This window comes from Streptomyces azureus (genome assembly GCF_001270025.1).
In the GTDB taxonomy this organism is placed as follows: Bacteria; Actinomycetota; Actinomycetes; order Streptomycetales; family Streptomycetaceae; genus Streptomyces; species Streptomyces azureus.
Genome location: NZ_DF968336.1, coordinates 1 through 57671 on the forward strand (window position 1 = coordinate 1; position 57671 = coordinate 57671).

At 69.6% G+C, this 57671-nt stretch carries 39 protein-coding genes and 4 pseudogenes (1 of these 43 running past the window's edge); 18 read left to right on the plus strand and 25 right to left on the minus strand.

The window, feature by feature from the left end; all coding sequences use genetic code 11:
• Positions 1–123: 123 nt before the first annotated feature.
• From AOQ53_RS25275 to AOQ53_RS25285, 3 genes are read right to left on the minus strand one after another with little or no spacing between them, the layout of a single operon-like run.
• On the minus strand, positions 124–954 hold the full coding sequence (locus tag AOQ53_RS25275; protein WP_059420669.1) for a carbohydrate ABC transporter permease: 831 nt from the start codon (positions 952–954) through the stop codon (positions 124–126).
• The gene (locus AOQ53_RS25280) at positions 951–1901 is read right to left on the minus strand and encodes a carbohydrate ABC transporter permease (protein ID WP_059420670.1); all 951 of its coding nucleotides are present in this window, start codon (positions 1899–1901) and stop codon (positions 951–953) included. Before AOQ53_RS25280 ends, AOQ53_RS25275 begins: the two co-directional genes overlap by 4 nt.
• A complete protein-coding gene (locus AOQ53_RS25285) occupies positions 1901–3214 on the minus strand; it encodes an ABC transporter substrate-binding protein (protein WP_059420729.1) in 1314 nt (437 codons plus the stop codon). The genes AOQ53_RS25280 and AOQ53_RS25285 overlap by 1 nt, the downstream gene beginning before the upstream one ends.
• Positions 3215–3377: 163 nt before the next feature.
• Here AOQ53_RS25285 and AOQ53_RS25290 point away from each other — a divergent pair, with 163 nt between their 5' ends.
• The 6 genes from AOQ53_RS25290 (at position 3378) to AOQ53_RS25315 (ending at position 13414) form a co-directional block, all read left to right on the plus strand.
• Entirely contained in the window at positions 3378–5831 is a 2454-nt protein-coding gene (locus AOQ53_RS25290) for a glycoside hydrolase family 2 protein (RefSeq protein WP_059420671.1), read from the plus strand.
• Positions 5828–6865 carry a LacI family DNA-binding transcriptional regulator gene (locus AOQ53_RS25295; RefSeq protein WP_059420672.1) on the plus strand — a complete coding sequence of 346 codons (1038 nt, stop codon included), beginning with the start codon at positions 5828–5830 and terminating at the stop codon, positions 6863–6865. Before AOQ53_RS25290 ends, AOQ53_RS25295 begins: the two co-directional genes overlap by 4 nt.
• Before the next feature lie 107 nt (positions 6866–6972).
• The gene (locus AOQ53_RS25300; RefSeq protein ID WP_059420673.1) at positions 6973–8190 is read left to right on the plus strand and encodes a thiolase family protein; all 1218 of its coding nucleotides are present in this window, start codon (positions 6973–6975) and stop codon (positions 8188–8190) included.
• Positions 8187–10316, plus strand: coding sequence for a 3-hydroxyacyl-CoA dehydrogenase NAD-binding domain-containing protein (locus AOQ53_RS25305; protein ID WP_059420675.1), 2130 nt, complete (start codon positions 8187–8189; stop codon positions 10314–10316). The genes AOQ53_RS25300 and AOQ53_RS25305 overlap by 4 nt, the downstream gene beginning before the upstream one ends.
• 162 nt (positions 10317–10478) lie before the next feature.
• A complete protein-coding gene (locus tag AOQ53_RS25310; RefSeq protein ID WP_059420731.1) occupies positions 10479–11930 on the plus strand; it encodes a cellulose binding domain-containing protein in 1452 nt (483 codons plus the stop codon).
• A 59-nt stretch (positions 11931–11989) separates the two neighbouring features.
• Positions 11990–13414, plus strand: a complete 1425-nt coding sequence (locus AOQ53_RS25315; RefSeq protein WP_236711814.1) for a polysaccharide deacetylase family protein — start codon at positions 11990–11992, stop codon at positions 13412–13414.
• 83 nt (positions 13415–13497) lie between these two features.
• On the opposite strand, the gene AOQ53_RS25320 is transcribed toward AOQ53_RS25315, so the two are convergent.
• From AOQ53_RS25320 to AOQ53_RS25330, 3 genes are all read right to left on the minus strand, one after another.
• Entirely contained in the window at positions 13498–15258 is a 1761-nt protein-coding gene (locus AOQ53_RS25320; protein WP_059420679.1) for a glycosyltransferase, read from the minus strand.
• Positions 15255–16526 carry a nucleotide sugar dehydrogenase gene (locus AOQ53_RS25325; RefSeq protein WP_059420681.1) on the minus strand — a complete coding sequence of 424 codons (1272 nt, stop codon included), beginning with the start codon at positions 16524–16526 and terminating at the stop codon, positions 15255–15257. Before AOQ53_RS25325 ends, AOQ53_RS25320 begins: the two co-directional genes overlap by 4 nt.
• Before the next feature lie 208 nt (positions 16527–16734).
• Positions 16735–17751 (minus strand): hypothetical protein, encoded by a 1017-nt coding sequence (locus AOQ53_RS25330; protein ID WP_059420683.1) that lies wholly within the window; start codon positions 17749–17751, stop codon positions 16735–16737.
• Between the two features lie 82 nt (positions 17752–17833).
• Here AOQ53_RS25330 and AOQ53_RS25335 point away from each other — a divergent pair, with 82 nt between their 5' ends.
• Positions 17834–18205 (plus strand): PIN domain-containing protein, encoded by a 372-nt coding sequence (locus tag AOQ53_RS25335; protein WP_059420684.1) that lies wholly within the window; start codon positions 17834–17836, stop codon positions 18203–18205.
• A 622-nt stretch (positions 18206–18827) separates the two neighbouring features.
• Here AOQ53_RS25335 and AOQ53_RS25340 read toward each other — a convergent pair.
• The 10 genes from AOQ53_RS25340 to AOQ53_RS41575 form a co-directional block, all read right to left on the minus strand.
• On the minus strand, positions 18828–20327 hold the full coding sequence (locus tag AOQ53_RS25340) for an amino acid permease (RefSeq protein WP_059420685.1): 1500 nt from the start codon (positions 20325–20327) through the stop codon (positions 18828–18830).
• A 136-nt stretch (positions 20328–20463) separates the two neighbouring features.
• Positions 20464–22395: a 1-deoxy-D-xylulose-5-phosphate synthase gene (dxs, locus tag AOQ53_RS25345; RefSeq protein WP_059420688.1), complete on the minus strand. Its 1932-nt coding sequence runs from the start codon at positions 22393–22395 to the stop codon at positions 20464–20466.
• Between the two features lie 180 nt (positions 22396–22575).
• Positions 22576–23877 (minus strand): sugar ABC transporter permease, encoded by a 1302-nt coding sequence (locus AOQ53_RS25350; protein ID WP_059420690.1) that lies wholly within the window; start codon positions 23875–23877, stop codon positions 22576–22578.
• On the minus strand, positions 23874–24665 hold the full coding sequence (locus tag AOQ53_RS25355) for an ATP-binding cassette domain-containing protein (protein ID WP_059420691.1): 792 nt from the start codon (positions 24663–24665) through the stop codon (positions 23874–23876). The genes AOQ53_RS25350 and AOQ53_RS25355 overlap by 4 nt, the downstream gene beginning before the upstream one ends.
• A gap of 215 nt (positions 24666–24880) precedes the next feature.
• The gene (locus AOQ53_RS25360; RefSeq protein ID WP_059420693.1) at positions 24881–25981 is read right to left on the minus strand and encodes an ABC transporter substrate-binding protein; all 1101 of its coding nucleotides are present in this window, start codon (positions 25979–25981) and stop codon (positions 24881–24883) included.
• Positions 25982–26114: 133 nt separating this feature from the next.
• On the minus strand, positions 26115–27326 hold the full coding sequence (locus AOQ53_RS25365; protein WP_059420732.1) for an ROK family transcriptional regulator: 1212 nt from the start codon (positions 27324–27326) through the stop codon (positions 26115–26117).
• 576 nt (positions 27327–27902) lie between these two features.
• Positions 27903–28826 carry a carbohydrate ABC transporter permease gene (locus AOQ53_RS25370; RefSeq protein ID WP_059420694.1) on the minus strand — a complete coding sequence of 308 codons (924 nt, stop codon included), beginning with the start codon at positions 28824–28826 and terminating at the stop codon, positions 27903–27905.
• Positions 28826–29752, minus strand: a complete 927-nt coding sequence (locus AOQ53_RS25375) for a carbohydrate ABC transporter permease (protein ID WP_059420695.1) — start codon at positions 29750–29752, stop codon at positions 28826–28828. The genes AOQ53_RS25370 and AOQ53_RS25375 overlap by 1 nt, the downstream gene beginning before the upstream one ends.
• Before the next feature lie 42 nt (positions 29753–29794).
• Positions 29795–31249: an N-acetylglucosamine/diacetylchitobiose ABC transporter substrate-binding protein gene (gene ngcE / locus AOQ53_RS25380; RefSeq protein WP_059420696.1), complete on the minus strand. Its 1455-nt coding sequence runs from the start codon at positions 31247–31249 to the stop codon at positions 29795–29797.
• Between the two features lie 711 nt (positions 31250–31960).
• The gene (locus AOQ53_RS41575) at positions 31961–32278 is read right to left on the minus strand and encodes a zinc ribbon domain-containing protein (protein ID WP_408055185.1); all 318 of its coding nucleotides are present in this window, start codon (positions 32276–32278) and stop codon (positions 31961–31963) included.
• Here AOQ53_RS41575 and AOQ53_RS41580 point away from each other — a divergent pair.
• Together AOQ53_RS41580 and AOQ53_RS25385 are read left to right on the plus strand one after the other, a co-directional pair.
• Positions 32272–32744: pseudogene (locus AOQ53_RS41580) on the plus strand (GH92 family glycosyl hydrolase); the annotation flags it as partial. The gene AOQ53_RS41575 and the pseudogene AOQ53_RS41580 overlap by 7 nt on opposite strands.
• Positions 32744–34741, plus strand: a complete 1998-nt coding sequence (locus AOQ53_RS25385) for an alpha-glucuronidase (protein WP_059420698.1) — start codon at positions 32744–32746, stop codon at positions 34739–34741. The pseudogene AOQ53_RS41580 and the gene AOQ53_RS25385, both read left to right, overlap by 1 nt.
• Here AOQ53_RS25385 and AOQ53_RS25390 read toward each other — a convergent pair.
• The 5 genes and pseudogenes from AOQ53_RS25390 to AOQ53_RS25415 all read right to left on the minus strand — a co-directional run bounded on the left by AOQ53_RS25390 (position 34731) and on the right by AOQ53_RS25415 (position 41332).
• Positions 34731–36739 (minus strand): annotated as a pseudogene (locus AOQ53_RS25390) (beta-galactosidase). The gene AOQ53_RS25385 and the pseudogene AOQ53_RS25390 sit on opposite strands and share 11 nt — an antisense overlap.
• Positions 36736–37425: a hypothetical protein gene (locus tag AOQ53_RS25395; RefSeq protein ID WP_059420699.1), complete on the minus strand. Its 690-nt coding sequence runs from the start codon at positions 37423–37425 to the stop codon at positions 36736–36738. Before AOQ53_RS25395 ends, AOQ53_RS25390 begins: the two are co-directional and overlap by 4 nt.
• Positions 37426–37777: 352 nt before the next feature.
• Entirely contained in the window at positions 37778–39433 is a 1656-nt protein-coding gene (locus AOQ53_RS25405; protein ID WP_059420703.1) for an ABC transporter substrate-binding protein, read from the minus strand.
• 40 nt (positions 39434–39473) lie between these two features.
• Positions 39474–40346, minus strand: coding sequence for a carbohydrate ABC transporter permease (locus AOQ53_RS25410; RefSeq protein WP_059420705.1), 873 nt, complete (start codon positions 40344–40346; stop codon positions 39474–39476).
• Complete coding sequence (locus AOQ53_RS25415; protein WP_059420707.1) at positions 40340–41332, minus strand: ABC transporter permease; 993 nt, start codon at positions 41330–41332, stop codon at positions 40340–40342. The genes AOQ53_RS25410 and AOQ53_RS25415 overlap by 7 nt, the downstream gene beginning before the upstream one ends.
• A gap of 232 nt (positions 41333–41564) precedes the next feature.
• Here AOQ53_RS25415 and AOQ53_RS25420 point away from each other — a divergent pair, with 232 nt between their 5' ends.
• Positions 41565–42560: an acetylxylan esterase gene (locus AOQ53_RS25420; protein ID WP_059420709.1), complete on the plus strand. Its 996-nt coding sequence runs from the start codon at positions 41565–41567 to the stop codon at positions 42558–42560.
• A gap of 121 nt (positions 42561–42681) precedes the next feature.
• Here AOQ53_RS25420 and AOQ53_RS25425 read toward each other — a convergent pair whose 3' ends face one another.
• Positions 42682–43092, minus strand: coding sequence for an MmpS family transport accessory protein (locus AOQ53_RS25425; protein ID WP_059420711.1), 411 nt, complete (start codon positions 43090–43092; stop codon positions 42682–42684).
• 351 nt (positions 43093–43443) lie between these two features.
• On the opposite strand from AOQ53_RS25425, the gene AOQ53_RS25430 reads away from it, so the two are divergent.
• Positions 43444–44502: a lytic polysaccharide monooxygenase auxiliary activity family 9 protein gene (locus AOQ53_RS25430; protein WP_059420712.1), complete on the plus strand. Its 1059-nt coding sequence runs from the start codon at positions 43444–43446 to the stop codon at positions 44500–44502.
• A 117-nt stretch (positions 44503–44619) separates the two neighbouring features.
• On the opposite strand, the gene AOQ53_RS25435 is transcribed toward AOQ53_RS25430, so the two are convergent.
• On the minus strand, positions 44620–45063 hold the full coding sequence (locus AOQ53_RS25435) for a DUF1648 domain-containing protein (protein WP_059420714.1): 444 nt from the start codon (positions 45061–45063) through the stop codon (positions 44620–44622).
• A gap of 78 nt (positions 45064–45141) precedes the next feature.
• Positions 45142–46066: pseudogene (locus tag AOQ53_RS25440) on the minus strand (aminoglycoside phosphotransferase family protein).
• A 242-nt stretch (positions 46067–46308) separates the two neighbouring features.
• Between AOQ53_RS25440 and AOQ53_RS25445 the strand changes: the two are divergent.
• The 5 genes and pseudogenes from AOQ53_RS25445 to AOQ53_RS25465 all read left to right on the plus strand — a co-directional run.
• Positions 46309–48813 (plus strand): annotated as a pseudogene (locus AOQ53_RS25445) (SpoIIE family protein phosphatase); the annotation flags it as partial.
• A 509-nt stretch (positions 48814–49322) separates the two neighbouring features.
• Entirely contained in the window at positions 49323–50405 is a 1083-nt protein-coding gene (locus tag AOQ53_RS25450) for a substrate-binding domain-containing protein (RefSeq protein ID WP_059420715.1), read from the plus strand.
• A 15-nt stretch (positions 50406–50420) separates the two neighbouring features.
• Positions 50421–51200, plus strand: a complete 780-nt coding sequence (locus AOQ53_RS25455) for an ATP-binding cassette domain-containing protein (RefSeq protein ID WP_059420717.1) — start codon at positions 50421–50423, stop codon at positions 51198–51200.
• Complete coding sequence (locus AOQ53_RS25460) at positions 51191–52474, plus strand: sugar ABC transporter permease (RefSeq protein ID WP_059420718.1); 1284 nt, start codon at positions 51191–51193, stop codon at positions 52472–52474. The genes AOQ53_RS25455 and AOQ53_RS25460 overlap by 10 nt, the downstream gene beginning before the upstream one ends.
• A gap of 62 nt (positions 52475–52536) precedes the next feature.
• Positions 52537–53889, plus strand: a complete 1353-nt coding sequence (locus AOQ53_RS25465) for an ABC transporter substrate-binding protein (RefSeq protein WP_059420719.1) — start codon at positions 52537–52539, stop codon at positions 53887–53889.
• 281 nt (positions 53890–54170) lie between these two features.
• On the opposite strand, the gene AOQ53_RS25470 is transcribed toward AOQ53_RS25465, so the two are convergent.
• Entirely contained in the window at positions 54171–56966 is a 2796-nt protein-coding gene (locus tag AOQ53_RS25470) for an aconitate hydratase (RefSeq protein WP_059420734.1), read from the minus strand.
• Positions 56967–57242: 276 nt separating this feature from the next.
• On the opposite strand from AOQ53_RS25470, the gene AOQ53_RS41585 reads away from it, so the two are divergent.
• Together AOQ53_RS41585 and AOQ53_RS25475 are read left to right on the plus strand one after the other, a co-directional pair.
• Complete coding sequence (locus AOQ53_RS41585; RefSeq protein ID WP_078945495.1) at positions 57243–57443, plus strand: DUF4236 domain-containing protein; 201 nt, start codon at positions 57243–57245, stop codon at positions 57441–57443.
• A gap of 84 nt (positions 57444–57527) precedes the next feature.
• On the plus strand, positions 57528–57671 hold the start of the coding sequence (locus AOQ53_RS25475) for a helix-turn-helix domain-containing protein (RefSeq protein WP_059420720.1). Its footprint extends 1386 nt past the window's final position; 144 of the gene's 1530 nt are visible here — the first part of the coding sequence; the start codon lies at positions 57528–57530; its stop codon lies off the right edge, out of view.

The following is a 57671-nucleotide window of genomic DNA, read 5'->3' on the forward strand; positions in this document are numbered from 1 at the left end:
GCTCCGCTGCCTCGTTCACCAGCCTTGACGAACAGCCCCCACGCCTAACTGAACGGCGTTGGGTCTAGCCGCCGTAGCGCTTCGCGTCGTACGGCGGCCGCGCGCACCTCAGCGGCAGGTCTCCTACTTCGTGGCACCTCGCGTGAAGCCGTTGTAGATGAACCGCTGGAGGAACAGGAAGACGATCAGCGTCGGGACGATGACGAGGATCGCGCCTGCCGAGATGGTCTCCCAGTGGGCTCCGAAGGGGCCCTTGAAGCGGAACAGGGACGTCGAGATCACGCCAAGATCTTCGGAGGGCATGTAGAGGAAGGGGATGTAGAAGTCGTTGTAGACGTTGATCCCCTTCACGATCACGACCGTCGCGATCGCGGGTTTGAGCAGCGGGAAGATGACCTTCCGGTAGACCGTGAAGGCGTTGGCGCCGTCGATGCGGGCCGACTCGTCCAGTGAGACGGGGATGGCCCGTACGAACTGCAGGAAGATGTAGATCGACACGATGTCCGTGCCCATGTAGAGCGCGATCGGCGCCCAGAGGCTGTCGAACATCCCGAGGCTGTTGACGATCTGGAAGGTGGCCACCTGGGTGGTCACTCCGGGGACCAGCGCGGCGACCAGGAACAGGGCCAGGACCAGCTTCCGGAAGCGGAACCGGAAGCGGTCGATGGCGTACGCCGTCATCGAGCCGATGAGGACCGTGCCCCCGATGGCGACGACCAGGATGACCGCCGTGTTGCCGAAGGCCGAGAGCATCCGGCCGTCCTGGAACGCCGTCACGTAGTTGTCGAAGTTGAGCGGGTCGTCGGGCAGCGTGAGGGCGCCGCTGTCGTCCGCCATCTCCCCGGAGGTCTTCAGGGACGTCAGGAAGACCACGGTGAGCGGCAGGAGCACGACCAGCGTCGCGAGGGCCAGGGACAGGTACACGAGGGCACGGGCCACGGCACGGCGCGTCATACGAGGTCCACCTTGTCGTCCGGGACGAGGCGCCGCTGCACCCAGGTCACCGCCAGGATGATCAGCAGCAGTACGACGGCCGCCGCCGAGGCGAGACCCGTCTTGTTGAACTGGAAGGCCAGCTTCACGGTCTGGATCACGAAGGTCTCGGTGCCGGTCGCGCCGCCGGTCATGATGTACGGGATCTCGAAGACCGACAGCGACCCGGAGACCGACAGGATCACCGACAGGCTCAGCACGGGCCGGATACCGGGCGCGATGATGTGGCGGAACTGCTGCCAGCGGTTCGCCCCGTCCAGCTCGGCCGCCTCGTACAGCTCCCCCGGGATGGACTGGATCGCGCCGAGGAAGAGGACGAAGTTCAGGCCCAGGTAGCGCCAGACGGAGACGCCGGCGAGGGAGACGTTGGCCGAGGTGGGCGTGCCCAGCCAGGCGCGGTCGCCGTCGTAGCCGACGAGGTTCAGGATCGCGTCGAGGGTGCCGCCGTCCTGGAAGAAGTACAGGAAGACGAACCCGATCGCCACGCCGTTGATCAGGTACGGGAAGAAGAGCACGCCCTTGAAGAAGTTGCGGAAACGGACGTTGAAGCTCAGGACGGTGGCGAAATAGAGGGCGGCGGCGATCTGCACCACGGACGCGGCGAGGTAGTAGCCGCTGACGAAGAACACCTCGAACAGCTCGGGGCGGGTGAAGAGCTCGGCGTAGTTCTCCGCCCCCGTGTAGTGCAGCTCGGGGCTGACGCCGTCCCAGTCGGTGAAGCTGTACGCGACCATGTTGACGATCGGCGCGTAGGTGAAGGCGACCAGCAGGACGAGCGGAGCGATCAGGAACAGCCAGGGGGTCACGCCCCGCCACCGCCGCGCCCGGCGCGCGGCGGACGGCGGTGTCGGCCCGGCGGGCGCGGCCGTCGGTACCGGCCGCGCCGCCTTCCGGGTGGTGTCGGTCATCAGGACCCCAGGTTCTTCTGCGCCTCGGTCCACTTCTCGCCCAGCCCGGTCAGGAAGTCGTCCAGGCTGCCCTTGCGGGCACCGCGGGCGAGGTCGACGAGTTCCTGGCGGTAGTCGGGCTTGTAGATGCCGACCTCGGACTGGTTGTCGATGGACTTGACCTCGGCGCCCTTGGTGTCGTCGATGTCGAGGAGCTTCACGCCCGCCTCCTCGTACGGCTTGAGGACGTCGGGCAGCGGGCTGTCCTTGAGGGGCGAGAGGGCCAGGTTGGCGTCCGCGTAGCCGGACTTGTCGGTGAACCAGTCGATCCAGGCGCGGGCGGCGTCCTTGTGGTCGGAGTTGACGTTGACGGCCTGGTTGTAGTCGGGCAGCGTCACCGCGCAGAACGTGCCGTTCTTCTGGGCGGGGAAGGGCATGAAGCCGATGTCGTCCGAGTCGGCACCGGCCTGTTCCGCCGCGCCCTGCATCTGGATGACCGCCCAGGAGCCGAGCCACATCGTGGCGATCTCGCCCTTCGCCAACCTGGGTTTGGACGCCTCCCAGTTGGTGGTCGTCGGATCCTTCTCGATGAGTCCTTCGCGCACGATGTCGTACAGCAGCGTGTCGGCGGTCCGCAGATCGGCGCCCTCGGCCCAGGGGTCGCCCTCGGCCAGCTTCGTGGTGGCCTGCTCGTCACAGCTGACCGAGCCGTTGACCTGCGTCCACTGGGTGAGCGGCCACATGTCCTTGAAGTTGGTGTAGTACGGGATCGCGTCGGTCTTCGACTTGATCGCCTTCAGGTCGTCGAGGAACTCGGCCGGCGTCGTGGGCCAGTCGGTGATCCCGGCCTCGCTCCACACCTTCTTGTTGTAGATGAAGCCCGGGACCGCGCCGAGCGGGCTCTGGCCGTAGACCTTGCCGTCGACGGTGGTGTAGTCGGTGAAGCGGTACTTCTTGCTGCGCTCGGCCTGCGTGCCGAGGGAGGCGAAGAACTTCGGGTAGTCCTTCTTCTCGATCACGGCCGGGATCATCAGGACGTCGCCGTAGTTCTCCGTGTTCATACGGATCTTGACCTCGCCCTCGTAGTCGGTGAGGCCCTCGAACTCGACCTTCACCTTGGGATAGGTCTTGTTGAACTCGGCAGCGTACTTCTTCATCGTCTCGTCCTGCACGAGGTCGGTCCGATGGGTGAGGACGGTGATGGTCCCGTCGACCTTGGCCGGATCGTCGGGCGCGTCGGCATCCGCGCCCTTCGAGGTGCCTCCGGTGCCGGTACAGCCCGAGGCCAGCAGGGCTGCGCCCACGGCGAGGGCGAGGACGGTACGGCGGTTCATGTGCATCAGCTCCGTTCGCGGAGAGGAACTCGGGACGGAAGAGCACGTGCGGTATGGCTGGTTCGGCACTCTGACAGCGCTTTCTCAACCGGTAAAGTCCCATTCCCGCCAACGCTGCGAAACCTGTACACGCCTCTTCACTGGACCGGTTTAGGGAGTGCGCATGCTGGAGGCCACACCGCTCGGCGACGGATGGATCCTGCGGCACGAGTCGGACCCGCTCCCGGCCTCCGTGCCGGGCTGCGTGCACACCGACCTGATGGCGGCCGGGGTGATCCCGGATCCTTTCCTGGGTCTGGGCGAGTCCGAGGTGGCGTGGGTGGGGCGCCGGGACTGGACGTACGAGCGCGAGCTCACCAGCGTGTCCGCGCAGGAGCAGACCGACCTGGTCTTCGACGGGCTCGACACCGTCGCCGAGATCTCCCTGGACGGGCGGCTGCTGGGGAAGGTGCGGAACATGCACCGCTCGTACCGGTTCGACGTGACGGGGCTGTCCGGGCGGCTGTCCGTGCGGTTCGTCTCCGCCTACGCCGAGGCCGAGGCCGTGCGGGGACGGCTGGGCGAGCGGCCCGCCGCCTACGCCGAGCCCTACCAGTACCTGCGCAAGATGGCCTGCTCCTTCGGCTGGGACTGGGGGCCGACCCTGGTGACGGCCGGGATCTGGCGTCCGGTGCGCCTGGAGCACTGGTCGACGGCGCGGATCGCCCGGGTGCGTCCGCTGGTCACCGTCGACGAGGGCGTGGGCGTCGTCGAGTTGGCCGTGGACATCGAGCGGACCCGGGTCGAGGCGCCGCTCGCCCTGGAGGCGGAGGTCGGCGGGGTGCGGGCCCGCGCGGAGATCGACGGGGCGGGCGGGGTGGTACGGCTTCGCCTGCCGGACGTCCGGCTGTGGTGGCCGCGCGGTTACGGCGAACAGCCGCTGTACGACGTCGAGTTGCGGCTGCTGCACGGCGAGGGGGCGCTGGACGTGTGGCGGCGCCGGATCGGCTTCCGGACCGTGGAACTGGATCAACGGCCCGACGTGCACGGCACCGGCTTCACCCTCGTCGTCAACGGCGAGCGGCTCTTCGCCCGGGGCGTCAACTGGATCCCCGACGACGTCTTCCCGTCCCGGATCACCCGCGAGCGCTACCGGGAACGGCTGGAGCAGGCCGCCGGGGCGGGCGTGGACCTCGTACGGGTCTGGGGCGGTGGCATCTACGAGAGCGAGGACTTCTACGACGTCTGCGACGAACTCGGGCTGCTGGTCTGGCAGGACTTCCCGTTCGCCTGCGCGGCCTACCCGGAGGAACAGCCGCTGCGCGGTGAGGTGGAGGCCGAGGCGCGGGAGAACGTCGTACGGCTGATGCCGCATCCGTCGCTGGTGCTGTGGAACGGCAACAACGAGAACCTGTGGGGCTTTAGGGACTGGGGCTGGGAGCCGCGGCTGGCCGGTGACTCCTGGGGTGAGGGCTACTACCTGGGCGTACTGCCGCGTGTGGTGGCCGAGTTGGATCCGACGCGACCGTACACGGCGGGGAGTCCCTGGTCCGGGTCATGGGACCGGCATCCCAACGATCCGGCGCACGGCACGCACCACTCCTGGGAGGTGTGGAACCGTGAGGACTACGCCGACTACCGGCTGAGCGTGCCCCGGTTCGTCGCCGAGTTCGGCTGGCAGGCGCCGCCCGCGTACGCCACGCTGCGCCGGGCCCTGCCCGGGGAGGAGCTCGCGCCGGACTCCCCCGGGATGTTGCACCACCAGAAGGCCGACGACGGCAACGGGAAGCTGGAACGGGGGCTGGCGCGGCATTTCGCCGTGCCGGACGGGGACTTCGACCGCTGGCACTACCTGATGCAGGTCAGCCAGGCGCGTGCGGTCGCCGCCGGGATCGAGCACTGGCGGTCGCACTGGCCGGTGTGCGCGGGCACGGTCGTCTGGCAGCTCAACGACTGCTGGCCGGTGACCTCGTGGGCGGCGATCGACGGGGACGGGCGGGAGAAGCCGCTGTACCACGAGCTGAAGCGGCTGTACGCGGACCGGTTGCTGACGCTCCAGGCGCGGCACGGCGGGCTGGTGCTGGCCGCCGTCAACCAGGCGGCCGTGGGCTGGACGACGACGCTGACCCTGCGGCGGATGTCCGTCGAGGGCGAGGTGCTGGAGCAGGTGGCCGTGGAACTGGCGGTCGGGGGGCGGAGCGTGGCACGTGTGGATGTCCCGCGCGAGCTGACGCCGGACGGGCCGAAGGAGTTCCTCGTCGCGGATGCGGGCGGGGACGCGGGGGCGGGAACGGGCAGGGACGCTGGAGCGGCCGGGAACACGGGCGCGGTAGCGAGCGGGGACGCGCGTGCGGGTGGGTTGCGGGCCTTGTACTTCCGGGTGCCGGACCGCGAAGTCCCCTATCCCGCCCCCCGGTTCGATGTCGCGCTCGCCCCGGGCGGCATCACCGTCACCGCCCGCACCCTGGTCCGGGACCTGCTGCTCCAGGCCGACCGGCTGGATCCGGAAGCGCGGGCCGACCGGGGGCTGGTCACGCTGCTGCCGGGCGAAGAGGTGACCATCGGGGTGCGCGGCTGGAAGACTCCGGACGCGGAGAGTGCCCGTTCGGCCCTGTACTGCGTGGAGCCCACCCGATGACGGCAACACCGACCCCCCGCGTCACCATCAAGGACGTCGCCGCCCGCGCCGGCGTGTCCAAGGGTGCCGTCTCGCTCGCGTTCAACCACAAGCCCGGGCTGTCGGAGGCGACCCGGGACCGGATCTTCCGGGCGGCGCGGGAGCTGGGCTGGGCGCCGAACCTCACGGCCCGGACGCTGGCCGGTTCGCGCGTGGACGTGGTGGGGCTCGCGGTGTGCCGGCCGGCGCGGGTGCTCGGGCTGGAGCCCTGGTACATGGAGTTCGTCTCGGGCGTGGAGAGCGTCCTGGCCGAGCACTCCTCCTCCCTGCTGCTGAGGCTCGTACGGAATCTGGACGAGGAGGTGGGGGTCCAGGAGTCGTGGTGGCGGGGGCGGCAGATCGGCGGGTCGATCCTCGTCGACTTCCGGGCCGACGATCCCCGGGTGGGTCTGGTGGAGCGGCTCGGGCTGCCGGTGGTCGCCGTGGGGCATCCCTCGCTGACCGGAGGGCTCACGTCCGTGTGGACCGACGACGCGACGGCCGTGACGGAGGCGGTGCGGTATCTGGCGGCGCTGGGGCACCGGCGGATCGCCCGCGTGGGCGGGGCGGCGGCCCTCGGGCACACGGCCATCCGGACGGCCGCGTTCGACGAGGCGGCGGGGGAGCTGGCGCTGACCGGGGCGTGGCAGGTCGCGACCGACTTCTCGGGAGACGCGGGGGCCCGGGCGACGCGGTCGCTGCTGGCGGCTGCGCCGCCGGACCGGCCGACGGCGATCGTGTACGACAACGACATCATGGCGGTGGCGGGCTTGTCGGTGGCGGCGGAGATGGGTTTGCGGGTGCCGGACGACGTGTCGCTGCTGGCGTGGGACGACTCGCAGCTGTGCCGGCTGACGCATCCGACCCTGTCGGCGATGAGTCATGACGTGCACGGTTTCGGGGCAGAGGTGGCTCGGACGTTGTTCGGGGTGATCACCGGGGACGGAGCGGCCGGGTCGCATCCCGTGCCGACTCCGGTGCTGACTCCGAGAGGGTCCACAGCGCCACCCCGGTGAGATGTGACGTTCACCGCTCGCCATGTCAGGACTGGGCAGCTACGTTACTCATAAGTAGCATGGGATGAGCAAGCGCTCAGCGTCCTGGACCCTGGAGGAGAGCCATCGTGCCTCGTACCGTCAGGGACGTCGTCTTCGTAGACGGCGTCCGCACCCCGTTCGGCAAGGCGGGCCCGAAGGGCATCTACCACGAGACCCGTGCCGACGACCTCGTCGTGAAGGCGATCCGGGAGCTGCTGCGCCGCAACCCCGGTCTCGACCCGAAGAAGATCGACGAGGTCGCCATCGCCGCGACCACCCAGATCGGCGACCAGGGCCTCACCATCGGCCGTACCGCGGGGATCCTCGCCGGTCTGCCGCAGTCCGTCCCGGGTTACTCAATCGACCGCATGTGCGCGGGCGCCCTGACGGCCGTGACCACGGTCGCCGGTTCCGTCGCCTTCGGTGCCTACGACGTCGCCATCGCCGGCGGTGTCGAGCACATGGGCCGCCACCCCATGGGCGAGGGCGTCGACCCGAACCCGCGGTTCGTCTCCGAGAAGCTGGTCGACGAGTCGGCCCTCTTCATGGGCATGACCGCGGAGAACCTGCACGACCGTTACCCGCAGATCACCAAGCTGCGCGCGGACGAGTACGCCGTGCGCTCCCAGGAGAAGGCCGCCAAGGCGTACGCCAACGGCAAGATCCAGGCCGACCTGGTGCCGGTCTCGGTGCGCCGCACCAACGCCGAGGCCGGGGAGACGGGCTGGGGCCTGGTCACCGCCGACGAGCCGATGCGCCCGGGCACGACGCTGGAGAACCTCCAGGGCCTGAAGACCCCGTTCCGCGTCCACGGCCGGGTCACCGCCGGTAACGCGGCCGGTCTGAACGACGGCGCCACCGCCTCGGTCATCGCCTCCGAGGAGTTCGCGCGGGAGAACGACCTCCCCGTCAAGATGCGTCTGGTCGCCTACTCCTTCGCGGGCGTCGAGCCGGAGGTCATGGGCTACGGTCCGATCCCGGCGACGGAGAAGGCGCTGGCCCAGGCGGGCCTGTCGATCTCCGACATCGGTCTGTTCGAGATCAACGAGGCCTTCGCCGTCCAGGTGCTGGCCTTCCTCGACCACTACGGCATCGCCGACGACGACGAGCGCGTCAACCAGTACGGCGGCGCCATCGCCTTCGGCCACCCGCTGGCCTCCTCCGGCGTCCGCCTGATGACGCAGCTGGCCCGCCAGTTCGAGGAGCAGCCGCACGTCCGCTACGGCCTGACCACCATGTGCGTCGGCTTCGGCATGGGCGCGACGGTCATCTGGGAGAACCCGCACTTCGAGGGGGACAAGTGAGCACCACCGCCGAGCTTCTGAAGCAGGCTTCCGAGCTGTTCCCGGACGAGGTCGTCACGAGTGCGCACGTACGCCACTTCGACCTGCCGCTGGGTGCCGGGCGCTTCGCCCTGATCACCCTGGACAACGGCCACGACCACACCAAGCCGACCACCTTCGGCCCGGCCTCGCTGGCGAACCTGAACGCCGCGATCGACCAGGTCGAGAAGGAGGCGGCGGACGGCGAGATCGTCGGCGCCGGCATCACCGGCAAGCCGTTCATCTTCGCGGTCGGCGCCGACCTCAAGGGCGTGGAGATCCTCAAGGAGTACGAGCACGCGCTCGCCATCGGCAAGGGCGGCCACGAGGTCTTCAAGCGGCTGTCCAAGCTGGCCGTGCCGACCTTCGCGTACTACAACGGCGCCGCGATGGGCGGCGGTGTCGAGGTCGGTCTGCACTGCACCTACCGGACCGTCTCCTCGGCCGTCCCGGCGTTCTCGCTCCCCGAGGTGTTCCTCGGCCTGGTCCCCGGCTGGGGCGGCTGCACGCTCCTGCCGAACCTGATCGGCGCCGACAAGGCCGTCTCGGTGATCATCGAGAACAGCCTCAACCAGAACAAGCAGCTCAAGGGCAAGCAGATCTACGAGCTCGGGATCGCCGACGCGATCTTCGAGGGCGCGGACTTCCTGGAGCAGTCGCTGATCTGGACCGCGTCGGTCCTCAAGGGCGAGCTGGAGATCGAGCGCCCGGTGATCGACCGTGGCGAGGGCTGGGACCAGGCCGTCGCCAAGGGCCGCTTCATCGCGGACTCCAAGGTGCACGGCGCCGCCCCGGCCGCCTACCGCGCCCTGGACATCATCGCCGCCGCCAGGAACGGCGACCTCCAGCAGGGCTACGACGCCGAGGACAAGGCGCTCGCCGACCTCATCATGGGCGGTGAACTGCGCTCCGGCATCTACGCCTTCAACCTGGTGCAGAAGCGCGGCAAGCGCCCCGCGGGTGCCCCGGACAAGAGCCTGGCCCGCCCGGTCACCAAGGTCGGTGTCGTCGGCGCCGGTCTGATGGCCAGCCAGCTCGCGCTGCTGTTCCTGCGCCGCCTGGAGGTGCCGGTCGTGCTGACCGACATCGACCAGGAGCGCGTCGACAAGGGTGTGGGCTACGTCCACGCCGAGATCGACAAGCTGCTCGGCAAGGGCCGCATCAACCAGGACAAGGCCAACCGCCTCAAGGCCCTGGTGACCGGCGTCCTGGACAAGGCCGAGGGCTTCGCGGACGCGGACTTCATCATCGAGGCCGTGTTCGAGGAGATGGGCGTCAAGCAGAAGGTGTTCGCGGAGGTCGAGGCGGTCGCCCCGGCGCACGCGATCCTGGCCACCAACACCTCCTCGCTGTCGGTGTCGGAGATGGCGTCGAAGCTGAAGCACCCCGAGCGGGTCGTCGGCTTCCACTTCTTCAACCCGGTCGCCGTGCTGCCGCTGCTGGAGATCGTCCGCGGCGAGCAGACCGACGACGCCTCCCTCGCCACGGCGTTCGGCGTCGCCAAGAAGCTGAAGAAGACCGCGGTGCTCGTGAAGGACGCCCCGGCGTTCGTCGTGAACCGCATCCTGACCCGCTTCATGGGCGAGATCCAGAACGTCATCGACGAGGGCACCCCGGTCGAGGTCGCCGAGAAGGCCGTCGAGCCGCTCGGCCTGCCGATGTCGCCGCTGGTCCTGCTGGAGCTGGTCGGCCCGGCGATCGGCCTGCACGTCTCCGAGACGCTCAACAAGGCGTTCCCGGACCGCTTCACGGTCTCCCCGAACCTCAAGGCGGTCGTCGAGGCGGGCAAGCGCGGCTTCTACGTCTACGACAGCGGCAAGCCGGAGCTGGACCCGGAGGTCGCCGCGCTGCTGAAGCAGGGCGACAGCGTCCTGACGGAGGAGCAGGTGCGCGAGCGGGTACTCGACGCGGTGGCGCAGGAGATCGGGCTCATGCTCGACGAGGGCGTCGTCGCCGAGGCGCAGGACATCGACCTGTGCCTGATCACGGGCGCCGGCTGGCCGTTCCACCTGGGCGGCATCACGCCGTACCTGGACCGCGAGGGCGTCTCCGAGCGGGTCAACGGCAGGAGGTTCCTGGCGCAGGGCGTGGCGAGCGTCCCCGCGTAACGCGTAACCCCTGAGGGGGGTGGGGCGACCGGTAACGATCCGGATCCCCCGCCCCCCTTCTGCATGCCCTCACAGATAGGATCCTCACACAATCCGACCATTGTTTACCTGACTCTGACGGTCTCCACCGGAGACCTCCGGGTGTCCTCGAAGGAGTCCTACGTGGCGTCCTCCCGCCGCCGACCACCCCGACGCCGGATCTGGCCCAAGGTCAGGCTCCTGCTCCTGGTGGCGGTGGTCGCCGCCGGCGGCACGGCGCTGTATCCCGTGTGGAAGGCGGCGAACCCGGACCCGCCCGAGCTCAAGGTCCGCTACCGGACCGGCACTCCGGCCACGGCCGCGGCGGCCAAGCCGTCGTTCGAGGTCTTCAACGACACGGAGAAGGCACTGCCGTTGAGCGATGTGACGCTCCGGTACTACTTCACGGCCGACCGCGCCCCGGGTCCCTCGCCGTACGCCTTCAACTGCGTCAACGCCGCCTTCGGCTGCTCGCACGTCGCCGGCCGAATCGTCGCGATGGACAAGGCCACCGACACCGCCGACCACTACCTGGAGGTCAGGTTCACGGCCGGCGCGGGCAGCCTGAAGCCGGGCGCCAACAGCAAGGGCATCGACCTCCAGCTCTTCCGCACCGACCACAAGCGGCTGAAGCAGTCCGACGACCGCTCCTTCGACGCCGGGATGACGTCCTACAAGGAGGCGGAGAAGGTCACCGCGTACAAGCGGGGTGTCCTCGCCTGGGGGGAGGAGCCGGACGGCACCGAGGCGAGCGACGAGAAGAAGGCCTCGGCGAAGGCCGCCGCGCCCGACCCGGTGCCGGCTCCCCCGGCCGGGGTGCTGTTCGACGACTTCACCTACCAGGGCCCCAAGGACCCGGCCCTGTTCAAACACGGCTGGCTGGTCCGCACCAGCAAGGGCGGCCCCGGCATCGAGAACACCTGGTCGGCGGAGAACGTCAGCTTCCCCACCGCCGAGGGCGCCCAGGCCGACGGCCCGGTGCTCAACCTGCGGGCGAGCACGGACGGCACCAGGTCGGGCACGAAGCAGGCGAGTCTGGGCACCAGGAGCAGCCAGTTCCGCGACGGCACCTACGCGGCCCGTATCCACTTCAGCGACGATCCGGCGAAGGGCGAGGGCGGCGACCACGTCAACCAGACCTTCTACACGATCGGCGGAAGCGGCACGAAGTACAGCGAGCTCGACAACGAGTACATGCCGAACGGCGGTTGGGGCCGTCCCGGTCCCAAGCTCGACACCGTCTCCTGGTACCACCACGAGAGCAACGACCGCGTGTACAAGACGACCAACAAGAGCCTCGACGGCTGGCACACCATGATGATCACCGTCGAGGACGACGTCGTCACCTACCGCATGGACGGCGAGAAGCTCTTCTCCAGCGACGGCAAGTACGCCCCGCGCTCCGGGATGTCCGTGAACTTCAACCACTGGTTCGTGGATCTGCCGTTCAAGGGCGACCGCGCGTGGGACCTGAAGGTGGACTGGCTCTACTACAACGCGAACGGATCCCTGTCGGTGAAGGAAGTCCGGTCCGCGGTCGAGGACTTCACCGGCGAGGGAATGAACTACTTCGACACGGTTCGGGAGTCCCGGTGAGGAAAAGGCGGTCCAACGCCCACAGGCACGCTGCCGAGGCTGCGGAGAACAAGCCGGTGGTGAGCCGGCGTTCCGCGCTGCTGATGGGCGGCACAGGAGGCGTCGCGATGGCCGGCGGCGGCGCGTGGCTGGGCCAGGTGGTGGCACAGCCCGCCGCCGCGCCGGCCGCCGAGGGAGCCATCGGAGGCCTCACCACGCCTCCCCTCTACGCCCCCTCCGGCCGCCGCCCCAAGTACCGCAGGGCCAGCTGGTCCCAGCAGTTCCAGGCCTCCCACGGCTGGACGCCGGGAGGCGCGGGCACCGCGTCGGCCGAGGCGAACGACAAGTCCGTCTTCGTGCGCGGCACCCAGTCGGTCCGGGTGACCACGAACGGCAGCGGCAAGCAGTCCTACGTCCGCAGGACCGGCATGCCCGCGGTCAGCATGAGCGGCAAGATGATCCGGCTCGTCTTCCGCGTCGACGACGTGACGAACCTGGCCAAGCTCGTCTTCTACCTGGGCAGCGGCTCCCTCGCGAACCACTTCGCCTGGACCCTCCACACCCACTCCAAGACGGCGGCCAACTACGTCCAGTCCGGGGAGTGGGTGACGGTCCATCTCCAGTGGGCCGACGTCAACGCGGCGGCCGGCACGTACTCCATCGGCGCCGACGGCAAGCCGTCCACCAAGACCGGCTTCACCGACATGTCGTTCGCGGTGTACGACAACGCGGGCGGCCCGGTGACGTACCGGCTCCAGGCCGTCGAGCTGATACCGGACACCGTCTCGGTCTTCCCCAAGGGCGTCGTCTCCCTCACCTTCGACGACTCCCACAAGTCGATCCACGACCTGGCCCGTCCGGTGATGGACCGCTACGGCTTCCCCGGCACGGTCTACAACATCGCCGACGCCATCGGCACCGGCAACTTCCTCACGCTCAACCAGATGCGCTCGATGCAGGACTTCTCCGGCTGGGAGATGGCGGGCCACTCGTACGCGAACGCCGTCCACACGGCGAGCTATCCCAAGCTCACCGCCGAGCAGGCCGACGACGACTTCCGGAAGCTGCGCGAGTGGCTGGTGTCCAACGGCTTCACCAGCGAGCACTTCGCCTATCCGCACGGCGCGTTCCAGAAGACGACCGACGGTGTCCCGGTCGACCAGATAGCGAGCCGGCACTTCACCACGGCCCGGTCGATCATCTCCGAGACGATCGAGTCGTTCGCCCCGGCGATGCCGTACCGCCTCAAGGCGCTGACCGGCATCAACGACGGCACCGGCATCGGCGGTACGGCGCTGTCGAAGCTGACCGGCGCGGGCGGCCGGCTCGACCGCTGCGTGAACAGCGGCGACTGGCTGATCCTCTGTCTGCACAAGGTCACCGGGGGCGCCCCGGCGACGAGCACCGAGATCGGCAAGTCGGGTCTGGAGACGCTGATGAAGGCGATCGACGACCGGGGCATCCCGGTGCTGACGGTCGAGGAAGCGATGGCCTCGTACACCTGAGGCCCGGACGCACGAGGCCGGACACCTGAGAGAGGGGCGGCCCCCCGGCCGCCCCTCTCTCAGGTCCGTCTCGAGGACACGGCCTACCAGCCGCCGCCCTGCCCGTATCCCTGCCCCTGGCCCTGCTGCCAGGAGGGGTCCGGATGCGGGTATCCGCCCTGCTGGGGGTCGTGGCCCTGGCCCGGGTACTGCTGCTGGTACGGGTCGGGGTAGCCGTCGTACCCGCCCTGCCACTGCTGCTGACCGGCCGGCTCCGGTGTCCCCCAGCTCACCCGCTGCTGCGGGACGGCCGCGTGCTGCTCCTCGTCGTAGCCCGGGATGGGCTGCGGCTGGGCCGGGATGCCGCCGGACGGGCGGGGCCGGGTGCGCAGGGCCACGCCCTCCAGACGCATCAGCTGGAGGGTCTCGGTGACCTTCTTGTCGGAGTACGGGTCCTCTTCCTCGAAGATCTCCGTCATCTCGGACTCGTGGTCACCGGCCACGGACACCTCGACACCGCCCTGGCGGGTGCCCCAGCTGCCCTTGTGCAGGGTGAACAGGGCGTAGAACCGCAGCGGGGTCAGCAGGGTCAGCTGGATCACGCCGTAGACCGGCGCGAGCAGGAACATGCCGAACCGCTTGACGAAGCCCATGCCCCGGCGCGGGAAGTCGAGGTACCGCACATTGCGCAGGTAGCCCATCAGCACCATGAAGATCAGGTAGTCGCCGATGTGGTTGACGAACTGCTCGGGCTTGATGATGGGCAGGATGACCATCGAGTAGAACATCGCCGAGCCGAAGACCAGCCACAGAGCGAGTTCCATGCAGGTCAGCCAGAAGGCGGGCCGGTACTTCTTCTGGTGCCGGAACGCCCACAGCGACTCGCGGAAGAAGGACTTGTTCCAGCGGACCTGCTGGCGCAGGAAGTGCGGCAGCTTCTCGGGGACGGCGGTGTAGCCGACGGCCGTCTCCTGGAAGACGACCTGTCCTTCCATCAGGCAGTAGTTGGTCATGCGGCGGTCGTCACCGAAGACGGCCGGCTTGCCCAGGAACTGCTGGCCCAGGAAGTCCGGCAGGTACTTGCGCACCAGCGTGCCGCGGTAGGCGGAGAGCGCGCCGCAGCAGCACAGGACCGACTTCAGCCGCGAGTAGGCGGCCCGCTCGAAGAGGAACGAGTTGCCGTAACGCAGGTCCTGGAGACGGGTGAAGATGTTGCTGTCGTGGTTGAGCGCCAGCACCATGCCGGTGGAGGCCATGATCTTCTCGTCGGCCAGCGGCAGCAGCAGCTCGCGCACGGTGTCCCGGGACAGCACGGTGTCCGAGTCGACGCACAGGAAGATGTCCGAGTACGGCGCGGCCTCGAAGCCCAGCGCGAGCGCCTCGCGCTTGCCCTTGTTCTCCGGCTGCACGCTGACGGTGTACTTGACGCCCTTGGCCTCGAACTCGCGGCGCATCTTCTTCGCCGCGCGGATGCCGGAGTCGTCGGCGCTGGCGTCGTCGATGATGTGGATCTCGTTCGGCAGCCGGCTCTGCGCGAGGAGGCTGCGCATGCCCTGCTCGAACATCACCGGGTCCTCGTTGTAAATCGGGATGACCGCGGTGACCCAGGCGTTCTCCAGGTACTCCAGCTCCTCCCGCCCGGCCTTGGCCGGACGGTAGAAGAGGGCGCCGAACATCTTCAGGGACAGCAGACCCATGGCACCCATGGAGTACAGGTGCAGCGAACCGGCGTCGAGCCGGGTCGCGATGAGCGCGGCCAGGGCCAGGAAGACGAAGTACGAGACCTTCAAGTGCCGCCGTTTGCGGTGCGCGCGACGGCCACCGGAGTCGACGGCCCCGGGTATGTACGTGTCCTCGGCTGTCACAGCTTGACCACCCGCGGGTGATCGGCGGACCCGCCGCGGGTGTCGAAGAGCGCCCGGGCGCGGTCGGCGAGCACGTCCAGGTCGATCTCGCGGTGCGGCTGGAGCAGGATGGTGAGGTCGGCGGCCTCGGCGGCGGCGAGATAGTCGACGGCACGCTCGACGGGCACACCGTCGACGCGCCAGTCCTCGACCCGCGGGTCGAAGTAGACGAGTTCGGCACCGCGCGCGAGCAGGTTCTCCGCGACGGGTGTCGCCGGGCTCTCGCGCTGGTCGGAGATGTCCGGCTTGTAGGTCACGCCGAGCAGCAGGACACGCGAGCCGCGCACGGCTTTGCCCTGGTTGTTGAGCAGATCGGCCGCCCGGTTGACGACATGCACGGGCATCCGCTGGTTGATCTCCTGCGCCAGTTCCACGAACCGGAACGGGATGCCCAGCGAACGGACCTTGTACGACAGGTAGTTGGGGTCGATCGGTATGCAGTGCCCGCCGACGCCGGGGCCGGGGTAGAAGGGCGCGAACCCGAACGGCTTCGTGGACGCGCACCGGATCGCGTCCCACAGGTCGACACCGATCTCACGGCAGAACATCGACATCTCGTTGACGAGAGCGATGTTGACGTGCCGGTAGGTGTTCTCCAGCAGCTTGGCCATCTCGGCCTCGCGGGTGCCCTTGGCCTCGACGACCCGGTGCACGAAACGCTCGTAGAGGGCGCGGGCGGCCTTGGTGCAGTCGGCCGTGCTGCCGCCGACGACCTTGGGCGTGTTCTCCAGCCCGAAGGAGGCGTTGCCCGGGTCGATGCGCTCCGGGGAGAAGGCGAGGTGGAAGTCGACGCCGACGCGCAGCCCGCCGGCCTCCAGACGGGGCCTGACGACCTCGTCGGTGGTCCCCGGGTACGTCGTCGACTCCAGCACCACGAGCGTGCCGGCCCGGAGATGGGCGGCGATGTCGTCCACGGCGGCGTGCACCGCGCCGAGGTCCGGAGCACCGTGGTCGGTGAGGGGCGTCGGCACACACACCACGACCGCGGCGGCATCGGCGACGACCCCGGCCCGGTCGGTGGCCTCGAAGCCCCGCTCCAGCATGCCGCGCACATCGGAGTCGGTGATGTCGTCCACGTGCGAGCGGCCGGCGTTCAGCCCGTCGACCACCCGTCGGCTGCGGTCGAGACCGACCACCTTCAGGCCCGCGGCGGCCGCGGACCTGGCCAACGGCAGTCCCACGTAGCCCAGTCCGACAACGACGAGATCCACCGTGGAGGATCTGCTCACGACATAATTCCCCAACCCCGTTGCCGCAGCCCCGGCCTGACGCAGCGACAACCGGCCCCCCAGCAAATCGAACAGTGCGAGGAGGTTAACAAGACCTTCACCCTTTGACCATGTTCACCCGAGGTGCATCTCGTCACGCACACATCCGTACAACTCTTGGCCGACTTGGTGGCTCTGGAGCGACGAGAGCCTCGGAAGGAACGGGGTGTCAGATCTCCCGCCATGCCTCCAGCGCGAGCCCCGGTTCGTCCTTGCGGCGGGTGACCAGCAGCTTCCCGGTCGACGGGGAGAGGGAGACCGCGACGACCTCGTCGTGCTCGTCGAGCGCCAGCGACACCGTGGCGTCGGCGGGCAGTGGGGGGCCGGACTCGGTCCACCAGGCCCCGGCGGACTCCAGTTCGGTCGGGTAGGCGGCGAAGGCGACCCGGCCACTCGATGACCGCTGGGCGAGCACGGTGCAGTCGTGCCCCTCGATCTCACAGCGCACGGCGGACACGGGGCCCGGCCCGGCGGAGGCGATGAGCGTCACCGGCTTCTCCCCCGGGCGCCAGGCGCACAGGTCGCCGGAGATGTCCGTGAAGAAGAGGGTGGTGTGCTCGGCGGACGTCGCGAGCGCGCGCAGGGTCCCCGGACGAACGGGCATGTCGACCCCCTCCCCCCGCACCGGCGTCCGGCCCGGCTCCTCCTGCCGCCAGTGCAGAATCCCGCCGGCCGCGGCGGCATACACCTCGACCAGCCCCGACTCCCCCGTCACGGCGGCCAACTCCCCCTCCACGTCATGCCCCTCGAGGTTCTGCCAGGGCCCCCAGCCGCCCTTCTCCTTCTGGTTGCGCAGGCTCACTCCGCCGCCCTTGTTACGGACGAAGACATAGCCACGCCCCTGGGCGTCGACGGCGACGGCCGGCTCGCCCGTCCGGTCGCCCTTCTTGTCGGGGTGCCCGATCGGGATCCAGTCCAGGGGCGCGAGCCGGGGCCGGAAGTGGGTGGAGTGCACGAGCCCCGACTCGCCCGGCACGGTGGGCCGCCAGGCGGCCAGATGGGCGTAGCCGTCGACACCCTGGCCGACCGCGAGCCCCGGGTGCAGCTTCTGGGTGCCGCCGACGGTTCGGGGGGCGTCCCAGGAGCCGGCGGGGCCGCGTTCCGCACGGCACAGGACGGCGTCGCCGGAGGGGAGGTAGACGGTGAGGCGGCCGTCGCGGCCGCGGATGAGCCAGTCGCCGTTCACCGGTTCACCTTACGCGGGCGGGGTGGCCGGCCGCCGCGCCCGCCCCCTGCCTGGCCGGGATCCGCCGTGCGACCCTGACCACATGAACAGCAACGCTCCCCTGCTTGTCGTCGTCGACGCCGCGAATGTCGTCGGGTCGGTGCCGGACGGTTGGTGGCGGGACCGGAAGGGCGCGGCGGAGCGGTTGCGGGACCGGTTGGCGTCGGACGGGGTGCCGGGGGTGGACGGGCCGGTGGAGGTCGTGCTCGTGGTGGAGGGGGCGGCGCGGGGGGTGGAGTCCGTGGCCGGGGTGCGGGTGGAGTCGGCGGCGGGCAGTGGGGACGACCACATCGTGGACGTGGTCGCGGGGGCGGGTGCACGTCCGGTGCTGGTGGTCACGGCGGACCGGGAGCTGCGCCGGCGGGTCGGGGAGTTGGGGGCGGAGGTGGCGGGGCCGCGGTCGGTACGGCCGTAGTGCCCCGGCAGGCAACGTTTGCCCGTCAAGGAGCGGCGTCCGGTGCGTGCTCTGGGGGTACCCCCTGCTCGAAGCAGCTTGGGGGAGTGCCGGCCGGAAGCCCTCGTACTGGATGTACCCGGGCTTTCGGCCGGTGCGGCGAGAGGGCGTGCCGGGCGTCGCGACGGGGCGAACGTTGCCTGCCGGGGCACTAGTGAGGGCCGCTTCTGCTGGCGCGGGGTGGGCCCGCGACTCGGCGCTGCGGGGTGCCGCCGGCGGCTGCTGGGGCGGGGTGGACCCGCAGCCCGGCGGAACGGTGTGCCGCTGCGCCCCCCCTCCCCCAAGCTCTCGGCTTCGCTCGAGCAGGGGAACCCCCATCGTCCTTAGCGGCGCGACTGCCCGCAGCTAGGCGGACCCGCGCGCGCACGGAAGGGGACGTGTCGGGGGGTCCGCCCGCAGCGGCTGGCGTCAACGGACGGTCAGTCGGTATCCGACCCCATCGCGCCGTTCCGAGGACGGACACCCCCCGGCGCGGCCCCGCCCCACCACCACCGCGAAGGCGCTACGCACATCCCCACCGCACCCGCGCAGGCCGCCGCAGGCACCCCGCCCCACCGCCGGAGGCACACGGCGCGCAGGCCGGCTAGAGCGTGTCCTCGACCTTCGTTTCCTCGCCCTTCGCGAGGCGGCTGTGCGTGCGGCCGTAGAGGAAGTACACGAAGAACCCGGCGGCCATCCAGATGGCGAACCGCACCCACGTCTCGGCGGGCAGGTTGATCATCAGCCACAGCGAGGCGCACACCGACAGGATCGGGATGACCGGCACCCACGGGGTGCGGAAGGCCCGGTGCAGGTCGGGGCGGGTCCTGCGGAGGACGAGCACACCGATGGCGACCACGACGAAGGCGAACAGCGTGCCGATGTTCACCAGGGCGGCGAGCTCCGTCAGCGGAGTGAAGCCGGCCAGGATCGCGATGACCACGCCGAGCAGGATGGTCGGCCGGTGCGGGGTCTTGAACCGCGGGTGGACGCGGGAGAAGAACCGCGGCAGCAGCCCGTCACGGCTCATCGCGAAGAACACCCGGGTCTGCCCGAGCAGCAGGATCATGCACACCGTCGTCAGACCGACCGCGGCGCCGAAGCTGATGAAACCCGCGTACCAGGGATGCCCGGTGGCCTTGAACGCGTCGGCGAGCGGCGCGTCGACGGACAGGCGGCTGTAGTGCTGCATGCCGGTCACGACGATCGACACGGCGACGTACAGGGCCGTGCAGATGAAGAGTGAGCCGAGAATGCCGCGCGGCATGTCGCGCTGCGGGTTGCGGGTCTCCTCCGCCGCCGTGGCCACGACGTCGAAGCCGATGAACGCGAAGAACACGACGGAGGCGGCGGTGAAGATGCCCATCACACCGAAGTTGGAGGGCGCCCAGCCGAACATGAGCTGGATCAGCGGGGAGTCGAGACTCGACCCGGCCTCCACCGGCTTCTCCTTCGGGATGAACGGGTCGTAGTTCTCGCCCTTGATGAGGAACGCGCCCGCGATGATCACGACGAGGACGACCGTCACCTTGATGGCGACGACGATCGACGTGATCCGCGCGGACAGCTTCATGCCGAGTACGAGGATGCCGGTGAGGACGAGGACGAGCGCGGCGGCGAGGAGGTCGAAGCCGAAGACGTCGGAGCCCTCTCTGCTGCCCAGGGCCGCGGGCATCTCCCAGCCCGCGTTGTCCATGAGCGACTGGATGTAGCCGGACCAGCCGACGGCCACCACCGCCGTACCGAGTGCGAACTCCAGAACCAGGTCCCAGCCGATGATCCAGGCGGACAGTTCACCGAGGGAGGCGTACGAGAACGTGTAGGCGGACCCGGCGACCGGGACCGTGGACGCGAACTCGGCGTAACAGAGAGCGGCCAGGGCGCAGGCGACGCCGGCCGCGACGAACGCCAGAGCCGTCGCGGGCCCGGCGTTGTTCTTCGCGACCGTTCCGGTGAGGACGAAGATGCCGGTGCCGATGATCACGCCGACGCCGAAGACGGTCAGATCCAGCGCGGACAAGGATTTCTTGAGCGCGTGCTCTGGCTCCTCGGTGTCGAGGATGGACTGCTCGACCTTCTTCGTCCGGAAGAGGGTACTGCTCACGGGGTACCTCCCACGCTTGTCGTCCTCGACATGATCGAGAGGGGGCACCATCCGTATGCCCCGGCACGGACGGATTCACGCCAATGGGCCGGTTCCACCACCCTTCACGGTGGTGAGACCGGCCCATTCAGCGGTGTCAGTCGCGCGCGGGTTCCACGGAGTCGACGGCGTCGGCCGCGGAGCGCTCGTACCGGCCGTCCAGCTTGGCGACCAGCCCGGTCACCTGCCGGGCGATGTCCGGCGCCGTGAGGCCGATTTCGGCCATGACCTCGGCGCGCGAGGCGTGGTCGAGGAAGCGCGGCGGGATGCCGAAGTCGCGCAGCGGCACGTCGACGCCCGCGTCACGCAGCGCCTGCGCGATCGCCGAACCGACACCACCGACCCGGCTGTTGTCCTCGACGGTGACGACCACGCGGTGCCGCTCGGCGAGCGGGGCCATGGCCTCGTCGACGGGTTTGACCCAGCGCGGGTCGACGACGGTGGTGGAGATGCCCTGCTTGTCGAGCAGGCCGGCGATCTCCAGGCACATCGGCGCGAGGGCACCGACGGAGACCAGCAGCACATCGGGCCGGTCGGTGCCGGGCTCGCGCAGCACGTCCATGCCGCCGACCCGGCCCACGGCGGGAACGGCGGGACCGACGGCGCCCTTGGAGAAGCGGACCACGGTCGGCGCGTCGTCGACCGCGACGGCCTCGCGCAACTGGGCGCGGACCTGGTCGGCGTCACGCGGCGCGGCCAGCCGCAGCCCCGGTACGACCTGGAGGATCGACATGTCCCACATGCCGTTGTGGGACGCCCCGTCGGTGCCGGTGACACCGGCCCGGTCGAGCACGAAGGTCACGCCGCACTTGTGCAGGGCCACGTCCATCAGCACCTGGTCGAAGGCACGGTTGAGGAAGGTGGCGTACACCGCGAACACCGGGTGCACGCCGCCCGTCGCCAGGCCCGCCGCGGACACGGCGCCGTGCTGCTCGGCGATGCCGACGTCGTAGACCCGTTCGGGGAAGCGCTTGGCGAACCTGTCCAGGCCCACCGGCTGGAGCATGGCGGCCGTGATGGCGACGATGTCCTCGCGCTCCTCGCCGAGTTTGACCATCTCCTCGCCGAACACGGACGTCCAGTCGGCGCCGGAGGAGGCGATCGGCAGGCCCGTGTCGGGGTGGATCTTGCCGACGGCGTGGAAGCGGTCGGCCTCGTCCTGGAGGGCGGGCTGGTAGCCGCGGCCCTTCTCGGTGAGGCAGTGCACGATGACCGGCCCGCCGAACCGCTTGGCCCGCGCGAGCGCGGACTCCAGGGCCTCCAGGTCGTGCCCGTCGATCGGGCCGACGTACTTCAGGCCGAGGTCCTCGAACATGCCCTGCGGGGCGATGAAGTCCTTCAGGCCCTTCTTGGCGCCGTGCAGGGTGTCGTAGAGCGGCCGCCCGACGACGGGGGTGCGCTCCAGCACCTCCTTGGTGCGGGCGAGGAACCGCTCATAGCCGTCCGTCGTCCGCAGCGTCGCGAGGTGGTTGGCGAGACCGCCGATCGTCGGCGCGTAGGACCGCTCGTTGTCGTTGACGACGATGACGAGGGGCCGGTCCTTGGCGTCGGCGATGTTGTTCAGCGCCTCCCAGGCCATGCCGCCGGTCAGCGCGCCGTCACCGATCACGGCGACGACGTGACTGTCGCGCTGGAGCAGCTCGTTGGCCTTGGCGATGCCGTCGGCCCAGCCGAGGACGGTCGAGGCGTGCGAGTTCTCGATGATGTCGTGCTCGGACTCGGCCTGCGAGGGGTAGCCGGACAGGCCGCCCTTCATCTTCAGCTTCGAGAAGTCCTGACGGCCGGTGAGCAGCTTGTGCACGTAGGACTGGTGTCCGGTGTCCCAGAGCACCTTGTCCTTGGGCGATTCGAAGACCCGGTGCAGGGCGATGGTGAGCTCCACCACGCCGAGGTTGGGGCCGAGGTGACCGCCGGTCTTGGAGACCGCTTCGACAAGGAAGGTCCGGATCTCCTCCGCCAGCTGGTTCAGCTCCTCCAGGCTGAGCCGGTCCAGATCGCGCGGTCCCCTGATACGGGTCAGCAGCGGCACCCGTGCCTCCTTGCAGTAGAGCTGTTGCCGGGCTTGTCGAGTCTAATGTTCCGCCTTCGCGGGCGGCGCCGTGGCCATGCGTCGTACGTCACGCGTTCGGCTGTACCCAAGTTGTGCCACACCTACGACATGACTGTGCCCGGCACCTCGCGGTGCCGGGCACAGCGGTGTTCTTCGGCGCTACGCGCGCCCTGCGGTCTTCTGCGTCTTGCGCGTCACCGCGTCGATCACCACCGTGGCCAACAGCACACCACCCGTGATCATGTACTGCACCGGAGAAGCGATGCCCTCCAGGGCGAGCCCGTACTGGATCGACACGATCACCAGCACACCGAGCAGCGCGTTCCACGTCCGCCCACGCCCGCCGAACAGCGACGTACCGCCGATCACCGCGGCGGCGATCGCGTTCATCAGCAGGTCACCGCCACCGGCACCCTGGTTGGCCGCGGCGATCTTCGACGCGATGAACAGGCCACCGACCGCCGCGAACGTCCCGGAGATCGCGAAGACCGAGATCCGGACCATCTCCACGTTGATACCGGCCCGGCGCGACGCCTCGACGCTGCCGCCGAGCGCGAACACCTTCCGCCCGTACGCCGTGCGCCGCAGCACGAAGTCCGTGACGAGCAGCACCACGATGAAGATCACCACGGCCAGCGGCAGGCCCTTGTACTGGTTGAAGACGATGGCGACCGCGAACGCGACGACCGCCAGCAGTACCGTCCGCACGATGGTCTCGCTCAGCGGCCGCGACGGCACCCCCGCGGCCTCCCGGCGCCGGTTGCCGAAGAAGGAGCTGAGGAAGTACCCGGCGGTCACCACCGCGGCCAGCCCGTAGGCGGCGGCCACGTCCGAGAAGTAGTAGCTGGTCAACTGGGCCACGACGCCGTCCGGGTCGAGGTTGATCGTGCCGTTGTCGCCCAGGATCTGGAGCATGAAGCCGTTCCAGAACAGCAGTCCGGCCAGGGTGACGGCGAACGCGGGGACGCCGATCTTCGCGAAGAAGAAGCCGTGCAGCGCGCCGGCGACCGTGCCGGTGACGATGGCCAGCAGGAAGGCGAGCCACTCGTTCATGCCGTTGGTGACGTTCAGCACGGCGAAGCTCGCACCCGCGACACCGCTGACCGAGCCGACCGACAGGTCGATCTCGCCCAGCAGCAGCACGAACACGATGCCGACGGCGATCATGCCCGTGCCGACCATGGCGACGGACATGTCGGACAGGTTGCCCGCGGTGAGGAAGTTGGAGTTCAGACTCGTGAAGATCAGCCAGATGACCGCCAGGCCGACGACGACCGGGAGGGAGCCCAGGTCGCCGGACTTCATCTTGCGCTTGAACTCGGTGACGTAGCCGGCGAGGCCCTGCTCGCGCACCAGCAGCCGGGGGTCGACGACCGTGACGGCGGCCTTGGCCGCCTCGGGGTTCTCCACGACGTGGTCTTCGGGGGCTCCCGTGGCCGCGGAGGTCTTGTCGATGCTCACTTGGAAACCTCCCCGTTCGTGCGCGCCGCACGGCGGGTCACGGCGTTGTCGGTGGCGCCGGTGATGGCGGAGATGATCTCTTCCTGCGAGGTCGACTTGACCTCGAAGATGCCGTTGTTGCGCCCGAGGCGCAGTACGGCGACCTTGTCCGCGACGGCCTTGACGTCAGCCATGTTGTGGCTGATGAGGATCACGGCGTGGCCGCGCTCACGCAGCCGCTCGACCAGGTCGAGGACCTGCGCGGTCTGCTCGACGCCGAGGGCCGCGGTGGGCTCGTCGAGGATGACCAGCTTGGGCTCGCCGAGCATGGACCTGGCGATGGCCACGGTCTGGCGCTGGCCGCCCGACAGCGAGGCGATCGGGATGCGGACGCTCGGGATACGGATCGACAGTGTGTCGAGGAGCTCGCGGGAGCGGCGCTCCATCTCCACCTCGTCCAGGACACCGCGCTTGCGGATCTCCCGGCCCAGGTAGAGGTTGCCGACGACGTCGATGTTGTCGCACAGCGCGAGGTCCTGGTAGACGGTCGCGATGCCGAGGTTCTGGGCGTCGTGCGGTTTGTTGATCTGGACGGACCTGCCGTCCCATTCGATGACGCCCTCATCGATGGGGTGCACGCCGGCGATCGTCTTGACCAGCGTGGACTTTCCGGCGCCGTTGTCGCCGACCAGGGCGACCACCTCACCGGCGTGGACCTCAAGCTCTACGTCGGTGAGCGCCTGTACGGCACCGAACCGCTTGGAGACCCCGCGCAACGCCAGCACGGGCGTAGCGGACACGTGAACCATCTCCTTCGCCGCCTGACCCGGCGGGAGGTTGTGCAGAAGTGTGGGAGGAGTGATCACTCCGGCGCCCCGCAGAGCTTGCGGGGCTGGTGTGGCGGGACGCCGGAGGAACTCTGGGCAGCCGGTCCCGTACGGGATCGACGGGAGTCACGGGAGTCCGGACCCGGACTCCCGTTTCCCCCAGGGGACCTGACGGCTGCTTATGGGAGACCGATCGCCTACTTGAGGCCGATCTTGTCGCAGGCGGCCTTGTACTTGCCGGAGCAGATCTCGCTCACGGTGTAGATGCCGTCCTTGATGACGGTGTCCTTGATGTTGTCCTTGGTCAGCGAGACGACCGGGACCAGGACGGAGGGGATGGCCTTGGTGGTCGGGCTGTCGACCTTGTCCTTGGCGATCGAGTCGAGCGACTTGCCCTGGGCGAGGGCGACGGCCATCTCGGCCGCGACGTTCGCCTCCTGCGGGTAGGGCTTGTAGACGCTCATGTACTGCTCACCGGTGACGATGCGCTGCACGCCCGCGAGTTCGGCGTCCTGGCCGGTGACGGGGATGTCGGCGATGCCGGCTGCCTTCAGGGCCGTGATGATGCCGCCCGCCATGCCGTCGTTGGCGGAGTAGACGCCGACGATCTTGTCCTTGCCGAGGGCGGAGATGGCGCCCTCCATGTTGGAGTTGGCGTTCTCCGGCTTCCACTCCCTGGTGTCGTACTCGCGGCCGATCTTCACCTTGCCGTCGAGGACGGAGTGCGCGCCCTTCTTGAACTGGGCGGCGTTCGGGTCGGTGGAGGAGCCGTTCATCATGACGATCTGGCCGTCCTTGGCCTTGTCGCCCAGGGCCTTCAGCAGGGCCTCGCCCTGGGTCTTGCCGACGGTCTCGTTGTCGAACGAGGTGTAGGCGTCGATCGGGCCCTCGGCCAGGCGGTCGTAGGCGACGACGGGGATGTTCGCGTCCTTGGCCTTCTTCACCGAGCCGGCGATGGCCTTGGAGTCCACCGCGTCCACGATCAGCACGTCGACCTTGTTGGTAACCATCGTGTCGACCTGCTGGTTCTGGGTGCTGGCGTCCTGCTTGGCGTTGGCGTAGACGACCTCGCCCTTGCCGTTGGTGAGTTCCTTGACCTTCTTCTCGATGAGCACCCGGTCGAACTTCTCGTAGCGCGCGGTCGCGTTCTCCGGAAGGAGCAGGCCGACCTTGATGTCGTCGCCCTTCTTCGCGGACCCGGTGGAGTCGGCGTTGCCGCCGGACTCCTTGGCGCTGCCACAGGCAGCAAGCGAAACAGCCATCGCACCGGCGGCAATCGCAACAGCGGCGCGACGCATACGCGTGTTCACTTCAGAAACCTCCCTGACGAGGCCGCGACATTGCGGCCGAGGTGGCTGGAAGTCAACTCGGCCACACGTGCGACGTCAAGAAGTAAATCCTTAACGAGATGGCAACGGTGCCATCCGTTCTCTAAGTGAAGGCAGGGGTCGCCGCCGGCAGCGCCCCTACGGCAGTGCCGTCCAAAAGTGTTGAATCGCCCATCTCGCTGAGGGCCAGCGCGAGCGCTCCGAGCACCTCCGCACGGCCGCCGAGTGCCCCGGGGAGAACGGAAAGCTGGCGTGCCGCGCTGGGAATGGCGTAGCGGCCGACGGACTCCCGGATCGGCCCGAGCACCAGCTCACCGGCCTCGGCGAGATCACCGCCGAGGACCACACGGCTCGGGTTGAGCAGGTTGCAGAGATTGGCGACTCCACTGCCGATGTGGCGGCCGACGTCGGCGATCACCCGACGGCAGCCCGGGTCTCCGTCCCGTGCGAGCCGTACGACGCCCTCCATGGTCAGGTCGGTGCCGTGGCTGGACTGGAGGAGCGGGAGCACGTAGCGCGCGGCCGCGAAGGTCTCCAGGCAGCCGCGGTTTCCGCAGCGGCAGACGGGGCCGGATTCGTCGAGTGTAATATGTCCGATTTCTCCGGCGGTACCGCCCGGGCCGCGGTAGATCTTGCCGTTGATCACCAAGCCCGCGCCGACACCGCTGGCGACCTTGATGTACGCCAGGTCGCGCACGCCGCGGCCGCTGCCCCAGACCATTTCGCCGAGGGCGCCGAGGTTGGCGTCGTTGTCCACGTGCACGGGTACGCCGAGGCGGCCGTGGAGCTCCTCGGCGGGCTTGGTCCCCGTCCAGCCGGGCAGGATCGCGGTCGAGCCGAGGGTGCCGGACTCCACGTCGATCGGGCCGGGCACGCCGAGGCCGACACCGGCGATCTTGGTCCGGTCGACGCCCGTGGCCTCGATCAAGCGGCTGACCAGCTGTTCCGCCCGGTCGAAGCCCTGGGTCGACGAGGCGTCGACGTCGAGGGGCTCGGACTCCTCGGCCAGGACCTGGTGGGCGAGGTTGCCGATGGCGACGCGGAGGTGGGTGTGGCCGAAGTCGACCCCTATGACGATGCCGGCGTCCCCGCTGAGGGACACGCTGCGGGCCCTGCGGCCGCCCGCCGAGGTGGGTGTGACCTCGACCGTGCCGCCTTCCTTCAACTCCCGGACGATGTTGGACACCGTCGCGGCGGACAGGCCCGTCGTCCGCGCGATCTCGGCCTGGGTGAGGGAGCCCGCCAGGCGCACGGCTCGTACGACCCGCTCCAGGTTGGCTCGGTGCAGCGACGACTGCGACCCCGGAGTCTCCACGACGACCTCCTGCGCGCGGGGCCGCTTCGATGAGACCCCGTCCATGTCCAACTAGTGAACTCTAAGCTGAGCCGTTCGGGTTGCCTCCCGTCAAGAGGTTGAACCGATTCGAGGTGTGTGCATGTGGTTGCGGAGGGCTACGCATGCCTCCGGCGGTTGGGCGGGGTGCCTGCGGCGGCCTGTGCGGGTTTGGGGGGTTTGCCTGCGGCAGCCTGTGCGGATTTGGGGGGCCCGCTTGCGCCTGCGCGGCGGTGGTGGGTCGGGGCCGCGCCGGGGGGTGTCCGTCCTCGGAACGGCGCGATGGGCTCGCGAACCGACTCACTGTCCGTTGACGCGCCAACCGCTGCGGGCGGAGACCTCCCGACACGGCCCTTTCTCGCCGCGCGTGGGTGCGGGCGCGGCGTGGCTTGGCCGCTGCGGACCACCGGTCCCACTCAGCTGCGGGCAATCGTGCCGCTAAGGGCGATGGGGGTCCCCCTGCTCGAGCGAAGCCGAGAGCTTGGGGGAGGGTGGGCGCGGCGGCACCCCGCAACGCCGTGCTGCGAAACCCTCCGGCTCAGCTGCCGCAGGCCGTCGCTACTTCAGCGCACCCGCCGTCAGCCCCTGCACCACCTGTCGCTGGAAGATGATGTACGCCGCCAGGACGGGGAGCATGGCCATCACCAGGCCCGCGAAGAGGCCCGACCAGTCGCCCTTGTAGCCCTGGCTGACCGCCAGCTGGACGAGGCCCTGGGTGAGGACGCGCTTGTCCGGGTCGGTGTTCAGGACCGTGGGCAGCATGTACTGGTTCCACTGGCCCAGGAAGTTGAAGATGCCGACGCTGACCAGGCCCGGCTTGGCCATGGGGAGCATGATCTGGAAGAACGTACGGCTGTGCGAGGCGCCGTCGACGAAGGCCGCCTCCGCCACCGATGTCGGCAGCGTACGGAAGAACGCCGTCAGGAAGAACACCGTGAAGGGGAGGGAGTAGGCGATGTAGACGAGGATCAGCCCGTGGATGGTGTTCAGCAGGCCCATGTTGTTCACGACGTAGAACAGCGGGACCAGCGCCAGCATGATCGGGAAGCTCATGCCGCCGATGAACAGGTAGTAGATGAAGCGGTTGCCCGGGAAGTCGAAACGGGCCAGGACGTACGCCGCCATCGAGCCGAGGACCAGCGTGCCGATGAGCGAACCCCCCACCACCAGGACGGTGTTGAGGAAGTAGTCGCTCATGTTGGCCTCGGTCCACGCCCGCGACCAGTTGTCGAAGTGCAGCGTGTCCGGCAGCGACCAGGGCGAGCCGAAGATGGACCGGTCGTCCTTGAAGGACGTCATCACCGCCCACAGCAGCGGCATGACCACCATGAACGCCCAGATGACGAGGATGCCGTGGGAGAAGGCGTTGAGGACCGTGCCCTCCTTCCTCTCCTTCGGGGGCGGGCCGGGCGGGGTGTCGGCCTTGGTGACGGGCGCGCCGGACTCGGCGGGCACGGGCGCGGGGGTCTCCGTCGTCTTCATCAGTACTCCAGCCGCTCGCGGCGGCCCAGCCGCATCACCACGGCGGCGAAGGCCAGCGTGACGACGAGCAGGGCGACACCGATGGTGGTGGCGTAGGCGGCCTGCCCGTCACGGAACGCCTTCTGGTACACGTACAGGACCATGACGGTGGTCGAGTAGTCGGGACCGCCCGGCCCGGTCGTCATGATCTGCACGACCGCGAACGACTCGGCGCCCAGGGCGAGGATGCCCATGTAGACCCATCCCGACTGCACGGTGTCCCAGAGCAGGGGAAGGGTGACGCGGAAGAACGTCGTGGCCCGCCCCGCCCCGTCCAGCAGCGCGGCCTCGTACATCTCCGCCGGGATGGAGGCCATCCCGGCGGAGAAGAGAACCACGAAGAAGCCGACCGTGGACCAGACGAGCACCGCCATCACGGCCCACAGCGCCAGGTCGGGGTCGCCGAGCCACAGGGGCTGGACGTCGTCGAGGCCGATGCCGCGCAGGACCGAGTTGATCGCGCCGCTGTCCGGGTTGTACGCGAACGCGAACAGCAGCGCGACGATGGCGATGGACAGCACCTGCGGGAAGAAGTAGACGATCTTGTAGAAGGAGGAGCCCCGGACGCCGGAAACGACCGGGCCGTTCTTCCTCTTTCTGCCGCCGACATTGATCATGAAGGCGAAGAACAGCGCCAGGCTGATCGTGACGACCGGCAGCAGGAGCGCGAACAGCAGGCTGTGCTGCAACGACTTCCAGAAGATCTCGTCGTCGAGCATCCGGCTGTAGTTGTCGAAACCGACCATCTTGAATTCGGGACTCAGGCCGGTCCAGTCCGTGAACGAGTAGTAAATGGACTGGATGAACGGCCAGATCACGAAGAGCGCGTACAGTCCCAGGGGCAGCGCGAGGAAGCCCACGATGAACCGGTACTTGCCGTGTTGCATCGCCACTCCGGTGCCGTTGCGGAAATTGAGTTTCCGGTGCCGTTACTGGTGCTTGTAGTGCTTGATCGAATCGTCCTTGGCGACCTCGTCGGCGTAGCCCTGGATCTTCTTGATGGCCTCGGCCGGAGTGAGGCGGCCGGCCATCATCTCGCCCAGTCCGGAGACGCCGATCTTTTCCTTCTGCAACTGCACGTACCAGTCCTGGAGGCGGGGATTCACCACGTTCTCGCCCGCCTTGTCCAGCGCCGCGACACCCGATTTCAGACCGGGGGTGAGGGCGATGCCGTCGGTGCCGCCGTTGTACGCGGTCAGCGACTTCACCTTGCCGGTGAAGTTCTTCGAGGACGCCTCACTGAGCATGATGCGCAGTTGTTCCATGCCGCCCTCGGCGTTCCTCGCCTTGGACGGGACGATGAAGGGCTCGCCGCCCGAGGCCCAGATGGTGCCGAAGGGCAGCTTGTCGGAGGAGTCGAGTCCAGTGGGCGCGGAGACGGCCAGGTCGAAGTCCTTCGGGATGACGTTGGCCGACTCGTTCTCCACCCAGGAGCCGTTCGGGATGAACAGTGCCTTGCCCTGGGCCCAGGCGGTCTGCGACTGGATGTGGTCCAGGCCCGGGGTGCCCTTGAGGATGTAACCCTTCTTGTAGAGCTCGTAGTACGCGTCGAAGCAGGCCTTGACGGCCGGATGCTTCCAGGCGTTCGGCTCCAGGTTGTCGATGGCGTCGAGGACCTCGCGGCCGCCGACCTTGCCGATCATCGGATAGAGCGAGAAGGGGAGGTAATACGGGTACTTGCCCGCGTATGTCCAGCCCGCCATGCCCTTCCTCTTGGCCTTCTCGCAGACCGCGAGCATCTGGTCCCAGGTCTCGGGATACTGCTCGTCGAGCGAGGCCAGGGCCTTCTGCGAGTACCAGACGCCGTAGACCGTGTAGGCGTAGTAGAGGATCCAGACCTTCTCGCCGTCGAACTGGCCCATCTCGACGATGCCGGGGCGCAGCGTGTCGCGGACCTTCTTGCCGGGGTCGTCGTAGGAGGGCGCGTCCAGCAGCGGGGTGAGGTCGGTGAGCTGGTCCTTGCCCACCAGGACACCCATGTCCATCTGCTCGGCGCCGGAGTTGTCGATGAGGTCCGGCGGGGTGCCCTGGTTGAAGCGGGGCTGGAGGGTGGACTGGATCTTCTGGGTGGCGGAGAACTTCACCTTCGCCTTGGGGAAGTTCTTCTCGTAGATCTTCACGGCGTCCTCGGCGTACTCCTTACCGAAACCGCCGTCGAACAGGACGAATTCCATGCCCGCGGTGTCGTTGACGCCGAGCGGGTTCTTCGCGGTCTTCTTGCCGGTCTTGGCCTTGTCCCCGCTTTCATTGCCGCCGCTGCTGGCGCAGGCGGACAGGAAGCTCATCGTGGGAACGGAGATCAGCCCGAGCGCGGCGGACCTTTTGATCAGATCACGGCGGCCGACACCCTCGGTGCCGTGGTTCTCGGCGGAAGTGGATCCCATGCTCAAGTCCTCGCCTTCTCCAGGACTCAGGCGGTGAACCGGATCCTTCCCGGCACCGCGATCGGGTCAAGCTGGGTCGTGCAGGAAAGTGCGGGTGGTGACGTGCGGATCGCGTGAAGCGTGCGACAGGTATAGTCCACTTCCCGTCAGCGGATCAAGATCGAACACAGGGTTGGCCGTGGGTCTTATCCGAGTTGAGACCTCGCGGAAAACCGAGCGCCCCGTCTGTCCCTCGGCGGAAAAATCCCGGTCGTCACCCCCGAATGCCACAACCAACCCCCTTGACGCTCCCCGGCACTTGGCAACCACTGGTCCTTGCGCGTGGAAGTTGACAACGTTGTCCACTGCGCAGGGAGGGTACCCGTAGACGCAGCGGAAAGCTCGGCACAGATGGGGTTCGGCGGTCGTGTCGTCGACCGCCGTCGCTTTGGCCCTGGGCTCCCAGGGCGTGCGGTCGCACTGCCCGAAGCCCCCGAGAAGACCGATCGGAGGTTCGCGTCCTCGTTCGAGGCGGACGACCCGCTTCCGGACTGGCTGAACACCGTCGACACGGCACCGGAGGGCGGCGGGCGCACTCGTACAACAAGGTCTCCGACGTCACCCTCTCGGCCGGGAACGGCCGAGCTTGTGCACTCGCTCCGTTCACACCTCGTCGCGCTCCCGACTGCCCCTCCTACGACAGGACGGTCACGGCTCGCATCCACCCAGCCCTCAGCACATGCCAGGGGGAGAGTGCGGGTGCGGTGACAAACACGCCGAGCGGGCGCGGTCACGCACGTTCACCCCGGCGACGACGTCGGCAGGCCCAGCGAGGCCGCACCGACGACAACAGAAATGGTCCCGGTCGGGCCGGTTGCCCCTCTCGGTGTGCCCGCAACGCTGACAACGCTGCGAGGTATGGTGCGCGTCCACCTCTAGAAGCGGCACCCCAGCCTGCCTGGCTTCGTAGGCGAGGTGCTGCCCGAGCTGGTGGAAGGGCCAGGAGGAGAGGGTGCCCCGCTGGTCGCGGCGAAGCCGTACGGGTCGCAAAGGGCGGTGTCATGGAGTTCGACATGGGTCCGCGGCCGTCGTCCTGGGGCACGGGCCGGCACGCGGCTCCGGTGTCGATCACACAGGACGACAAGGGGCCGGCGCGCCGGGCGGACGTGCTCGATGGTGAGGGCGCCCTGTTCGACTACACGTCGGCGACGGACGCGGCTGTGACGTCCGTGGACCCGCCGGTCTCCGAGCGCGCCAGGGCGGTCCAGTACACGCTGACGTCGTCGTCGGGCCGTGCGAAGGCGCCGAGCGGCTGGACGCTCCAGGCTCGTCCGACGGCACCATCTGGCGGACGCTGGACCGGCGCTCCGGGGAGTCCTTCGCCTGGGACAGGCAGACACGCGCGTTCAGCGTGAGGTCACCGGGTACGTACGAGAAGTACCGCCTGGTCCTCGACGGCGAGGGCATGCTGGCGGAGGTCGAACTGCTCGCCCGAGCAGCCGAGTTGGGGGTCTGATGCCGCTTCCCGTGCCCGTCCTGCCCCAGGGTGTCGACCCGGCCTGGCTCCCGCCCGCCGCCTTCCGGGCGGTCGGCGGCCGGCGGACGGTGATCCGTGGATCGGGTCCCATGGCGGAGACGGTGCACGGGGAAGTGGCGCAGGCCTGCCGGCGGTTCGGGGGCCGGGTCGTACGGGGCGCCGCATCGGACGGCGCATGCGACCTGGTCCTCGGCCTCGGCGACGAGGGCCTCGGTGAAGAGGGCCTCGGTGAAGAGGGCTTCACCTGCGCGCGTGAGGGCGGCACGACGACCGTCACCGCCTCCGGCGGACGGGGGTTGCTGTACGGGCTGTTCCACGTCGTACGGCTCGGGGAGGCGGCGTTCACCGGCGGGTGGACGCGGGAGCCGCATCGCCCCGCCCTCGCCCTGCGCATGCTCGACCACTGGGACAACGTCGCCGTGCACCCGGTCATGGGCCAGGTGGAGCGCGGATACGCGGGCGGCTCGCTGTTCTGGGAGGACGGGCGGGCGCGCGGCGACCTGGAGCGGGTGCGGGCGTACGGCAGGCTGCTCGCGGCGTGCGGGATCAACGCGGTCGCCGTCAACAACGTCAACGTGCACGAGACCGAGGCGCACCTGCTGACCGACCGGATCGCCGAAGTGGCGGCAATCGCCGAGGTGTTGCGGCCCTACGGTGTCCGCACACACCTGTCCGTGTCCTTCGCCGCGCCGGTGATGCTCGGCGGACTCCCCACGGCCGATCCGCTGGACGAGACGGTGCGAGGTTGGTGGGCCACGGCGACACGACGGGTGTACGAGGCGATCCCCGACTTCGGCGGGTACGTGGTGAAGGCCGACTCGGAGGGTCAGCCGGGCCCGTTCGCGTACGGCCGCACTCACGCGGACGGAGCGAACATGCTGGCCGCCGTGCTCGAACCGTACGGCGGCACCGTCCACTGGCGGGCGTTCGTCTACGACCACCGCCAGGACTGGCGGGACCGCACGACGGACCGGGCCCGGGCCGCGTACGACCACTTCGTGCCGCTGGACGGCGAGTTCGCGCCGAACGCCGTGCTCCAGGTGAAGCACGGGCCGATGGACTTCCAGGTGCGTGAGCCGGTCTCGCCGCTGATCGGCGCGATGCCGCGCACCCGGCTGGCGGTGGAGTTGCAGGTCACCCAGGAGTACACCGGACAGCAGCGGCACGTCTGCTGGCTGGGGCCGATGTGGAGCGAGGTGCTGCGCTTCCGGCAAGAACCGGAGTCGTCCGTGGGCGAAAGGGCGCGGGGCGGGCTGGTCGCCGTGTCCAACGCCGGCGACGACCCGTTCTGGACCGGGCACCCCCTCGCCCAGGCCAACCTGTACACCTTCGGACGGCTGGCGTGGCGGCCGGACGCCGAGCCGCGTGAGGTGCTCGACGAGTGGATCGGGCTCACCTTCCCGGAGGCCTCGGAGCGCCTGTCCGACGGGGTGCACGCGGTGCTCGACGGCTCATGGCGGACGTACGAGAAGTACACCGCTCCGCTCGGCGTGGGATGGATGGTGCAGCCGGGCCACCACTACGGGCCGAGCGTCGACGGCTACGAGTACAGCCCGTGGGGCACCTACCACTTCGCCGACCGCGACGGCATCGGCGTCGACCGCAGCGTGGCGAGCGGGACCGGATACGCCGGGCAGTACGCCAAGCCGTGGGCCGGGCTGTACGAGTCGCCGGACACCTGCCCCGACGAGCTGCTGCTGTTCTTCCACCACGTGCCGTACGGGCATCCGCTGAAGAGCGGGAAGACCGTGATCCAGCACATCTACGACACGCACTTCGAGGGTGTGGAGGAGGTCGAGGAGGCCCGGGAGGTGTGGGCCTCCCTGGCCGGGCTGGTGGACCCGGTGCGCCACGCGCGGGTGGCGGAGCGGTACGAGGAGCAGCTCCGCAGCGCCCGCGAGTGGCGCGACCAGATCAACAGTTACTTCTTCCGCAAGTCAGGGGTGCCGGACGAGCGGGGGCGCCTCATTTACTGAAGATCGCCACGCCCAGGGGGTCCAGGACCAGGGGGTCGCCCTGCTCGACCCGTTTGCCGCTGAGCAGGTCGGTGGCGGCGGTGTGAGCCGCCAGACGGGCAGGTTCGGGCGCGTGGTTGAGGAGGAAGAGGAGGGTGGTGCCGTCGGGGGTGACACGGGTGGCGGTCTCCACGGCGGCGTGGTCGGCGTAGGGGCCGAGCAGGTCGTGGCGGGCCAGGATGCGGCGGACGACCTGGTCGACGCCCGGCTGGTCGAGGGCAGTGGCGACGTACCAGCCCTGGCCGTCACCGAAGCGGTTGCGGGTGACAGCGGGGGTGCCGGCGTAGAAGTCGGTGCCGTAGGTGGCGACCGGTTCGGCGCCGCGTGGCAGCACGAGCTCGAAGACGAGCCGTGCCTCGGCCGGCAGTCGGGGATGGGCTGGGTGAACTCGGGTGGGCGGGCGTCCCATTCGTCGACGCGGATGCCCATCAGCGGCGCGAGCGGGCCGGGGACGTCGGTGAGGAAGGCACGGTCGTGCTCGTCGACGCGGCCGGAGAGGAAGCTGGCCAGGACCGTGCCGCCGCGTGCGGCGACTTCTTCGAGGCGGGTGGCGAGGTCGCCCTTGACCATGTGGAGGGCGGGGGCGAGCACCACGTCGTAGGGCGTGAGGTCGGCGGTCTGCGGGATCACGTCCACGTCGGCGCCGGCCTCACGGGCGGCCCGGTAGTAGGCGTGAACCATCTCCGGGTACTTGACCAGCCGGGACGGGCCGTCGGAGATCTCCAGGGCCCACCAGCTGTCCCAGTCGAAGAGGAGGGCGGTGCGGGCCGGGGTGCGGGCGCCGAGGGTCCCTTCACCCAGGGACTCCAACTCCCGCCCCAGTTCGGCAACTTCGCGGAACATCCTGGTGTCGTCACGGCCCGCGTGGCCGATGACCGCCCCGTGGTACTTCTCGCAGGCGCCCCGTGAGGCGCGCATCTGGAAGTAGAGGGCCGCGTCCGCGCCGTGGGCGATGGCCTGGAAGGTGGCGAGGCGGAGTTCGCCGGGCCGCCGCAGCGGGTTGACGTCACGGCAGGCCGTCGTCGACGGGGTCTGCTCCATGAGCCAGAAGGGGGCGCCGTCCTTCAGGCCGCGCATCAGGTCGTGGGCGAGGGCGGGCCGGGTCGGCGGGGCGTCGAGGGGCGGGTAGTTGTCCCAGGAGGCGAAATCGAGGTGGGGCGCCCAGCGGTGGTAGTCGAGGGGGCGAAAGATGCCCATGAAGTTGGTGGTGACGGGTGTGTCCGGGTCGTGGGCGCGGATCACCTCCTTCTCGGCCAGGAAGCAGCCGAGGAGGGCGTCGGTGGTGAAGCGGAAGTAGTCGAGGGTGATGCCCTGGAAGGCTGTGTGGTCGGGGCCGCGCCAGTGCTCGGTGAGGGCGTTCGGCGGCTCGATCTGGTCCCAGTCGGTGTAGCGGTGCGACCAGAAGGTGGTCCACCAGGAGTCGTTGAGGGCGTCGAGGGTGCCGTGCCGGTCGCGGAGCCACTCGCGGAACGCCTCGGCGCACAGCTCGCAGTAACAGGCGCCGCCGTACTCGTTGTTGATGTGCCAGGCGAGCAGGGCGGGGTGGTCGGCGTACCGTTCGGCGAGGCGGGAGGCCAGCACGGTGGCGTGTTCGCGGTACGCCGGTGAGCTGGGGCAGAAGTTGTGGCGCTGGCCGTAGCGGTGGCGGCGGCCCTCGAAGTCGGTGCGGTTGACCTCGGGGTGCCGCTTGGCGAGCCAGGGCGGGAGGGCGGCGGTGCCGGTAGCCAGGCAGACCTGACGGTGCTCTGCTGCGGCACGGTCCAGGATGCGGTCCAGGACCGTGAAGTCGTAGGTGTCCGGGGCCGGTTGGGTGAGGGACCAGGTGAACACGCCGACGGTCAGGGTGTCGATGCCGGCCCGGGTGAACAGGCGGTGGTCGTCGTCCCAGACGGTCTCGGGCCACTGCTCGGGGCTGTAGTCACCGCCGTACGGGATCTTCGGCGTGCGGGGCGCGGTCATGCCGTGAAGTCCTCCTGGGTCTCGGTGATCACCGTGCGGCTGCCGTGCAGCAGGGACAGCAGCAGCGGAGCGGCCAGAAGGGCGGGCAGGGCCTCGGTCAGCAGGGCGGTCATCGCTGCCGTCAGCACGAGCAGGGAGGCGGCGGCGAGGGTGGCGCGGCCGTGCCGGAACAGGAAGTACCCGGCGAGGCGGGCGGTGTCCCGGGCGCGGAAGGCGAACAGCGAGGTGAGGACGAGGGCGTGCGCGCCCCACAGGAGGGAGCCGGCGCCGATCGCCGCGAGCAGCAGCGCCCACCAGGCGGGCAGGCCGGTGGCGGAGAAGTGGGTCAGGGTGAAGGCGATGACCGTCAGCCAGGCCAGCAGGGGTGCCCACAGCTTCAGCGCCGGTACGGCGTTGAGCCGCCAGCCGCGCAGGTAGGCGCGGGCCGGGTGCAGTTCGGTGAGGTCGCGGCTGCGGTGGTGGAGGGCGTAGAGGGCGGCGGACAGGGCCGGTCCGAGGGGCAGCAGGCACAGGGCCGCGAGGGGGAGGTTGGCGGGGGCGGGGGCGGGGCCGAGCAGGAGCAGTCCGGCCACGCCCGGGGAGGCGGCGAGGAGCAGCAGCGCTTCGACGGTGAGGACGGTGTGGATCAGGGCGGAGGCGCGGGAGAGGGCACCGGTGCCGAAGTCGGAGGTGCGTGCGGTGCTCATGCCGCCTCCCGGCCGGGCAGGCGCCACTCGTCCCACCAGAGCGAGGTCTCGTCGACGACCGGGGTGAGCTCGACGAGGGTGACCTCGTGGCGGCTCAAAGTCACGGGCCGGTCGACTCGGCCGGCGTCACCAGCCAGCCACCCACGCGTGCACACGGGCTCCGCCAAACCCCGAAAGCAGCAGCGCAGGACGCAGCCGACGCCACCGGCGTCACCAACCAGCCACCCACGCGTGCACGCAGGCTCCGCCAAACCCCGAAAGCAGCAGCGCAGGGCGCAGTCGACGCGGCCGGTGTCGGCGCGGTGTCGCCAGGCTCCGGTCAGCCGGTCGATCGGCGCGTCGGGGACGCGGATCACCCGTTCTCCTTCTTGAACCGCTCGTACGCCTTGTTGTGCAGGTCGACGAGCTGCTGCATGTTCTTCGACTTCAGTTCGGCGAGGTAGGCGTTCCATTCGGACAGCGGACGCTTGCCGAGGACGAACTGGAGGGTGTTCTGGATGACGGTGTCCTTGAGCGGGGTGTCCCAGAGGGTCGCCTGTTCCTGCTCGAAGGACTGGAGCGGGTGGGCCGGGTCGATGGGCAGCTGCTCGCGCTGGGTCATGGCGTCCTGGAACCTCTTCTCGTCCGGGCTGAAGGAGGAGGAGACCAGGTCCCAGCTGCCGCCGTAGGTGAAGACGCCGTTGAAGAAGCCGTAGTCCTTCTGGAGGTCCTTCGGGGCGTCCGGGTCGGAGCCCATGAGGGAGATGCCCGGCTTCAGCTCGGGCCGGCCGCCGGACTCGGTGTAGGTGACGCCCTCGACGCCCCACTTGCAGAACTTCTCGCCCTCGTCCGAGTACCAGAGCCAATCGAGGAACTGCATCATCGCGACGAAGCTGTCGCTCTTGAGGGCCTTGCTGGAGACCATGACGCCGTTCTCCAGGCGGGTGCCGCCGAGCACCACCGGGCCGGCCGGTCCGAGGGGCACCGGCACCATCTCGATCTTGGCGCCGTCGACCTGCTTCTGCAGGTTGTAGCGGTAGTTCTGCACCAGCTCCTGGGGGTTGGCGCTGATCGCGTAGGACTTCTGGGCGAGCAGTTTCTGCACGGCCTGGTCGTCGGTCTGGCTGAAGCTCTCGGGGTCCATGAGCTTCTCGGCGACGAGCCTGCGCAGGTATTCGACCATCCGACGGTAGGCGTCCTGGGCGCCGGTGAAGACGAACTTCTGCGCCTTGTGGTCGAAGCTGATGTTGTCGTACGCCCATCCGGCCCGGACGCCGAAGGCCTGGCCGAGGTAGAGGAACAGGGCTCCGCAGGGGAACGGGGTGTTGGTGCTCCAGCGGTCGGAGAAGGGGTACGTGCCGGGGTACTCCTCCTTGAGCGCCTTGAGGACGTCGTACACCTCGTCCCAGGTGGTGGGCAGGCTCAGGCCGTGGCGGTCGAGGACGTCCGTGCGGAAGGAGAGCGAGTAGCCGGACTTGACCTTCTCGTGCAGTCCGGGCAGCAGGTAGTACTTGCCGTCGGACTGGCGGATCGAGTCGAGCTCGGGCTCCAGCTTCCACTTGCGCACCTTCTCGCGGAAGTTGGGCATCAAGTGCACGTAGTCGCTGACCGGGAGGATCGCGCCCGACGAGACGAAGGCGACCTCGGAGGGGTGGTAGGTCTTGGGGATCAGGAAGGGAGCGTCTCCCGCGCCGATGAGGACGCTGCGCTTCTTCTCGTAGTCGGCGAGCGGGACGTCGACCGGTTCGAGGGTCACGCCGGTGCGCTTGGTGAGTTCCTTCCAGAACAGCCAGCCGTCCTTCATGGGGTAGACCGGGTTGTTGTTGTGCAGCACCGAGAAGGACAGCGGCTTGGCCGCCTTGAACCGCTGCCCGGCCCGGTAGTTCTTCATCGCCCCGTTCTGTTTCTTCGACAGGTCCTTCCCGTCCCCGCCGTCGTCTCCGCTGCCACAGCCGGTGAGGGTGGCGAGGCCGATGAAGCCGGCGGCGGCGAGTATCTGGCGCCGCGACAGCTGTCCTGCGTTCTGCACGGAGACTCCTTTGTTCCGTAGGCGAGTTGAGGAGGCGGCGTCAGCCCTTGACCGCGCCGAGCATCACGCCCGAGACGAAGTAGCGCTGGACGAACGGGTACACGCAGAGGATCGGCAGGGCGGTGAGGACGATGGTGACCGACTGGATGTTCGCGCCGACCTGGCTGAGCTGCTCCGTGCCCGCGCCGGCGTTGCCGCCACCGGTGGCGCCCTGGATGAGGTTGCGGAGGTAGACCGTGACCGGCATCAGATCCGTCCGGTCCATGTAGAGGAAGGCGCTGAACCAGGAGTTCCAGAAAGACACCGAGTAGAACAGCACCATCGTCGCGACGACCGCCTTGGACAGCGGCAGCACGATCCTGAGCAGGGTGCCGTACGTGCTGAGGCCGTCGATCTGCGCGGCCTCCTCCAGTTCGGTCGGCAGGTTCTCGAAGAAGGCCTTCATGACCAGGAGGTTGAAGACGCTGATCGCGTTCGGCAGGGCGATCGCCCAGACGCTGTTCTTCAGGCCGAGGCTGGTGACCAGGATGTAGTTCGGGATCAGGCCGCCGGTGAAGAACATCGTGAACACGGCGATCCCGACGAGCACGCCACGGCCCTTGAGGTGCTTCTTCGACAGCACGTAGGCGTAACACGTCGTCAGCACCATGGCCACGGCCGTCGCCACGACGGTGTACAGCACGGTGTTGCCGTAGTTCCGCCAGAACATCGCGTCCTGGAACACGATCTCGTACGTGGTGAGGTTGAACCCCTTGGGCAGCAGGGTCACCTCACCGGCCCGGATCTGCCGCTCCCCGCTGAAGGACCGCGCGAGGATGTTGACGAAGGGGTACAGGGTCACCAGCACGACGAGGGTGAGGACCACCCCGTTGACGCCCTGGAAGACCCGGTAGGAACGACTCGGCTTCACCACAGGCTCGTCCCCACTGTGCGGCGCGAGAGCTGGTTGGCGGACGTGATCAGGATCAGGCCGATGACCGCCTCGAACAGACCGATGGCGGCGGCGTAGCTGAAGCTGTTCGACTCCACACCGGAGCGGTAGACGTACGTCGAGATCACGTCGGCGGTCGGATACGTCAGCGGGTTGTACAGCAGCAGGACCTTCTCGAAGCCGACCGCCATGAACGCGCCGACGTTGAGGATCAGCAGCGTGACCATGGTGGGCCGGATGCCGGGCAGGGTGACGTGCCAGATCTGCTGCCAGCGGTTGGCGCCGTCGATGCGCGCGGCCTCGTACAGGTCCTCGTCGATCGTGGTGAGCGCGGCGAGGTAGAGGATCGTGCCCCAGCCGGCGGTCTGCCAGATCTCCGAGCCGACGTAGATCGTGCGGAACCACTCGGGTTCCTGGATGAAGCGGATCGGTTCGTGGCCGAACCAGCCGAGGACGTGGTTGACGGGGCCGTCACTGGCCAGCATCTGCATCGTGATGCCCGCGACGATCACGATCGACAGGAAGTGCGGAAGGTACGACACCGACTGCACGAACCGCTTCAGGGAGCGCCGGCGCACCTCGTTGAGCAGCAGCGCCAGCACGATCGGGACCGGGAAGCAGAACAGCAGCGTGAGCCCGCCGATCCACAGGGTGTTGCGGAACACCTGCCAGAAGGTGGGGTCGTCGAGGAACATCTGCACATAGCGCAGCCCCACCCACTCCTCGCCGAAGAGCGACCCGCCCGGCTCGAAACGCCGGAAGGCGATGACGTTGCCGATCATCGGCAGATAGCGGAAGACCAGGAAGAACAGCAGGGGCAGGATCGCCAGCGAGTACAACTGCCAGTCGCGGCGCAGCGCCCGCCGCCAGCCGGTCCGGGCGGGGTCCCGCTTGCCGCGTCGGGGTGCGGCTGAGGCCGGAGGCGGATCCTCGGTGCCCGGCGGGGCCGACGTGGTGGACGTGCTCATTGCTCGGGCCTCCCGTGGGCATGGGACGCGGAACCGAAACTTTCGAGCTTCTACCGGTAACTTCGCGGCAACTTAAGGGCAGCAGAAAGCGCTGTCAATGGGTGCAGCGGCAGTCGGCTGAGGCGCGTGTGCCGCGTTGAAAGTGCGTCGAACCTGGGTAGAGCCCAGGGACCTGCCGCCCGTCGTCCGTCGCAAGTTTCTGGATGACCACCGATTCCTGCGAGGTGTCGCCGTGCCCGCTTTCGACCTGCCGCTGACGGAACTGGAGCGCCATCGCCCGGACATCGCGGAGCCCGCCGACTTCGACGCGTTCTGGCTGCGCACGCTGAAGGAGGCCGGCCAGGCGGACCCGCTGGTGTCGGTGCGGCCGGTGGAGACGGGCCTGAGGCTGCCGCTGACCTGGGACGTGACGTTCCGGGGTTTCGCGCGCGACCCGGTACGCGCGTGGTTCAGCAGGCCGGCCGGTATCGGTGAACCCCTGCCCGCCGTCGTCGAGTTCGCCGGGTACGGACGCGGCCGGGGCCTGCCGCACGAGCGCCTGACATGGGTGAACGCCGGGTACGCGCACCTGCTCATGGACAATCGCGGCCAGGGCGACGAGTACGGCTGCGGCGGCCAGACGCCCGACCCGCACGCCACCGCCCCGGGCGGCCCCGGCCCGGCGGTACGCGGCCTGCTCACTCCCGAGGACTACCACTACCGGCGCCTGATCACGGATGCGGTGCGCGCGGTCACGGCGGTGCGGGAACTGCCCGGCGTCGACCCCGCACGGACCGTGGCCGTCGGCAACAGCCAGGGCGGCGGGCTGGCTCTGGCGGTCGCGGGACTCGTCCCCGACCTGGCGGCGCTGCTCGTCACGGCCCCCCTGCTGTGCGGCATCCGCCGCGCGCTCGACCTGACGGACGCGGGGCCGTACGGCGAGATCGCGTCGTACCTCGCCGTCCACCGTGGCGCCGAGCACGATGCCTACCGCACGCTCTCCTACGTCGAGGGCGTCTCCTTCGCCCGTCGCGCGCAGGCTCCGGCTCACTTCGGCGTGGGACTGCGGGACACGGTGTGCCCGCCGAGCGGGGCGTACGCCGCGTTCAACCGCTATGCCGAACTCACCGGCACGGACCCGCGCAAGGAGATCCACGCCTATCCGTTCAACGGGCACGAGGGGGGTGACGCGGTGCAGGTGCGGCGTCAACTGGCTTGGGCGCGGGAGGTGCTGGGCGGCTCGGAGTGATGACCGCACGGGTTTGCGGTCACCGTTCGGGGTTCGCCGCCCTGAGGTCCGGCCGGGACTCCGGGTGTGGGACGCCGGTCCGCCCCAAGGCCCCGCGATGCGGAGTTACTTCCCGTCGGGGTTACCTCCCGATCGGGGACTCCGCGGTGCAGCCGCCGGCGGTCACCAGACCATCGGCACTCTGTTCCTCGATCACCTTGCCCTTGTGGATGATCTTGCACGCGACCTGGGCGCCTTCGGGGTCGGCGGCGACCGGCATGACCGCCGCGGGCATGATGCCGCGCAGCGTGACCGTCTTCTTCCAGGGCAGTTCGGGCTTCGACACCGACTCGACCTTCGGCTCCATGGCCTTGCCACCGCCGCCGTGGAACTCGATCGAGTCGACGTTCTTCCCCGTGACCTCGTAGGTGACTTCGTACGTCTCGTCCACTGCCTTGTCGACCTGGTCGACAGCCTCGGAGCAGGAGCTGAGACCGAGTGCCAGGCCAGCGACGGCTACGGCGACGGCGGTTGCACGGATGGCGCGGTTCAAAGGGATCCCCCCGGATCACGAATGGTCGGATCGGCAGCCAACCGTGCCGGGAAACCAAAGTCAACTTCATTAACGCCGAGGCCAGTTCGCCGGGCGACGGTGAGGCAATGTGCGCCGGCCTGCACGCCCGCCCGTCCTGACCGGCGCTCTTGTGCCGCAGCCGTAGACAACTGCGCCGCTCGGCGCTAACTTCCGCAACAGCGGGGTGGGAGCGCTCCCATCACGGTGGACCGGAACCCGCCCTCGAGTCGCCCCCATCCCGCGCATCCGCGCACACGCATCCACAGGCCCGTACCTCAAGGAACGGACGATGCTGTCATGATCATGCCAAGAAACGCGGGGGGATCCCCCATGCCCCGATCAGCGCTTTCCACCCGGACCAGAGCCCTCTTCCTGGTCCTGCTCTCCCTCCTCGTCACCGTTCCGGCCCTCGGCCTGGTCATGACGGCCGGTGGTGAGGCGGAGGCGCACGGCACCCCCATGAAGCCCGGCAGCCGCACCTTCCTGTGCTGGCAGGACGGTCTGACCGACACCGGTGAGATCAAGCCGGTCAACCCGGCGTGCCGGGCCGCGCAGCAGGTCAGCGGCACCACGCCGTTCTACAACTGGTTCTCGGTGCTCCGCTCGGACGGCGCCGGCCGCACCCGGGGCTTCGTACCGGACGGCGAGCTGTGCAGCGGCGGCAACACCAACTTCACCGGGTTCAACACGCCCAGCAAGGACTGGCCGCTCACCCACCTCACCTCGGGCGCGACGGTCGACTTCTCGTACAACGCCTGGGCGGCGCACCCGGGTTGGTTCTACGTCTACATCACCAAGGACGGCTTCGACCCGACGAAGACGCTCACCTGGAACGACATGGAGGAGCGGCCGTTCCTGAGCGTCGACCACCCGCCGCTGAACGGCTCCCCCGGCACGGTCGAGGCCAACTACTCCTGGACCGGCAAGCTCCCCGAGGGCAAGTCGGGCCGCCACATCATCTACATGGTCTGGCAGCGCTCCGACAGCCAGGAGACCTTCTACTCCTGCTCGGACGTCGTCTTCGACGGCGGCAACGGCGAGGTGACCGGCATCAAGCAGCCGGGCAACCCGTCCGAGCCGGTGCCCGGCACCTGCACGGCCACCCGCAAGACGACCGGCAGCTGGAACGGCGGCTACCAGTCCGAGGTGACCGTCACCAACACCGGCACCGTCCCGATGCTCGGCTGGATGGTCGACTGGACGCTGCCGTCCGGCCAGAGGATCGAGAACCTGTGGAGCGGCAGCGCCACCTACAACGGCCAGTCGGTGATGGTCCACAACGCCGGCTGGAACGGCTCCCTCCAACCGGGCAAGAGCACGACGTTCGGGTACACCGTCTCCGGATCGGGCGGTGACAGTACGACGAGCCTGCCCTGCCGGGTGGGCTGAACCGTCGCTTCGGACGGGCCCGGTGGGCGTCGGTCACCGGGCCCGTTCGTTCCCGGCTTCGATGAGCGGAGAGCCGGTGCCCGGAGAGCCGGGAAGCACCCGCGACAGCCTGGCCGCTCACGCTTCCCCGCGCCTCGTCAGCCACCAGGTCAGCACGCCCGTGGCCACGCCCGCGAGCAGCAGCACGGCCACATGCCACATGGGCAGATGTACCTCAGCCGGGTTCTGGACGTCCGTGTTGACAAGGACAGTGAGGACCAACGGGTAGCCGAGCGTGACGGCCGTGCCGGCGCTGACCGCGGCGGTCAGCCTCGACCCCGAACTCTCCTTGGAGACCAGGGTCAGGACGGTGAACAGCAGTCCGAGACCGACGAGCATGCCACCGCCGAACCACAGCGCGGCGACCCGGCTCGTGAAGCCGTCAGCCCCACCGTCCCCCGAGAAGTGGGTGGCGAGCCGCCCGGGCAGCCGGTCGTAGCTCGCCAGAAACACACCGCCGTAGGCAGCGGTGGCGATGCCGAACGGAGCGGCGGTCAGGGCGCCCCTGCGGATGACGGACATACGGCTCTCCCACCTCGTGTCGTTGTTCTCATTGAATTGGTGCCCGGCGCGCTCCGTGAGGAGTGGACCGGACATTCCCTAGCGGCCCGCCGTCGCGAGGAGGCGGCGCAGGGCCCTGTGGGCCGGTGGACCCCAGGTGGGCTTGCCGCCGGGGCGGCCCCGGACGCCGGCCTCGCCGATGAGGACGCAGGCGAGTGCACGCAGGAGGGCCCAGCCGCGGGCGCGGCGCAGGGGCGCGGGGTCCGGGGCCGGCCGGTAGGTGTCGTGGAAGCGGTCGGCGGCGCCGTCCGGCAGCAGGATCCAGGCGGCGGCGAGGTCAAGGGCGGGGTCGCCCGCGCAGAGGTCGCCGAAGTCGATCACGCCGCAGAAGGAGCCGTCGGTGGTCAGGACGTTGGCCGGGTGCAGGTCGGCGTGGAGCCACACCGGCGGGCCCGTCCAGGCGGGAGCGGCCACGGCGTCCTCCCAGACCGCGCGGACCGCCTCCGGATCCGGGAGCAGTCCCAGCTCCGTGGCCGAGGCGACGTGCTCGGCGAACGACTCGGCGCTGTCGGACAGCGGGCCGCCACGGCCACGGCCGAGGGGAGCGTCGTGGGGAGCGGGGCGGTGCAGAGCCGTCAGGAACGCGGCCAGCGCCTCGGCCGATTCCGCAGGGCGGGTGGCGGGAGCGCGGTCGGCGGGCGCGCCCTGCACCCAGGTGGTGACGACCCAGGGCCGCGGGAAGCGCTCGGAGGGCTCGGCGAGGCGCTGCGGGACGGGGATCGGCAACGGTAGGTGCGGGGCGAGGGAGGGGAGCCAGGTGTGCTCCTTGCGCAGCAGCGCGTCCGCGGACTGCGTGGCCCAGGGCAACCGGACGGCCAGGTCGTCACCGAGGCGCCAGAGCTGGTCGTCCCAGCCGCGCGCCGAGCCGCACAGGGAGATCGGCCAGGTCGGGGTGCTGGTCGCGTAGCAGCTCCTTGATCAGTGCCGCCGTTATCCCGGTTTCGGTGTGGGTCGTGCGGCGCAACGTTAGCGGGGCGCGGCGGCTCGCCGGAGATGCGAGTGGCCGGAAATCGCAGGATGTGCTGACCCGAGCCGGTCCGTCGATCCCAGTCGGTCCCATATGTCGCTGTTATCCAGGTGTGCGATTCTGATGTGTGGGTGCCCTGCCGCTCATGTGGGGCGTGGATCCGCCGCGTCGTCGTCGCCTGAGTTCCGGGGACTCCCACCTGCCGGTAGCTGCGGCATGGACGGGAGGTGGATGCGGACATGCCCCATTACGGCGATGCCCGGGCCGCGGCCCCCGGCCTTCGGGTGCCGGGCCACGCGGGCACCGGTTCGCCTCGTCGCACGCAGGAGTCCGCCGCACGGGAGCGGGTCCTGGCGTTCGCCGGGGTGGCGCTGGCGGCGGTGTACGTACGGAGCGAGCACGGTGCGGAGCTCCTGCTGGTGGAGTGGGCCGGCGGCGAGCCGGAGCGGTACGGGTTGCCGAGTCGCGTGCGGCACGGCGGGGGCACCTCGCCCGCGCCGACGCCAGGCTACGCGGCGGCGTCGGGAGACAGTGGGCCCGCCGTGGTCGAGGCCTTCCGGAGTGGGCGGCCGCTGTGGCTCGCGAGTCGGCAGGAAGGCGGAGTCGCCGGTGCGCCGCTCGGGGCGGTGCCGCTGGGGGCCGCCGGCGGGTGGCTGGGGTGTCTGGTCGTGGTGGGAGAGGCCGGGGAGGGGTTCGGGGCCGAGCAGCGGGAGTTTCTGGAGCGGTATGCCGAGGCGGTCGCCGGACGGCTCCGGGGGGAGGCCGACCGGTCAGCCCCCTCACCCCTGCTGGATTCCGCCCTGCGTGCCCTGGGGGTCGGTTCCTTCGCCCTGACCCCGGGCACGGGGCTGGTCGAGACCGACCCGGCCCTGCTCGAACTGGTGGGCATCCCCGCGGGCGGTTTCGACGGCAAGACCGACACCCTGCTCTCGTACAGCGTCCCGGAGGACGTCCAAGCCCTGATGTCGGTCATCGAACCGTCCGCGCAGACCCCCGGGCGCCGGGAACTGGAGTTCCGTACCCGCCGGGCCACCGGTGAACTGTGCTGGCTGCGCCTGGACTGCCGCGTGCTGAAGGGGCCCGACGGCTCCCCGGAGCGGGTCCTGGGTGTGGTGACCGCGGCCCCCGTGCTGCGCCGGAGCGCCAGCGACGTCGCCCGGATCCAGTGGCTGACGGCCGCGCTCGACGACGCCACGACGGTTCGGGACGTCAGCCGCGTGGTGGTCGCCGCGCTGCGCGAGCCGCTGGGTGCCGGCCGGGTGGCGCTCGCCGAACTGCTGGAGGACCGGCTGGCGGTCACCGTGCTCGATCCGCCGGGGGCCGGCGCCTGGCCGGAACTGTGGCGTTCCGAGTGGCGCTCGGAGTGGCCCGACGCGCCGGTCACCGCCCTGCCCACGCTCCAGGCGGCGCTGCGCGACGGGCGGATGAGTCTGTGGCCGGCGGGTGCCGTGCTGGAACCCGGGCTCTCGGGGATCGGCCCCGGCGGGCTCGCGGTCCTGCCGCTGCCGGCGAAGGGCAGGGTGGCCGGGGTGTGCCTGGTCGGCTGGGACACGCCGCACGAGTTCGCGCCCGAGGAGCGGGCCCTGCTGACGGCGACCGCGGGCCTGGTGGGGCAGGCCCTGATCCGCGCGCACGCCTACGACGCCGAGCAGGAACTCGCGACGATGCTCCAGCGCAGCCTGCTGCCGCGCCGTCTCCCCCAGTTGCCCGGGGGCACCGCCGTGGCCCGTTATCTGCCCGCCCGGCGCGGGCTCCAGGTGGGCGGCGACTGGTACGACGTGATCGCGCTGTCGGAGGGGAAGGTGGCCCTGGTCATCGGTGATGTGCAGGGGCACAGCGCCGGAGCCGCGACGATCATGGGCCAGATGCGCACGGCGGTCCGGGCCTACGCCGTGGAGGGTCATCCGCCGGACGTGGTGGTCGCGCACGCCAACCGGCTGCTCGTCGGCATGGAGACCGACCTGTTCGCCACGTGCTGCTACGTCGAGCTGGACATGGAGGAGGGCAACGCGCTGTTCGTGCGGGCCGGGCATCTGTCCCCGCTGGTGCGTCATCCCGACGGCGGCACGGAGGAGATCTCGGTCGAGGGCGGGCTTCCACTGGGCGTGCTGGAGGACGCGGAATTCCCCCTGACGGCGTTGGCGCTGGCGCCCGGCGCGGTGCTCGCGCTGGTGACGGACGGGCTGGTCGAGTCGGCCGAGCTGGACGTGGACGAGGGCATGCGGATCGTGCGCGAGGCGCTCGCCGCGGCCGATCCCTCCGACCCGGGGCGGATGGCCGACGACCTGCTCGGCGAGGCCGGCCGCCGGGAGGACGACGTGGCGTTGCTGCTGCTGCGCTACGACGGGATGCGGGTGCGGCCGGTGCGGGCGGGCTGGGTGGTGTGGCGGCTGCCGGACGCGGTCATGCACGCCCGCCGGTTCAGCGCGCGCACGCTGCGTTCGTGGGACGTCGTGGACGAGGCCGACACCGTTCTGCTGGTGGTGTCCGAACTGGTCACAAACGCGCTGGTGCACACGCAGGGTGCGCTCCGGCTGGACCTGACTCTGGCTGCGGACCGGCTGCGGGTGACCGTGAGCGACTCCTCGCCGCGGGCGCCGGCCAAGCCGGTGGTCGTGGACTGGGAGTCGACCGGCGGCCGGGGGCTCTTCCTGGTCGAGGCGCTGTCGGCGGCCTGGGGGTCGGTGCCGGTCGGCGGCGGCAAGCAGGTGTGGAGCGAGATCGTCGTGTCCCGCCAGGAGCAGGAAGCGGACGGGGAACCGGAAACGGAGCCGACGACGGAGGCGGAACCGTGGGCCGAGCCCGAAGAGGAACGGGTGCCCGGCCGGGGCTGGGGCATCGGCCGCAACCGGGGCTGGGGCAGGGGCCGGAACCGCGACCGCAGCGGAGGCAGGGCCTCCGGTCGAACCCGGAGCCCAGACCGAAACCCGGACCCGGACGAGAGCCAAACCCCGGACACGAACAAAACCCGGGCCCCCGGCCCCACCCGGAGCCCAGACCGAAACCCGGACCCGGACGAGAGCCAAACCCCGGACACGAACAAAACCCGGCGCTCGAGCCGAAGCCGGGACCGCGATCAGTCCTGGAGCCGAGACCGGAATCCGGGCCCCAACCCGAGCGCGGGCGGAGGCCGAACCGGCCAGACCCCGGTCCCGAACCCGGACACGAGCGAGGGCCGAGCCCCGGACCGGTACCGGGCCCCGGACCGGAGCAGCCCCCGGGGGGCAGGCCGTTCCCAGGAGGGAGGTCCGGGATGAGGAGCCGTAGGTGGCGGCTGGGCGCCGGGCTCGTCGCGACTCTCATGGCGGTGTCCCTGGCCGGCTGCACCGAGGACGGTGGGCAGGGCGAGGGCGGGTTCACCGTCGGGCTGCTGCTGCCGAGCCGCGCGGTGCCCCGCTGGGAGCAGTCCGACAAGCCCTTGATCGAGAAGCGGGTGAAGGAGCTGTGCGCCGACTGCCGGGTCGTGTACGCCAACGCGGAGAACGACGCGGCAAGCCAGCGGCAGCAGATGAACTCCATGATCACCAGAGGTGTTTCCGTCCTGATCCTGGACGTCGTCGACCCCAAGGCGCTGCGTTCCTCGGTCCGCGCGGCGGACCGCGCGGGCATCCCGGTCGTCGCCTACGACCGGCTCGCCGAGGGCCCGATCTCGGGTTTCGTCAGTTTCGACGGCGGCCGGGTCGGCAGACTCCAGGGCGAGGCACTGCTGAAGGGCATGAAAGCCAGAGCCGACGACGGCGGCGTCGTCATGGTGAACGGCGATTCCTCCAGCCCCAACGCCGCCTGGTACGAGGGCGGCGCCCGGTCCGTGCTCCAGGACAAGGTGCGGATCCTCAAGTCGTACAACACCCTCGGCTGGCGCACGGAGAACGCGCACGACCACATGTCCGCCGCGATCAGTGCCCTCGGCCCGAACCAGATCGACGGCGTGCTCGCCGCCAACGACTCGATCGCCGCCGGCGTCATCGCGGCCCTCAAGAGCGCCCGCGTCGCGCCGCTGCCCCCGGTCACCGGCCAGGACGCCGACCTCGACGCCGTGCGGCGCATCGTCAAGGGCGAGCAGTACATGACCGTCTACAAGCCCTTCCGGCAGGAGACCGAGGCGGCCTCCGCCATGGCCGTCGCCCTGGCGCGCGGCAACGACCTCGACGCCCTCGTCACGACGACCGTGGACAGCCCCACCACAAGGGACGTCCCGGCCGTGCTGCTCGACCCGGTCTCCGTGACGGCCGAGACCATCGGGCGGACGCTCGTCCGGGACGGCGTCCACACGATCGACCAGATCTGCACCCCGAAGCTCCGGTCGGCCTGCGACCGGATCGGGCTCACCCGGTGAGGGAGGTGATCCCCCGTGGCCCATCCACCCGTACTGGCGTTGCGCGGCATCTCCAAGCGGTTCGGCGGCGTGCAGGCGCTCGTCGACGTCGACCTCAAGGTCAGGGCCGGTGAGGTCGTGGCCCTGGCGGGCGACAACGGCGCCGGCAAGTCCACGCTGATCAAGGTGATCTCGGGTGTGAGCCCGGCCGACCGGGGCGTCATCGAGTGGGAGGGGCGGCTCGTGCAGATCAAACGCCCGCACGACGCCCATGCCCTGGGCATCGCGACCGTGTACCAGGACCTCGCCATGTGCGACAACCTGGACGTCGTCGGCAATCTCTTCCTCGGCCGGGAGATCGACCGGGTGGGCATCCTCGACGAGGTGGAGATGGAGCGCCGCGCCCGCGATCTGATGCGGACCCTGTCGATCCGTATCCCCGACGTGCGCGTGCCGGTCGCGGCGCTGTCCGCCGGGCAGCGGCAGGCCGTCGCGATCTCCCGCTCGCTCATGGGCGCGCCCAAGGTGCTGCTGCTCGACGAGCCCACCGCCGCCCTGGGCGTCGAGCAGACCAGCCATCTGCTCGACCTCATCGAGGAGGTGCGCGACCGCGGCATGGCGATCATCCTCATCAGCCACAACATGGGCGACATCAAGGCCGTCGCGGACCGGGTCGCCGTACTGCGGCTGGGCCGCAACAACGGTCTGTTCGACGTCAGTACCGTGACGCAGGAGCAGATCATCTCGTCCGTCACCGGGGCGGCGGACAACGCCGTGGCGCATCGCACGAAGGGCGACGAGGAGGCGTGGCCGTGACCGGGGGCGGGCCGCCCCGGGGCGGCGGCGCCGGGCCGGTCGCGCCCGGCCGAGGGCCGCGCACCCGCGGCTGGCCCGGCAGTCTGCGCGACTACGCCCTGGAGATGCGCGGCACTGTGCGGGACGGCGAGCGCGGGCCGCTGCTGGTGATCGCCGGGCTGATCGTGATCTGGATCGTCTTCCAGGCGCTGGACGACAAGTTCCTCTCGCCGCGCAACCTGTCCAATCTGAGCGTGGACATCGTCGGGACCGGCCTGGTCGCCGTCGGCATCGTGTTCGTGCTGCTGATCCGGGAGATCGATCTGTCGGTCGGCTCGGTCAGCGGCCTGGCGGGGGCCGCGTTCGCCGTGCTGAACGTGAACCACGGGATGCCGGAGTGGCTCGCGGTGATCGTGGCGATCGCCGCGGGCATGGCGGTGGGCGCCTTCCACGGATTGTTCTTCGCGTGGCTCGGCGTGCCCGCGTTCGTCGTGACCCTCGCGGGGCTGCTGATCTGGAACGGCCTGACGCTCGACCTGCTGGGCGCGAGCGGCACCATCAACATCGACGAGGAGGGCCTGGTCGCCTCCCTGACCAGCCGGCACTTCGGTGACGACGCGGCGGCCTACGCGGTGGCGGCGCTCGGCACGGCCGGGTACTTCCTGGCCGCCCACCGCAAGCGCGCCCGGCACCGGGCCGCCGGGATGCCGTACCGGCCGACGGGCGAGATCTGGGTGCGCACCGGTCTCCTCGCGGTGCTCGCCTTCGCCGCGGCCCACACGCTCAACCGGTTCCAGGGGCTGCCGCTCGCCCTGCTGATCTTCCTGGTGGTCCTCGTCGTCTCGGACTACGTGCTGCGCCGTACCCGCTACGGGCGGCGGGTGTACGCGCTCGGCGGCGGGGTCGAGGCGGCGCGCCGGGCGGGCATCTCCGTGGAACGGGTACGGGTCGCGATGTTCATGGTGTCGGGGACGCTGGCCGCGATCGGCGGGCTGTTCGTGGCCTCAGGTCTGACCTCGGCGAGCCCCACGACGGCCCGTGCCGCCGGTTCCGGGATGCTGCTGATCAACGCGATCGCCGCGGCCGTCATCGGCGGTACGAGCCTGTTCGGGGGGCGCGGCTCGCCCTGGTCCGTGCTGCTCGGCGTGCTGGTCATCCAGTCGATCGCCTCGGGCATGGGGCTGCTGGGAGTGGAGGACGCCGTGCAGTTCATGATCACGGGCGCGGTGCTGCTGGCCGCCGTCGCGGCCGACGCGCTCTCCAGACGCGCGGCGGCCCGGCGGGGCCGCCCATGAGACACGACCATTTGTCCCGTAATGCCTAAGAAACGGCAAGGATGGGTAGGGGGCGGAGTGCCATGAAACGCAGCCTCCTCGTCCGGGCGGCCGTGGCCGCCACGGCCGTCGCAGGCCTGGTCCTCGCCGGATGCGGTGACACGGACCCGCCCGGCGGCGAGCAGGTCGACCTCAGTGTGCTCGCCACGGACGTGCCCCAGGTGCAGACCCTCAAGAAACTCACCAAGAAGTACTTCACCGCGGAGACCGGCATCACGGTCGACTACACCGTGCTGCCGGAGAACGAGACGCGGGAGCGGATGAACCGCGAGTTCGCGACCCAGGCCGGCACCTACGACGTGGCGAGCGTGAGCGCGTACGAGGTGCCGATCTACTCGGACAACGGCTGGCTCGCCCCGCTGGACTCCTATGTGAAGGCCGACAAGGACTTCGACCAGGACGATGTCTTCCCCAACCTGGTGTCCTCGCTGACCGGTGAGGACGGCAAGCTCTACGCCGAGCCGTTCTACGGCGAGGGTTCCTTCCTGATGTACCGCAAGGACCTCTTCCGCAAGGACGGGCTGACCATGCCGTCGAACCCGACCTGGCAGCAGGTCGCCGACCTCGCCGCCCAGGTCGACGGCACCGACGGCGCGAGCGGCATCTGCCTGCGCGGCCTGCCCGGCTGGGGCCAGAACCTCGCCCCGATCAACACGGTCGTCAACACCTTCGGCGGCGCCTGGTACGACATGGACTGGAACGCGCGCCTGACCTCACCCGAGTTCAAGAGGGCTGTCGGCTTCTACGTCGACCTGCTCCGCTCCCACGGCCAGCCCGGCGCCGAACGGATGGGCGTGCTGGAGATCCTCGACAGCTTCGTCGCGGGCAAGTGCGCCATGATGTACGACGCCACGTCGCTGGCCTCGTCGATCGAGGCCGACGGTTCCTCGGTCAAGGGCAAGGTCGGCTACGTCCCGGCCCCGCACGACCGGACCGAGAAGGCCGGCTGGCTGTGGACCTGGGCGTGGGGCGTCCAGCAGGCCTCCGACAACAAGGACGCCGCCTGGGAGTTCATCTCCTGGGCCTCCTCCAAGGAGTACCAGGAGCTGGTCGGGCAGGAGGTGGGCTGGACCGCGGCGCCCGCCGGGAACCGCAAGTCGCTCTACGCCAACCCCGAGTACCAGCAGGCGGCCGGCGCCTGGTACCGGCAGGAGTACACGGCGGCGACCGATTCCGCCGACCCGAAGAACCCCGGCGTCGCCCCCCGCCCCTACACCGGCATCGGCTTCCTGGGGATTCCCGAGTTCGCCGTGCTCGGTACGGCGGTCTCCGAGCAGATCGCCGCGGCCATCGCCGGGCACCAGTCGGTGGACACGGCCCTGGACAAGTCGCAGGATCTCGCTCAGGCCGCGGCGGCGAAGTACCGGGGCGAGTGACCAGGTCCCGCTGGGCGAGGACGCCGACGAGCGCCATCGCGGTACAGACGGCGACGAGGGCGGCACCGACGCGGACGAGGAGCCGGGTGGGCGGTGACCCAGAGGCGCCAGACATGTACCGATCCTGTCCCGGCCCGCTGGGGGGACCCCGTGTTCAGCCTGAGCGCGGGCGATGCCCCCGTGCCGTCGGCCACCCGTCCTGGCGTCAACGGCGCGGGCCGCGCCCCCGGTCACCCGGAAACGCGGCCCTGGAACTGCCGTGAACTGCCTTGCCGGTCCGCTTACTTGCGGATCAGGCTGCGCAGCACGTACTGCATGATGCCGCCGTTGCGGTAGTAGTCCGCCTCGCCGGGGGTGTCGATGCGGACGACCGCGTCGAACTCGACGCCGGTGTCGGTGGTGACCTTCACCGTGCGCGGGGTGGTGCCCTCGTTGAGCTCGGTGACGCCGGAGATGGAGAAGGTCTCCTCGCCGGTCAGGCCGAGGGACTCGGCGGACTGGCCCTCCGGGAACTGCAGCGGCAGGACGCCCATGCCGATGAGGTTCGAGCGGTGGATGCGCTCGTACGACTCGGCGATGACGGCCTTGACGCCGAGGAGCGCCGTACCCTTGGCCGCCCAGTCGCGGGACGAGCCGGAGCCGTACTCCTTGCCGGCCAGGACGACCAGCGGGATGCCGGCGGCCTGGTAGTTCTGCGAGGCGTCGTAGATGAAGGAGACCGGGCCGTCCTCCTGCGTGAAGTCACGCGTGTAGCCGCCCTCGGTGCCCGGCGCGATCTGGTTGCGCAGGCGGATGTTGGCGAACGTGCCGCGGATCATGACCTCGTGGTTGCCGCGGCGGGAGCCGTAGCTGTTGAAGTCGCGACGCTCGACGCCGTGCTCCGTGAGGTACTTGCCCGCCGGGGTGTCGGCCTTGATCGCACCGGCCGGGGAGATGTGGTCGGTGGTGACCGAGTCGCCCAGCTTGGCCAGCACACGGGCGCCGGAGATGTCGGAGACCGGGGTGGTCTCCATCGTCATGCCCTCGAAGTACGGGGGCTTGCGGACGTACGTCGACTGCGGGTCCCACTCGAAGGTGTTGCCGGTCGGGATCGGCAGCGCCTGCCACTGGGCGTCGCCCGCGAAGACGTCCGAGTAGGACTTGGAGAACATGTCCTCGCCGATGGCGTTGGCGACGACGTCGTTCACCTCGGCCTCGGAGGGCCAGATGTCCTTCAGGAAGACCGGGTTGCCGTCCTGGTCGGTGCCCAGGGCGTCACGCGTGATGTCCACCTTCATGGAGCCGGCGAGGGCGTAGGCGACGACCAGCGGCGGGGACGCCAGGTAGTTCATCTTGACGTCGGGGTTGATACGGCCCTCGAAGTTCCGGTTGCCGGAGAGGACCGAGGTGACCGCGAGGTCGTTGTCGTTGACGGCCTTGGAGACCTCCTCCGGCAGCGGGCCGGAGTTGCCGATGCAGGTGGTGCAGCCGTAGCCGACGAGGTTGAAGCCGACCTTGTCGAGGTACGGGGTCAGGCCCGCCTTGTCGAAGTAGTCGGTGACGACCTTGGAGCCCGGGGCGAGGGTGGTCTTGACCCACGGCTTGCGGGTCAGGCCCTTCTCGACCGCCTTCTTGGCCACCAGGGCGGCGGCGACCATGACGTAGGGGTTGGAGGTGTTGGTGCAGGAGGTGATGGCCGCGACGGTCACGGCGCCGTGGTCGATCTCGTAGGTCGAGCCGTCGGGGGCGGTGACGGTGACCGGGTTCGACGGAACGGCGGCACCGGTGCCGTCGGCGTGCTGCGGCGCGCCGGCGCCGTTCTCCTGGTTGCCGTAGGCGGGGGCGTCGGAGGCCGGGAAGGACTCGTCGCTCGCCTCGTCGACCGGGGAGGCGGCGGTGGCCTGCTGCGCCACGGGCGCCTCGACGTAGTTGAGGACGTCCTTCGCGAACTGCTGGGCGGCCTCCGCCAGGACGATACGGTCCTGCGGACGCTTCGGGCCGGCGATGGAGGGGACGACCGTGGAGAGGTCGAGCTCCAGCTTCTCGGAGAAGTCCGGCTCGGCCTTCGGGTCCAGCCAGAGGCCCTGCTGCTTGGCGTACGCCTCGACGAGGGCGAGCTGCTGCTCGGAGCGGCCGGTCAGCTTCAGGTACTTGATGGTCTCGTCGTCGATCGGGAAGATCGCGGCGGTGGAGCCGAACTCCGGCGACATGTTGCCGATGGTGGCGCGGTTGGCGAGGCTCGTCGCCGCCACACCCTCGCCGTAGAACTCGACGAACTTGCCGACGACGCCGTGCTTGCGGAGCATCTCGGTGATGGTCAGCACGAGGTCGGTGGCGGTGGTGCCGGGGGTGAGCTCACCGGTCAGCTTGAAGCCGACGACGCGCGGGATGAGCATGGAGACCGGCTGGCCGAGCATGGCGGCCTCGGCCTCGATGCCGCCGACGCCCCAGCCCAGCACACCGAGACCGTTGACCATGGTGGTGTGCGAGTCGGTGCCGACGAGGGTGTCGGGGTACGCCTGGCCGTTCCGCACCATCACGGTCCGGGCCAGGTGCTCGATGTTCACCTGGTGGACGATGCCGGTGCCGGGCGGGACGACCTTGAACTCGTCGAAGGCGGTCTGGCCCCAGCGCAGGAACTGGTAGCGCTCGCGGTTGCGGCCGTACTCCAGCTCGACGTTCTGCGCGAAGGCCTCGTTCGTGCCGAACTTGTCGGCGATCACGGAGTGGTCGATGACCAGCTCGGCCGGCGCCAGCGGGTTGATCTTCGCCGGGTCACCGCCCAGCTCCTTCACGGCCTCACGCATGGTCGCGAGGTCCACGACACAGGGAACGCCGGTGAAGTCCTGCATGATCACGCGGGCCGGCGTGAACTGGATCTCCTGCGACGGCTGGGCCTGCGAGTCCCAGCCGCCGAGGGCGCGGATGTGGTCGGCGGTGATGTTCGCGCCGTCCTCGGTACGGAGCAGATTCTCCAGCAGGACCTTGAGGCTGTACGGAAGGCGGGCCGAGCCCTCCACCTTGTCCAGCCGGAAGATCTCGTACGACTCGTCGCCCACCTGCAGCGTGCTGCGGGCGTCGAAGCTGTTCGCCGACACGACAGTCTCCTTCATTGATGTGCGCGTACCACCACGATCCTGCCGCCACGGCCTCTCGACCAATCCGCTAAGGTAAGGCTAAGTTAGGTAACCCTTACCGTTGGACTCGATGACGGCGTGCGTCTGCGGTGCTCCTCGGCAGATATCTCGATGTCGAGATAACTCTAGTACACCGGGGGCGGTTGGTCATGCCCCGGCGTCCGCCATGCGGTCTGCACGCCCCTCTCCGGGGTATCCGAACCAGGTATCCACGTCACGAACGGAGAGGAGACAGGCATGCCGCTCACGTTCCGCAAGAGTTTCCGGATCCTTCCGGGGGTGCGCCTGAACATCAACAAGCGCTCCTGGTCCATCACGACCGGCGGCGGGAAGAACGGCCCGCGTTACACCCGCAGCAGTACGGGACGTCGTACGACATCGATGGATTTGCCCGGACCTTTCGGGTGGCGGCGTACACGCACGACTCGCCGACACTGAAGCGACCGGGGGAAATTGACTTCCCGTCACCCGAAGGGACCCCCCGGTCGGGCGCCATCTCATATCCGAGATAATCTCAACCACATGGCAGACGACTACCTCGTACGCATCGGCAAGCTCATCCGTGACGCCCGGCAGCACCGGGGCTGGACACAGTCGCAGCTGGCCGAGGCACTCGGAACAAGCCAGAGCGCCGTGAACCGGATCGAGCGCGGCAACCAGAACATC

What these genes read in the sequence shown, in the direction of transcription:
- AOQ53_RS25450 (WP_059420715.1), top strand. Translation starts at nt 49,323, where the DNA reads ATGAGGAGCCGTAGGTGGCGGCTGGGCGCCGGGCTCGTCGCGACTCTC.
- AOQ53_RS25295 (WP_059420672.1), top strand. Translation starts at nt 5,828, where the DNA reads ATGACGGCAACACCGACCCCCCGCGTCACCATCAAGGACGTCGCCGCC.
- AOQ53_RS25335 (WP_059420684.1), top strand. Translation starts at nt 17,834, where the DNA reads ATGAACAGCAACGCTCCCCTGCTTGTCGTCGTCGACGCCGCGAATGTC.
- AOQ53_RS25370 (WP_059420694.1), bottom strand. Translation starts at nt 28,826, where the DNA reads ATGAAGACGACGGAGACCCCCGCGCCCGTGCCCGCCGAGTCCGGCGCG.
- AOQ53_RS25285 (WP_059420729.1), bottom strand. Translation starts at nt 3,214, where the DNA reads ATGAACCGCCGTACCGTCCTCGCCCTCGCCGTGGGCGCAGCCCTGCTG.
- AOQ53_RS25375 (WP_059420695.1), bottom strand. Translation starts at nt 29,752, where the DNA reads ATGCAACACGGCAAGTACCGGTTCATCGTGGGCTTCCTCGCGCTGCCC.
- AOQ53_RS25385 (WP_059420698.1), top strand. Translation starts at nt 32,744, where the DNA reads ATGCCGCTTCCCGTGCCCGTCCTGCCCCAGGGTGTCGACCCGGCCTGG.
- AOQ53_RS25415 (WP_059420707.1), bottom strand. Translation starts at nt 41,332, where the DNA reads ATGAGCACGTCCACCACGTCGGCCCCGCCGGGCACCGAGGATCCGCCT.
- AOQ53_RS25360 (WP_059420693.1), bottom strand. Translation starts at nt 25,981, where the DNA reads ATGCGTCGCGCCGCTGTTGCGATTGCCGCCGGTGCGATGGCTGTTTCG.
- AOQ53_RS25280 (WP_059420670.1), bottom strand. Translation starts at nt 1,901, where the DNA reads ATGACCGACACCACCCGGAAGGCGGCGCGGCCGGTACCGACGGCCGCG.
- AOQ53_RS25430 (WP_059420712.1), top strand. Translation starts at nt 43,444, where the DNA reads ATGCCCCGATCAGCGCTTTCCACCCGGACCAGAGCCCTCTTCCTGGTC.
- AOQ53_RS25465 (WP_059420719.1), top strand. Translation starts at nt 52,537, where the DNA reads ATGAAACGCAGCCTCCTCGTCCGGGCGGCCGTGGCCGCCACGGCCGTC.
- AOQ53_RS25355 (WP_059420691.1), bottom strand. Translation starts at nt 24,665, where the DNA reads ATGGTTCACGTGTCCGCTACGCCCGTGCTGGCGTTGCGCGGGGTCTCC.
- AOQ53_RS25290 (WP_059420671.1), top strand. Translation starts at nt 3,378, where the DNA reads ATGCTGGAGGCCACACCGCTCGGCGACGGATGGATCCTGCGGCACGAG.
- AOQ53_RS25435 (WP_059420714.1), bottom strand. Translation starts at nt 45,063, where the DNA reads ATGTCCGTCATCCGCAGGGGCGCCCTGACCGCCGCTCCGTTCGGCATC.
- AOQ53_RS25275 (WP_059420669.1), bottom strand. Translation starts at nt 954, where the DNA reads ATGACGCGCCGTGCCGTGGCCCGTGCCCTCGTGTACCTGTCCCTGGCC.
- AOQ53_RS25395 (WP_059420699.1), bottom strand. Translation starts at nt 37,425, where the DNA reads ATGAGCACCGCACGCACCTCCGACTTCGGCACCGGTGCCCTCTCCCGC.
- ngcE (WP_059420696.1), bottom strand. Translation starts at nt 31,249, where the DNA reads ATGGGATCCACTTCCGCCGAGAACCACGGCACCGAGGGTGTCGGCCGC.
- AOQ53_RS41585 (WP_078945495.1), top strand. Translation starts at nt 57,243, where the DNA reads ATGCCGCTCACGTTCCGCAAGAGTTTCCGGATCCTTCCGGGGGTGCGC.